The organism is Spirosoma litoris, assembly GCF_054776755.1.
Genome location: NZ_BAAHBI010000010.1, coordinates 287,747 through 333,294 on the forward strand (window position 1 = coordinate 287,747; position 45,548 = coordinate 333,294).

General features: G+C 49.5%; 35 protein-coding genes and 1 pseudogene (1 of these 36 cut by a window edge). 8 read left to right on the forward strand and 28 right to left on the reverse strand.

The window, feature by feature from the left end:
* Window positions 1-260, reverse strand: partial view of an ROK family protein gene (locus ACYVGR_RS07655; RefSeq protein WP_460955182.1) — the beginning only. It extends 673 nt beyond the left edge of the window; the window shows 260 of its 933 coding nt (coding positions 1-260); its start codon is at window positions 258-260; its stop codon lies off the left edge, out of view.
* 119 nt (window positions 261-379) lie between these two features.
* Between ACYVGR_RS07655 and ACYVGR_RS07660 the strand changes: the two genes are divergently transcribed.
* The 4 genes from ACYVGR_RS07660 to ACYVGR_RS07675 all read left to right on the forward strand — a co-directional run bounded on the left by ACYVGR_RS07660 (window position 380) and on the right by ACYVGR_RS07675 (window position 3,413).
* Window positions 380-844, forward strand: coding sequence for a redoxin domain-containing protein (locus ACYVGR_RS07660; RefSeq protein WP_460955184.1), 465 nt, complete (start codon window positions 380-382; stop codon window positions 842-844).
* Window positions 845-949: 105 nt separating this feature from the next.
* Entirely contained in the window at window positions 950-1,717 is a 768-nt protein-coding gene (locus tag ACYVGR_RS07665) for a class I SAM-dependent methyltransferase (protein WP_460955186.1), read from the forward strand.
* A 206-nt stretch (window positions 1,718-1,923) separates the two neighbouring features.
* On the forward strand, window positions 1,924-2,517 hold the full coding sequence (locus tag ACYVGR_RS07670) for a TetR/AcrR family transcriptional regulator (RefSeq protein WP_460955188.1): 594 nt from the start codon (window positions 1,924-1,926) through the stop codon (window positions 2,515-2,517).
* A 26-nt stretch (window positions 2,518-2,543) separates the two neighbouring features.
* Complete coding sequence (locus ACYVGR_RS07675) at window positions 2,544-3,413, forward strand: SDR family oxidoreductase (RefSeq protein ID WP_460955190.1); 870 nt, start codon at window positions 2,544-2,546, stop codon at window positions 3,411-3,413.
* 48 nt (window positions 3,414-3,461) lie between these two features.
* On the opposite strand, the gene ACYVGR_RS07680 is transcribed toward ACYVGR_RS07675, so the two are convergent.
* From ACYVGR_RS07680 to ACYVGR_RS07700, 5 genes are all read right to left on the reverse strand, one after another.
* Window positions 3,462-5,897, reverse strand: coding sequence for an outer membrane beta-barrel protein (locus ACYVGR_RS07680; protein ID WP_460955192.1), 2,436 nt, complete (start codon window positions 5,895-5,897; stop codon window positions 3,462-3,464).
* A 96-nt stretch (window positions 5,898-5,993) separates the two neighbouring features.
* A complete protein-coding gene (locus tag ACYVGR_RS07685) occupies window positions 5,994-7,109 on the reverse strand; it encodes a Fic family protein (protein ID WP_460955194.1) in 1,116 nt (371 codons plus the stop codon).
* Window positions 7,110-7,216: 107 nt separating this feature from the next.
* Window positions 7,217-8,086: a YitT family protein gene (locus ACYVGR_RS07690; protein WP_460955196.1), complete on the reverse strand. Its 870-nt coding sequence runs from the start codon at window positions 8,084-8,086 to the stop codon at window positions 7,217-7,219.
* Between the two features lie 67 nt (window positions 8,087-8,153).
* Window positions 8,154-9,062, reverse strand: coding sequence for a cysteine synthase A (gene cysK / locus ACYVGR_RS07695; protein WP_460955198.1), 909 nt, complete (start codon window positions 9,060-9,062; stop codon window positions 8,154-8,156).
* 86 nt (window positions 9,063-9,148) lie between these two features.
* On the reverse strand, window positions 9,149-9,994 hold the full coding sequence (locus ACYVGR_RS07700) for a serine O-acetyltransferase (protein WP_460955200.1): 846 nt from the start codon (window positions 9,992-9,994) through the stop codon (window positions 9,149-9,151).
* Window positions 9,995-10,226: 232 nt separating this feature from the next.
* Between ACYVGR_RS07700 and ACYVGR_RS07705 the strand changes: the two are divergent.
* Together ACYVGR_RS07705 and ACYVGR_RS07710 are read left to right on the forward strand one after the other, a co-directional pair.
* Window positions 10,227-11,462: pseudogene (locus tag ACYVGR_RS07705) on the forward strand (PQQ-dependent sugar dehydrogenase).
* 231 nt (window positions 11,463-11,693) lie between these two features.
* A complete protein-coding gene (locus ACYVGR_RS07710; RefSeq protein WP_460955202.1) occupies window positions 11,694-12,407 on the forward strand; it encodes a YciE/YciF ferroxidase family protein in 714 nt (237 codons plus the stop codon).
* 97 nt (window positions 12,408-12,504) lie between these two features.
* Here the strand turns inward: ACYVGR_RS07710 and ACYVGR_RS07715 are convergent, their stop codons facing one another.
* Both ACYVGR_RS07715 and ACYVGR_RS07720 read right to left on the reverse strand, forming a co-directional pair.
* Window positions 12,505-16,056 (reverse strand): beta strand repeat-containing protein, encoded by a 3,552-nt coding sequence (locus ACYVGR_RS07715; protein ID WP_460955204.1) that lies wholly within the window; start codon window positions 16,054-16,056, stop codon window positions 12,505-12,507.
* 248 nt (window positions 16,057-16,304) lie between these two features.
* Window positions 16,305-20,402, reverse strand: a complete 4,098-nt coding sequence (locus tag ACYVGR_RS07720; RefSeq protein WP_460955206.1) for a hybrid sensor histidine kinase/response regulator transcription factor — start codon at window positions 20,400-20,402, stop codon at window positions 16,305-16,307.
* Between the two features lie 281 nt (window positions 20,403-20,683).
* On the opposite strand from ACYVGR_RS07720, the gene ACYVGR_RS07725 reads away from it, so the two are divergent.
* Window positions 20,684-21,178 carry a methylated-DNA--[protein]-cysteine S-methyltransferase gene (locus tag ACYVGR_RS07725; RefSeq protein WP_460955208.1) on the forward strand — a complete coding sequence of 165 codons (495 nt, stop codon included), beginning with the start codon at window positions 20,684-20,686 and terminating at the stop codon, window positions 21,176-21,178.
* A 214-nt stretch (window positions 21,179-21,392) separates the two neighbouring features.
* A complete protein-coding gene (locus ACYVGR_RS07730) occupies window positions 21,393-22,421 on the forward strand; it encodes an MBL fold metallo-hydrolase (protein ID WP_460955210.1) in 1,029 nt (342 codons plus the stop codon).
* Window positions 22,422-22,449: 28 nt separating this feature from the next.
* Here ACYVGR_RS07730 and ACYVGR_RS07735 read toward each other — a convergent pair whose 3' ends face one another.
* The 20 genes from ACYVGR_RS07735 to ACYVGR_RS07830 form a co-directional block, all read right to left on the reverse strand.
* Window positions 22,450-22,608 (reverse strand): hypothetical protein, encoded by a 159-nt coding sequence (locus ACYVGR_RS07735; protein ID WP_460955212.1) that lies wholly within the window; start codon window positions 22,606-22,608, stop codon window positions 22,450-22,452.
* 26 nt (window positions 22,609-22,634) lie between these two features.
* Complete coding sequence (locus ACYVGR_RS07740; protein ID WP_460955214.1) at window positions 22,635-23,138, reverse strand: GNAT family N-acetyltransferase; 504 nt, start codon at window positions 23,136-23,138, stop codon at window positions 22,635-22,637.
* A gap of 75 nt (window positions 23,139-23,213) precedes the next feature.
* A complete protein-coding gene (locus tag ACYVGR_RS07745; RefSeq protein ID WP_460955216.1) occupies window positions 23,214-23,996 on the reverse strand; it encodes a glucosamine-6-phosphate deaminase in 783 nt (260 codons plus the stop codon).
* A gap of 27 nt (window positions 23,997-24,023) precedes the next feature.
* Entirely contained in the window at window positions 24,024-25,199 is a 1,176-nt protein-coding gene (gene nagA / locus ACYVGR_RS07750) for an N-acetylglucosamine-6-phosphate deacetylase (protein WP_460955218.1), read from the reverse strand.
* A complete protein-coding gene (locus ACYVGR_RS07755; RefSeq protein ID WP_460955220.1) occupies window positions 25,199-26,515 on the reverse strand; it encodes a sugar MFS transporter in 1,317 nt (438 codons plus the stop codon). Before ACYVGR_RS07755 ends, nagA begins: the two co-directional genes overlap by 1 nt.
* A gap of 85 nt (window positions 26,516-26,600) precedes the next feature.
* The gene (locus ACYVGR_RS07760; protein WP_460955222.1) at window positions 26,601-27,968 is read right to left on the reverse strand and encodes a Gfo/Idh/MocA family protein; all 1,368 of its coding nucleotides are present in this window, start codon (window positions 27,966-27,968) and stop codon (window positions 26,601-26,603) included.
* A 27-nt stretch (window positions 27,969-27,995) separates the two neighbouring features.
* A complete protein-coding gene (locus ACYVGR_RS07765) occupies window positions 27,996-28,367 on the reverse strand; it encodes a high-potential iron-sulfur protein (protein ID WP_460955224.1) in 372 nt (123 codons plus the stop codon).
* A gap of 52 nt (window positions 28,368-28,419) precedes the next feature.
* Window positions 28,420-30,483, reverse strand: coding sequence for a PVC-type heme-binding CxxCH protein (locus ACYVGR_RS07770; RefSeq protein ID WP_460955226.1), 2,064 nt, complete (start codon window positions 30,481-30,483; stop codon window positions 28,420-28,422).
* Window positions 30,484-30,617: 134 nt separating this feature from the next.
* A complete protein-coding gene (locus ACYVGR_RS07775) occupies window positions 30,618-31,907 on the reverse strand; it encodes a hypothetical protein (protein WP_460956078.1) in 1,290 nt (429 codons plus the stop codon).
* Between the two features lie 124 nt (window positions 31,908-32,031).
* Window positions 32,032-33,396, reverse strand: coding sequence for a neutral/alkaline non-lysosomal ceramidase N-terminal domain-containing protein (locus ACYVGR_RS07780; protein ID WP_460955228.1), 1,365 nt, complete (start codon window positions 33,394-33,396; stop codon window positions 32,032-32,034).
* Window positions 33,393-34,808 (reverse strand): DegT/DnrJ/EryC1/StrS family aminotransferase, encoded by a 1,416-nt coding sequence (locus tag ACYVGR_RS07785; protein WP_460955230.1) that lies wholly within the window; start codon window positions 34,806-34,808, stop codon window positions 33,393-33,395. The genes ACYVGR_RS07780 and ACYVGR_RS07785 overlap by 4 nt, the downstream gene beginning before the upstream one ends.
* Window positions 34,809-34,826: 18 nt before the next feature.
* On the reverse strand, window positions 34,827-35,837 hold the full coding sequence (locus tag ACYVGR_RS07790; protein WP_460955232.1) for a Gfo/Idh/MocA family protein: 1,011 nt from the start codon (window positions 35,835-35,837) through the stop codon (window positions 34,827-34,829).
* A gap of 265 nt (window positions 35,838-36,102) precedes the next feature.
* Window positions 36,103-37,524, reverse strand: coding sequence for a Gfo/Idh/MocA family protein (locus ACYVGR_RS07795; RefSeq protein WP_460955234.1), 1,422 nt, complete (start codon window positions 37,522-37,524; stop codon window positions 36,103-36,105).
* 74 nt (window positions 37,525-37,598) lie between these two features.
* Window positions 37,599-38,696, reverse strand: a complete 1,098-nt coding sequence (locus tag ACYVGR_RS07800) for a hypothetical protein (protein ID WP_460955236.1) — start codon at window positions 38,694-38,696, stop codon at window positions 37,599-37,601.
* 5 nt (window positions 38,697-38,701) lie between these two features.
* Window positions 38,702-40,768, reverse strand: coding sequence for a glycoside hydrolase family 20 zincin-like fold domain-containing protein (locus ACYVGR_RS07805; protein ID WP_460955238.1), 2,067 nt, complete (start codon window positions 40,766-40,768; stop codon window positions 38,702-38,704).
* 176 nt (window positions 40,769-40,944) lie between these two features.
* Window positions 40,945-41,688, reverse strand: a complete 744-nt coding sequence (locus tag ACYVGR_RS07810) for an SDR family NAD(P)-dependent oxidoreductase (protein ID WP_460955240.1) — start codon at window positions 41,686-41,688, stop codon at window positions 40,945-40,947.
* Window positions 41,689-41,954: 266 nt separating this feature from the next.
* Window positions 41,955-42,911: a dihydrodipicolinate synthase family protein gene (locus ACYVGR_RS07815; protein WP_460955242.1), complete on the reverse strand. Its 957-nt coding sequence runs from the start codon at window positions 42,909-42,911 to the stop codon at window positions 41,955-41,957.
* Window positions 42,908-43,849 (reverse strand): DMT family transporter, encoded by a 942-nt coding sequence (locus tag ACYVGR_RS07820; RefSeq protein WP_460955244.1) that lies wholly within the window; start codon window positions 43,847-43,849, stop codon window positions 42,908-42,910. The genes ACYVGR_RS07815 and ACYVGR_RS07820 overlap by 4 nt, the downstream gene beginning before the upstream one ends.
* A complete protein-coding gene (locus tag ACYVGR_RS07825; RefSeq protein WP_460955246.1) occupies window positions 43,846-44,979 on the reverse strand; it encodes a mandelate racemase/muconate lactonizing enzyme family protein in 1,134 nt (377 codons plus the stop codon). The genes ACYVGR_RS07820 and ACYVGR_RS07825 overlap by 4 nt, the downstream gene beginning before the upstream one ends.
* Window positions 44,976-45,548 (reverse strand): 3-hydroxyacyl-CoA dehydrogenase family protein (locus tag ACYVGR_RS07830; RefSeq protein WP_460955248.1); only part of this gene is annotated, 573 nt, incomplete at its 5' end. The genes ACYVGR_RS07825 and ACYVGR_RS07830, both read right to left, overlap by 4 nt.

Consider the following 45,548-nt stretch of genomic DNA (forward strand, 5'->3'; position numbering starts at 1 on the left):
GTTGTGTTACAGTTTTTCATGGCCTGGCGGGCCGGATCGAAGGTGCCTGGTGTCGAAAAACCCACTCGCTCAGGTTGCAGACCCGTTTCTGCTTTCAGCATCTCAATGAGTCGAACAACCTGATTTAGAATGTGGTCGTAGCCGTTGTGGGCTTCGGTATCAATTCGCTTGCGAACAAGGACGGCGTCGGGTGAGGGAGCGGATAGGACAACGCCTTCAATTTTGGTGCCTCCCAGGTCAATACCCCAATAAGACTTCATAAACGATTGAACGACCGGATCGCCGGTCCGATTAGAAAATTCGATTTACGATTTAATTCGTTTCTGCACGTAGCTTTACGGTTAAAATCTTATTAAGCGTCTTATCAACCCTCATCCCTATGCTTGCTATTGGCCAGAAAGCCCCCGATTTTACGTTGTTTAACACCGCCCGCAAAGAAGTATCGCTACAGGATTTTCAGGGTAAGAACCTGATTATTCTCTTTTTTCCAATGGCGTTTACCAGTGTTTGCACGGCTGAGCTTTGCGAAATGCGCGATAACATTGCCGTCTACTCAGGCCTGAATGCCGAAGTAGTTGGCATCTCGGTCGATTCGCCGTTTACACTGGCTAAATTTAAAGAAGAGCAGCACTTGCCCTTCGATCTGCTTTCCGATTTCAACAAAGAAGTGTCGCAGGCTTATGACAGCTATTACGATACGTTTGTCATGAATCTGAAAGGCGTAAGTAAGCGGTCGGCCTTCGTTGTTGACAAAAACGGCCTGATTCAATATGCCGAAGTTCTCGAAAGTGCGGGCGATGTCCCTAGTTTTCAGGCAATTCAGGAAACGTTGACGAAACTTTAATTTTGAATGAGCGAATGATTGAATGAGCGAATAATGGAGCCTAGCCTACTATTGCCGCACATTTATTCACTCATTCAGTCATTCGCTCATTCACTCATTTAAAAAATGGCCTGGTACCACAACTTCTTTCATGGGCTACCGCAGGATGCCTGGAAAGCCGCCCAAACCGAGGAGCAAACACAGCTCGACCTCGAACTGCTCGTTGAATCGCTTGATTTTGGTCCCGACGATAAAATTCTGGATGTGTTCTGTGGCTACGGGCGTCATGCTGTACCCCTTGCCCGAATGGGTGCCCGCGTAACAGGTGTCGATATTTCAGTTGAGTATATCGCTGAAATTGAATCTGTCGCCAAAAAAGAAAAACTGCCGCTTGTGGCTGTTGCCGATGATTTTCTGAGCATGTCAGACGCGCAAATCGGTACGGCAGCCTCCTTCGACGCAGCTTATTGCTTAGGTAATAGTTTCAGTTTCTTTCCTCGGCCCGACATGCTGGCTTTCCTGACCCGAATTGCCAGGTCGCTGAAACCGGGTGGCCGATTTCTGGCACATTCGGAAATGGTGGCTGAGTCTATCTTGCCCGATTATCAGGCTCGGAACTGGCTACCTGTTGATGATGAAACAGGAGGGCAGATTTTGTTTTTGATGGAGAATGAATACTTCCCATTGACGAGCCATATTGATTCACATCTGACATATGTAAAAGCGGGTGAAATACAGACCCGTACTGCTAAACATTATGTGTACACCCTTGCCGAACTCGCCCAATTGTTTGCCGAAGCAGGGCTAAGTATTCTTGATTGCTATGGCACGGTAGAAGGTGATCCATACGCACTCGGCGATGAGGCTGTCTGGCTACTTGCGCATCGAATGTAAGCGGATCGGATCTTCTGGTAGACAACGGCGGTTAATTCGTATGAAAATATGAGAGAATAATCTATAGAATAAGGAGATATACTAACCGAAAAAGAGATAATTGACTTATTTTTAGAAAAATCGAATTAACTCTAGATAATGCAATCATTAATCAGTAGTTTTCAGATGATTTAACACCGTTAACTTAAGAAGAATAACCTACTCCTATGGAAACTATTGAACGCAAGCCGCGAAGCCGTGAGCAGACTCGCTCGGGCATCGTTAAAACGGCTAAGTCCATTGCGCGCCGGGAGGGCTGGCAGGCTGTGTCGATTCGTAAAATAGCAGATGCAATCGAATACAGTGCCCCTATAGTCTATGAATATTTCGACAGCAAAGATGTGCTGTTAGACGAAATCCGGAATGAAGGATTTCGGCATCTATATAAGGAGTACGACCGTATTCTGAGCCTCTATCGCGACCCCGAAAAACGCCTGTACGAAATCTCCCTTGTACAGTGGCAGTTTGCTCGTGAAAACCCGGAAATCTATCAGGTGATGTACAACCTGGACGGCGCTTATTGCACAATTCCGGTTTACCAATCGGAAACGATGCAGGCAGTTAGCGCTATCGTTTGCAAAACCATCTTCTCGTTTATTCCTAAGGCTGAGGAAAGTATTAAGCGATTGTATTATCAGTGGTGGTCTATTTCACACGGAATGATTGCCATGGCCATGTTACTGAAAGACGAACAACCACTCGATCAGTCGGAACAGGTTTACCGCGAGACTATGCGTCGATTCGTACGCGATTTACGGTAAGTGACTCGGACGGTCCGCATTATGTCATGCATATTGCCATTATAGGCGCAACGGGCATGCTTGGGCAACCCGTTGCGCACGAATTAAGTAAGGCCGGATTTACAGTTCGCATCCTTGCGCGAGATGTGGTAAAAGCACGCCTGATCTTCCCTGATGTTGACATCGTTACGGGTGATTTACGTGATCCTGCAACCCTAACTGATGCGCTTCGGGGAATAGATATCGTCTACCTGAATTTATCCATTAAGCAAAGCGAGAAGCAGACCGATTTTCACACGGAGAGCGAAGGGCTACGTAACCTGATTGAGGCCGCCAAACGAGCGGGTGTTCGCCGAATTGGCTATCTGTCGTCTATCATCATGCGCTATCAGGGCATGAATGATTTCAACTGGTGGGTATTTGCTATAAAGAATGAAGCCGTCAGATGCATTAAAGACGCAGGACTGGACTTCAGTATTTTTTATCCCTCCTGTTTCATGGATTCGATCAATGGCACCCAGCGTGTTGGGCGTTTTGTCCTGCTAGTTGGGCGTTCGGCTGTTCGACCGTGGTATGTATCGGCACAAGACTACGGCAAACAAGTGGCTCGGGCTTTCCAGATTGCTCAGCCTGGAGAAAATCAGGAATATGTTATTCAGGGACCTGAGGCAATAACGCAACACGAAGCCGCTCACCGATTTGTAGCCGCTTACCAAACCGAAAAATTGACCATCGTCACGACTCCGCCTTTTTTAATGCGTTTGGGGCGTTCATTTTCAGCGCAAGCTAACTACGGCTGGCACATTACGGAAGCCCTGAACAACTACCCCGAAGTTTTCGAAGCAGAGAGAACCTGGAATGACTTGGGCAAACCTGAAACGACGATAGAGCAATTTGCAAAACGGGTCAGGCAGTAGCCGTGATTGGCAATACCTGACCTGTTTGGGCTATCGCTGACAGGTTAGCTACGCTCCACCTGCCCGACGCTTTTCATCCTCTGCCCCGCCCGACCGTCGGCGTGATTGTGGTATGGTATCACTACCGAAGCGATAGGTCAGCGATGCTGTAGCTATTCGAGTATCCTGACGCTGGTAGAATTGCTCTATATAATTCGTATAGGTCGATGTAGCGTGCAGTGGACTGGTATAAAAAGCATCAGTCATATTCAGTTTCAGCGTTCCTTTCTTGCCCCACATCATTTTTTGCAGACCAATATTGACTTGTCCCAAGGGTCGAATATCTAAGAAACCATACAACTGATGCGATTGGTAATTACCCGTCAGATCGGCAGCCCAACCCCGGCCCAGGGTGAACGTATTGGCGGTATTAAGCGTATAAGCTGGCAAGCCCTCGTTCAGGGATGTTCCGGCCAGATCGCCAATAAAACGGTTGTAAAAGGCAACAATATTGTTATCCATTGTCCACCAGTTGGTGGGTTGAACCGGAATCGTCAGCGTCAGGCCGTAATAATCAGAACGAGTTAAATTTTGGAAGGTTGAGACGGCCTGCCGATTACCTTCGGGAGCGGGCTGGATCACACTGATAATTGGCTGATCGGTACGGCTGTAGCTAATGGATGTCATGAACTTCTGCTTAAAGGTGTGCGTCAGTTCGATGTTATAACTCAATTGCGGATAGAGCGACGGATTACCTGTAAAATAGGTTGTTGCGTCGATATACGCCCGGAATGGGTTCAACTGATTGTACGTAGGGCGATCAATTCGGCGACTCAGCGATAGACTTACATCCTGGTTTTTCGATACTGGTTGTTTGACGAAGACGCTGGGGAATACTTGAAAATAGTGCCGTTCGAAACCACTGTTTCCAATTACCTGCAAGCCTGTAGCATTGGTTTGTTCGCCACGCAAACCAAGTTGAATAGACGTCTTGTTAATCGTTTTAGTAAGGTTCAGGTAGGCAGCATTGATGTTTTCAGTATACCGAAAACGATTACTCTTGCCCGTATCGACCACACTAATGCCTTCGCTGATGTTGGTGAACAATACATCGTTGTCGGATTGTACCCAACTTGCCTTTATGCCGCCTTCCAGCCGGGTTTTATTAGGAAATGTGTGCACATAATCCGTTTTGAACGACGTAATATCCAGGCCACCATTCAGTTTGCCATCTAATATGGTTGGTGATTGAACAGGAACTATAAATGAAGTTGCCAGATTTTGGAGTCGGTGGATTCCGTAGTGCGCAAAGTCAAGGTCAGCCGTCAATTCCCGCCGGCCCGTTGAGTCGAAACTGTGTTTCAGATTTAGATTGGCCGCCGTATTTGGAGTTTCCAGCATACGCTGATTGGCCGATTGATAGCTAGACTGCAAACGACCCGTTTCATCGAACGTTTGCGTCACGTTAGGAATGCTGGCTTCGGCATGGTTGATCAACCCATTAACAACGGCCCCCAGTGTAGTGCGCTTCGACAAGGTATAATCCAGGCCAGCGCGATAGGTATTGGAGATCCAGTGCGTTTTTCCTACGTTATCTTGATCGCTGCTGCCGATAAACTGGTTATTCTGGTAAAAATCCCGATGGAGCATCAATTGGCTGAACTGGTTCCGGTTGTTATAGGTATAATTGCCGAAGATATTCAGCTTTTTATGGCGATGATTCAACGAAACCCCACTCGTGAATTTGCCGTATTTACCATAACCATAACTGGCATTCACGCTGCCATTAGTACCCTGACGACCGTCTTTTTTGAGTTTTATGGCAATTATGCCAGCGCTACCAGCCGCATCGTATTTGGCCGGTGGGTTGGTGATTAACTCAATTTTTTCGATTGAATTAGCGGGCAATGCCCGTAACATTTCTCCCAATTCGGCACCCGTCATGGGCACCCGTTTGCCATCAATGAGGACTAAAACGCCCTGTTTGCCCCGAAGAGCCAGGTTGTCATTCTGATCGACTGTAACCCCTGGCGAACGACTAAGAATTTCTAACGAAGTAGCGCCTGCACTGAGCGGAGTTCCGTCAACGTTCACGACGATGCGATCCGTTTCTCGCTCAAACATGGGTTTGCGTGCCTGAACCGTAACTTCCTTCAATTGGGTATTGGCGCTTGATTTTAACTGGATGGGTGCTAATGTCTGATCGGTGGATGTGATCACAAATGGAGCGGTCTGGACACGCTCGAACCCTACCTGTGAGGCCGAAACGAAATAGTTTCCTGCTGGTAGCTGGTCGAAATGGAAGGCACCTTTCGCGTCGCTGAACTCGGTTTTAACAACCACCGAATCGGCAGCCCGGTGAAGCGCAACCGTAGCAAACTCGACCGTTGTGCCGGCTGGGTCGCGCACGGTGCCCGATAGAATCGGGCCGGATTTGGCGTACAAACCCACTCGTGGGGCTAGTAGGAGTAAGAGAACAAAAAAAGAATGTAGAGAGAAGTGCATACTGAATTATGTTTAGGTCAATCTGAGAAATCAGATCAAAGAACCCAAACAATAGCCCCGGCGCGGCATTTCTCCATAAACGGGCAAAAATGAGTATTAATGGATAGAGAGATTCAATTGATAACGGCTACTTCTGCCACCACCAGCCGGAATAAGGATTTGTTTGTCGACTAAATCCTGCAAGTCGCGAGTGGCCGTTGCTTTTGATACTTTGCTGATACCGATGTATTTACGGGCATTCATACCCCCTTCAAAACCACCAGCGCCCTCCTCAAACATTCGCGCAATAACGCGTCGTTGACGTTCATTGAGATTGGCTTTATGAGTATCGAAAAAACGAGTCTTTTGCAGCACAAACTGTAGCGTGCCTATAAAATCATCTTGTGAAGCTACTATCACGCCCGAAAAGTAGTTAAGCCAGCCAGTTATGTCGTTTGAGCGTTGGCTTTTTTGAAGTGCCTCGTAATACGCTTTCTTATTCGATTCTATAGTTCTTGATAAACTTAACAAGACAGGCTGATCGAGGCTCTGCGAGAGTGCTTTTTCTGCAATGATACGCCCGATGCGCCCATTGCCATCTTCAAAGGGGTGTATCGATTCAAAATAAAGATGGGCTATGGAAGCTCTGACCAAAGGGTTTATAATTGTGCGAGGTTGGTTGGGGGCTGTATCATTAAACCAATCAATAAATCGCTTCATTTCGGTCGGCACGTTTGCCGAAGGCGGAGCTTCATAATGTACTTTCTCTTTCCCCATCGCTCCTGATACTACCTGCATGGGTTCCGCGTGTGTCCTCCATCGACCAATTTCGATGTCGCCCGATCCTTTCATCAGTAGCGTGTGCCAATGAAAAAACATTGTTTCCGATAGTGGCTCATGGAATGTATTGCGCACGAGCACTAACAATTCTGCCATACCTTCCGAACGCTTATCGTTTACACGAATTGTGTCGCTGGTAAGCCCTAAATTTCGCTTGATTGATGAAATAACGTCTTGTCGGCTAATAAATTCGCCTTCTATAGCTGATGTCTTGATCGCTTCGTTGACCATAACGTCAACCAGAATCTCCTGCCGAGTTTCGAGCGGTAATAGTTCAAATTGACCTGCACTCTTTCCAACCTTTTGCGAAAACAGAAGAGCCCTTTTTTCTAAAGAAATTGGGTCAAATCGGAAGTATGGCCAATCAGGTTGTTGCCAGTTATAAATTGCCATGAGCCGAATACGGGTTCTAATCGGCTCAAATATAGTGAATTTGTGAGCCGATTAGAACCCGTATTCGGCTCATATCTATTTACTTGATACTGCTTGTAGCTAGCTGCCTAATGCATAGGCAAGCTTTTTACTTTACCCCCTGATACATCATCGACACTGTGCTGAATGATAAAAGCATTGGGGTCAAGCTCTAGGACAAGTGCGCGTAGCCTGCTGATTTCCAGGCGAGTAATTACCGTGTAAAGGACCGTGTCGATATCCTGGTGGCTACCGTGTTTGCCATAGCCTCCCTGGCCTTTTAGAATCGATATTCCCCATCCCTTGGCAATGATCTGCTCCCGAATTGGGTCGGGAGTTTTCGAGATGATCAAGATAGCCGTGTACTCTTCAATACCGTGAATAACGAAGTCGACCGTTTTGGAAGCTGCGAAATACGTGATCATCGAGTAAAGAGCCGGACTGATACCCAGGAAGAAGGCAGCTGCCCCGAAAATAAGTACATTGAGTACTAAAATAACGTCGCTCACTTTTAGAATAGGGCTGCTGCGGCTAATAAGCAGGGCGGCAATTTCAGTGCCATCCAAAACGGCTCCTCCTCGTATAGCCAGCCCAATACCCGCACCAATAAAGAACCCCCCGAAAACAGCTGTTAACAAAAAATCAGGCGTAACGTCAGGGTAGGGGATAATGGCCAGACTGAGCGAGAGACCAGCAATCGCGAGCGTACTTTTGACCGCAAACTGCCGACCAAACTGCCGATAACCTAACCCAATAAATGGCAGGTTAATCAGGAGTAGCCAGATGGGCAGAGGAATGCTGAATAAGGTAGCCAGTAACATGGAAATACCCGTAACCCCACCGTCAATGAAATGGCTTGAGGTTAGGAATCCTTTGATGCCCATACCCGCACTGAGCACACCCGCAACAATGAAAACGGTATCCTTTATTATTCTGAAAGCAGAGGTTTGTCGCGTCATTGAGTCGTGTTGAGAATGAGTGGATAGTCGATAATCATTAGTTGTTACCAGACTAATGACCGACAAATTAATATAAACCTTCTATTGATAGATAGCGCTCACCGGTATCATAGCAGAAGGTCAGGATTCGGCTGCCAGGGGTAATATCGGGGAGTTTTTTAGCGACGGCTGCCAGTGAGGCCCCGGAGGAAACGCCTACAAAAATACCCTCTTCTTTTGCCGATCGCCGAGCCATTTCGTAGGCTTCGTCTTTACTTACCTGAATAGTGCCGTCCAGCAAATCGGTGTGTAGATTTTGAGGAATGAATCCAGCACCAATACCTTGAATCGGGTGCGGGCCTGGCGCACCTCCGCTAATAACGGGCGATAATTCCGGCTCAACGGCGTATACTTTCAGCTTCGGAAATTTGGCTTTAAGTACCTGGGCCACACCTGTAATATGTCCACCAGTACCCACACCTGTAATCAGCACATCGAACCCTTCTGGAAAATCGACCAGAATTTCTTCGGCTGTTGTGCGCACATGGATATCGATATTCGCGGGATTCTCGAACTGTTGGGGCATCCAGGCTCCCGGAGTCAGCGCAACCAGTTCATGAGCCCGCTCGATGGCTCCTTTCATGCCTTTCTCACGAGGTGTCAAGTCGAATTCGGCACCATAAGCGGCCATGATTTTCCGGCGTTCGATACTCATGGATTCGGGCATTACAAGAATGATCTTGTAACCTTTTACCGCAGCCACCATCGCCAGACCGATGCCGGTATTGCCCGATGTGGGCTCAACAATAGTGCTATCTGATGTCAGCAAGCCTTTCGCTTCGGCATCTTCAATCATGGCTAGCGCAATTCGATCTTTAATGCTGGCCCCAGGGTTTGCCCGTTCTAGTTTCGTCCAGACTTCATAGCCTGGAAATAGTCGGTTAATACGTACATGGGGCGTGTGGCCAATAGTGTCAAGAATAGTAGTTGCTTTCATAAGGGTTTATTTACGTAGAGACGCATCCTTGCGTCTACTTACCAGATAGGAAACGAAAAGAGCGGAGACGCAAGGATGCGTCTCTACTAGATCACAAAATTGATTGGCTCCTGCGATTCCAGCGATTTCAAACGAACCTCCGTTTGGTGCTGGTGGAATACGAGCGAATGCGCTTCGACACTGCTGGTGAGCCAGACGTTACCGCCAATAACTGAATCGTGACCGACAACGGTATGACCTCCCAAAATGGTGGCATTGGCGTAAATAACCACATTGTTTTCGATAGTTGGGTGCCGTTTTTTCTGCGCCATCGATTTGGCCACGTGCGTAGCACCGAGGGTTACGCCCTGATAAATTTTTACGTTGTTGCCAATGACCGTTGTTTCACCGATAACCACCCCGGTGCCGTGATCAATAAAAAATGACTTACCAATTTGAGCCCCTGGGTGAATATCGATCCCGGTCTGTCCGTGCGCATATTCAGTCAGCATTCGGGGAAGTAGTGGCACATTAAGTTTCAGAAGTTCATGAGCAATCCGGTAAACCGAGATGGCATAAAATCCAGGATAAACCGCTACTACTTCCTCTATTCCCACCGAAGCCGGGTCATTATCGGCAATAGCGTGGGCATCGAAAAGCAAGTTATCGTAGATAGCGGGCAACTGTTCAAAAAAACGTTCTGTTAGCACAAGCGGGCTTTCGGCCAGATTTTTTTCCAGCGGGCATAACAGGTTGTTGAGTTGTTCATGCAGACTCTGATAGGTCTCCTCTACATGTTGCGAAATGGATTTGCAATCCTGAGTGACCGGAAACAGCAGGCGCATTAACTGGTCAATAAACCGCCCGGCATCTGGTCGTGAGGGGAGTTTATAGCGGTATTTTGAACGCTGAGCTTGTAGGTGATCAAGAAGAGTATTGGTCGCCGTGGTCATAGTATTTTGCTTGTTAATAGATCAAATGGCACTACGAAATTTTTGTTGTCAGGCTTGAGTATAGTAGAATCTGCACCCCATATTGTAGAAACACAACCTTAGGCCCCTGTACGCTTAACGAACAAAAGGCTTGTCTCTATCAAAGAGATTCTATGATTTTGGAACAAAATGCGGGCCGCAAAGTTCGCCGGACGTGTTTGGAGTGTGATTTGTATTAAAAAAATAGTGTCTAATGAATCGAATCATCATGTTCAGTAAAACCGTCACCACGTTTCTTATTTCTTTAATCGCTACGTCAGGGGTTTCCTGGCTCGTTGCGTCGGCCTGTAAGCCCGAAAAAGAAGCGAATGTTGTGACGACTGATTCAACAGGAAATACATCTGGTATAGCGGCTACTAAAGTTGTGAATGCGTACCCCAAATTAACCTTTGCGTCACCAGTCGAATACACCTATGCAAACGATGGCACCAATCGGGTATTTGTGGTAGAGCAGGAAGGACGTATTCGGGTAGTTGAGAACGACGCTAATGCTGCTGCGGCTGGTACGTACCTGGATATACGTTCGAAAGTGGCCGCCGGCGGGGAGATGGGGTTATTGGGGCTGGCTTTTCATCCTGATTTTAAACAGAATGGCTTTTTCTACGTCAACTACACAAAAAATAACCCGCGCGAAACAATTGTGAGTCGGTTTAAGGCATCATCGGCTAGTGCATCCGAGGTTGATCCTGGTTCTGAAGTTATTTTGTTTCGCTTCGATCAGCCTTATACAAATCACAATGGCGGCAAAGTATTGTTTGGTCCAGATGGCTACCTGTACATTGCAACTGGCGATGGAGGCAGTGGGGGAGATCCTCAAAATAATGCACAGAACTGAGCCAGCTGGTTAGGTAAAATTTTGCGCGTTGATGTGAACAGTACCGATAAAGGTCAATATGGCATCCCCAGCGATAATCCCTTTAAAGGCAATACCAATGGCTACCGCGAAGAAATTTTTGCCTACGGCCTCCGTAACCCCTGGCGAATCAGTTTCGATGAGAAAGGCCAACTATGGGCGGGCGATGTAGGCCAGAATGCCATTGAAGAGGTGGATATTATTACGAAAGGGGGCAATTATGGCTGGCGTGTCAAGGAAGGAAATGCCGATTATACTGCACAAGGCAATACGGTCAATGCCGCCGATTTGAAAGCGCCGATCTGGCAATATTCGCACGACAAAGGCGACGTGTCGATTACGGGAGGGTTCGTCTACCGCGGTTCAATCAATCAAACGTTAATCGGTAAATACATTTATGCCGATTATGCCAGCGGCCGTGTCTGGGCATTGACGCCCAACGGCACAACATCGGCCATAAATCAGGAGATCGTTTCATCGGCTGGCGCGATTTCGGCCTTTGGCGAAGATCAGAAAAAAGAACTGTACCTCTGCGATTACGGAGGAGGGAAGATTCTGAAACTAATGCCGAATTGATTGGTGCATATACGTTTAGCTGAGCCTGACTTTTTGAGGTCAGGCTTTTTTATGTAACAGTCAAAGCCAGGCTTACTGTGGATATTGGTAGTTATACTCTACGGATTTTGTAGAAATTAAGAAACACATCCGCTTTCCCAAAATCTGTAACTGCAAGAGAATCAGCAGTTGGCTCGAAATTGGCAAAAGCCTGGTAAACTCAATGTTAGTTAACTCAAAACCACAGTAATCATGGCAACGTTTGGAGAACGCATCGCTAACTTTTTCGGCGGTACAGACACAGAAACACAGGAAGGCCTTCGGGGCTTATTTATTACCGAGCTCAAAGACATTTATTACGCTGAAAAACAGGCTGTCGATGCGCTGGGCGAGCAGGCTGATGCTTCAACGACCGATGAAGTCCGGAATGCTTTTTTACAACATCGGGAAGAAACCCGAAACCACGTGGCCCGCTTAGAGCAGGTATTTAACAGCATTGGGGTTGATGTTGAAGAAGGTTCCTGCGATGCAATTGATGGATTAGTCGATGATGCGCAGCGCGTTGTCTCAAATACCGACTCAGGCTCATTGACGCGTGATGCCGGATTGATTATCGCCGGTCAGAAAATTGAGCACCATGAAATCGCTTCGTATGGTTCGGTGGTAACGTTTGCACAGGTGCTGGGCTACAATCAGGCGGCCCGACTTCTGGAGCAAACCCTAAACGAAGAGAAAAATGCGGATAAAAAGTTAACGACCCTGGCCGAATCGTTTATCAACAGTCGGGCTTCGTCGGAAGAGAATGACTCGCGCCGAAACGACGATGATGCTGATGATTTTAACAAATGGGGCGTTGTCAATCCTGATGGCACCCGTTATGACGATCCAACGGCAACCAACACTCCGGTGGGCTCAACCTATAGTGGTAATGGCGGCATACCATTTGCCGGTACATCGGGTATTTAGAATTTCTAAGGTGAGATAGCTACCTATTTACGGGCTATAGTAGTGAGGGGCAGTGGACTCCATACTACTATAGCCCGTTTCTATATTGAACTAACCTTTATAACCCTGTGATAATCCGGGCGTAGCCGTTGTTCAGCAGGTTTCCGTCATACTCTCTGGTCAGGTCGTCCACCACATTTACCGTAATGCTGGATGTGCTACCTGAACTCGCATTTGTCCGGGTAAGAATGAACCCTAAGCTCGATTCGCCCCCTGCCCCAATAAACGTACCACTGGTCATCATCAGCGTAATCTGACGATTGGCCAGATTCGTAAGCACCGTCCATTGGGCATTATTAACAGACTTTGCACTACCGCCTGATACTTGAATGGTAGTTAATGAGGGAGGAAAAGCCAACGTGTAACCAATGGGGGCGGTAACCGTAATTCGTACATTACCCGAGGAAGTGGGCAAACCGCCTACTTCAAAGACATTGACCACGAAATTGCCGATGGCTGTGGCCCCCGTTAGGCCAAAGTTAGCTTGAGGTAAGTCCAGGTTGATGGTCAGATCGGAACCTATTACGGGCACGCTGGCACTTGCTGTACAACCACTTGGACTCGTCAGTGTTACCGAATACGTGCCACTACTGGTCACCGAGATCGCAGGTGAAGCAGTGCCGGTTGACCAAATAAAAGTACCCGTACCAATGGCGGTCAGGCTGGCAGTAGGGTTAGCCGCTGTCAGGGTCGTAGAGGTAGGGTTAATGCTCAGTGTCGGCTTGGAATCGATAGTCACCGTAGTGGTCGCTGATGCGGATTGATTATTGCTGATCACGACCAGACTAACACTCGGATCACCAGATCCACTCACTACCAGTGTTTGACTAAAGACACTGCTACTACTCGTGCCTGAAGTCTGGTTATTGCCACTGGTGAGCGTGTAAGAATAGTTACCCACTAGATTGCCTACTGTCGCGGTGAAGGTGGTCACATTACCTGCACACACCGTACCCGAAGTGCCAGCGAACCCACTGATAGTGGGCAGAACAGCCGTGGCCGTAACCGAGACGGTGGCTGTCTGGTTACAGGAGCCTCCTTGGCCGACTACTACTGTGAATGTTTTCACACCCGTTGCTGTCAGCGTAGCGGATACCACATTGCTATTGGTATTGCTAAGCAGCACACCAGTTGGCGCTGTCCAGTTGTAGCTACTACCTCCAGATGTGCTCAAACTGACCACATCTCCTACTGTAGCAGTTGATGAATTGGCAGTAGCCGTGGGTACAAAAGCATCGCTGCCTTGCCCCGTGGCACAGAAGGTATTGAAAGCGGCCTGACTACCCCCGCCAGGTAAACCGTCATTGTTGTAGAATGAATTATTGATTACACCACAAAGAGCGGTCAGGCTTGATGGGTAACACCCACTTAGATAATTGTACTGGAGGCCAAGGCTTTCTAGTTTGGTTAAGTTACTCACACTGGCGGGGACAGGTCCGCTTAAACGGTTGTAAACCAGATTCAGTGTTTTCAGGTTCGTTAGCGCTCCCAGACCTACCGGTATTTCACCCTGTAACCCATTAACACCCAGGTTTAAGGTTGTCAGGTTCGCTAAGGCACTTAAACTGGTAGGAATTTCACCACTCAACTGATTATTGACTAATTCCAGGTAGGTTAGGCTAGTCAGCTTCCCCAAACCGGCCGGAATCTCACCTCCCAGGGGATTGTTCGTGAGTCTTAAATAAGTCAAGCTAGTTAGAGCACTAAAACTAGCGGGTATTCCATCAGTCAACTGATTACCCTGTAGATCCAGGTATTGCAGATTGGTCAGATTTGCTAAACTCTCAGGAATAGGGCCACTTAGTTGATTATACGATAATAGTAGTGTTGTTACCCGTCCATTTGTACAGCCTACGCCATACCAGCTACAGGGATCACAACCCGTTAGCCAGTTAGTCTTAGTCGTCCAGCCAGCTCCATTGGTGCTGTTGTAGAAATCCACCAGGGGTTGGTAGTCGGGATGGCCCACCGTCAGCGCTTTGACGGCTACGCTAAAGCCACCCGTTGTACTCACCACCAAACTGAAGCTTTGACTGCCTGAGTCACTGATTACCAGCGTTTGGCTGAAGGCCAGGCTACTGGTGGTGCCGTTGATTGTGGTACTGCCATTGGTGAGCGTATAGCCATAGCTCCCCGTTACATCGCCTACAGTAGCGGTAAACGTAACTACATCATCAGGACAGATCGTGCTTGAGTTTACAGCCAACCCACTGATGGTAGGAGGGAGACCAAGCTTGAAAACCCAGGTGTCATCACCACTGTATCCACCCGATACATCCCCATTATCGGAACCCGTCACCCCTGCAACGACCAACTCGCCATCTGGCGTGCGCAGTAGTGTTTGGGCAGTATCCCAACCCGTGCCGCCTAGCATTTTTTGCCAGAGTAGGTTACCGGCTGCGTCGAGCTTAACAACCCAGCAGTCCATGCTACCGTGATTACCTGAAGCATCTCCATTGGTTGACTGAGAGTAACCTGCCACGGTATAACCCCCATCCAGGCTGGTGGTTATAGCTTGGTTGTAATCATTACCTGTTCCCCCTAATGCTTTTTGCCAGAGCAAGTTGCCCGATGCGTCAAGCTTGATTACCCATGCGTCAAAACCACCGTGATTACCTACTACATCCTCGTCTGTAGATCGCAATTCACCCGTCACCACATAGCCTCCGTCCGGACTACCCGTTATCGCTTGGGCGAAATCATCTTGTGTCCCCCCGAAAGCTTTCTGCCAGAGTAGATTACCCGATGCGTCGAGTTTGACTATCCAGTAGTCATAACTCCCATGCCCTCCCGATACGTCTCCATTCCTGGACATAGCCTGCCCTGCTACCACATAGCCCCCATCCGAACTGGCGGTTATGGCATTGGCTTGGTCAGTACTCGTTCCCCCCAGGGTTTTCTGCCAGAGTAAATTGCCCGATGCGTCGAGCTTGATAATCCAGTAGTCATCTAACCCATGATTGCCTGATACGTCTCCATTCCTGGACATAGCCTGCCCTGCTACCACATAGCCCCCATCCGAACTGGCGGTTATGGCATTAGCCTGGTCATCTTGTGTCCCCCCAAACGTTTTCTGCCAGAGTAGATTACCCGATGCATCGAGCTTGACTATCCAGTAGTCATCACCACCATGATTGCCTGTTACTATCCCGTTCGTAGAGGCCGTGTAACCTGCCACCACATAGCCTCCATCTGGACTGGCTGTTATAGCAGTGGCTCGGTCATCACCTGTTCCCCCAAACGTTTTTTGCCAGAGTAGGTTGCCTGCTGCGTCGAGCTTAACAACCCAGTAGTCATTATTACCGTGCCCTCCCGACACGTCTCCATCTGTCGAGGCTGTATAGCCTGCTACCACATAGCCCCCATCCGGACTAGCTGTTATCGACTGGAATCGCTCATACGCTGTTCCTCCCAATACTTTTTGCCAGAGCAAGGAAGGCCCTTGCGCTACTGCTAATAGAGGCAGACTAATCAACAGAAGGGTGAACCAGCGTCGAAAGTTAGGTTGAGCCGAAAACAATAGGGGGTAACGAGCAGCCTTTGTTCGTTGGTGCGTTGAAAAGAAAACCTGGTAGCCGAACCAGGCTGGAAATAAGTAAAAACGAGTCATGGAAACGTTGAATTTGAATTGTAAAAAATTAGGTAAACAGAAAAGCGGGCTAACAGAGGTGTAGAAAGGGTCTTTGAAGCCAGGTGCCAGCACCTGAATGGATTTCAGAAATGTCTCTCGGGTATCGGTAGTAGACTAAGTAACCTGCCATTAACCGAAAATCGATCTACGAAAGCGAAGCTGTACCGTACTGCAAGTCTAGCTGATGGGGGGCAGAACGAGGTGGACTTTGGTTCCAACGAGGTGGACTACTGTTCCAGAAGGCGGAAATTGGCCGGAGAAACGCCAAATTCTTCCGAAAATACCCGGCTGAAGTACTTAGGATCATCGAAACCCACAGCATAGGCCACTTCCGAAATGTTCAGCTCCGAGGACCACAGCAGTTCTTTGGCTCGGGCCAACCGAAGCGAGCGAATATATTTGGTGAGTGACATGCCAGTGAGTGCCGTAATTTTTCGGTGAAGCGAAGTACGGCTCATGCCCATTTCCTGGCAAAGTACCTCAATCGACAATTGGGACTGATTTAGTTGAGGGGCCAGCGCCAATTTCAACTTACGTAAAAACTGGTCTTCCAGCGAATCATCAGTCTCTGCCAAAGATGAAGAAGCCGAATCGAGGGTCTGTTGGCTGTAATGAAGCTGCAACTGACGGCGGGTATTTAGTAAATTACCCAATACAACCTTCAGCTCTTCCTGCTGAAAGGGCTTGGTCAGGTAGGCATCGGCCCCGCGTCGGAGCCCGCTGATTCGATCACTAACGGCCGCTCGGGCCGTTAGTAAGACAATGGGAATATGACTGGTTCGGGAATCGTTTTTTAAGGTGTCGCAAAGCGCAAACCCATCTTTCTGGGGCATCATCACATCACTCAGAATCAAATCCGGCATCTGTTCCAGGGCTAAATCGATGCCTGTTTGGCCATTATCCGCCCGGCTAATTCGGTAGTCAGCCCCAATACAAGTCGTGATGTATTGGGCAACGTCAGCATTATCTTCCACCAGGAGAAGAATCGGCTTTTCGTCAGGCATCTCGTCTACCAACTCGACCATGTCCGGTGGGACAAAGCTATTACCCGGCTTATCGAGTGGTAAAGACGCTATTGTGGCAGCATGAGTCTGGCGTAACTGAATGATAAATTCGGTGCCCTGGCCGGGTACACTACGAACGGATAGTCCACCCTGCATGAGTTCCACCAGTTCACGTACCAAAGAAAGGCCGATCCCCGTTCCACTAAGGTCAGCAATCTGTGGACTATCTGCCTGGAAAAACCGATCGAATATCAAGGGCAATAGAGCCGGGTCGATGCCTGGCCCGGTATCTCTGATATGGATAAAGAACCAATTCTCAGCTGGTTCTCGGTTTGGCGAAACCACGTTGACATATTCTTCCCGAGTGGGCCGATTTTTTTCGGTGGCCAGTTGCAGGAATACTTGTCCATTCTGGGGGGTGAATTTGAGCGCGTTGGTCAGTAAGTTGGAGAGGACATCCTGAAGTTTATCCGGATCGAAATCAGTTAGGAGAACATCCTGATCGGCCTGAAAATGCAATTGAATATGCCTGAAGGTGGCCATCGTATGGAACGACTCTGCCAAATAGCGGACGAATTGGATCAGATCGGCATGGACTGGTTGCCACTGCATTTCGCCTGCTTCCAGTTTAGAGAGATCCAGAATCTGGTTGATCAGTCGCAGCAGACTACGGCCATTACGCTCAATGAGATCGGTTGACTGACGGATGTTCAGGCTTTGTTCCCCTGTAACCTTCTGATTGATAGTAGCCGCCATACCCAGGATAACAGTTAAGGGCGTGCGGAACTCATGAGAAATATTTGCAAAAAAACGCGACTTGGCTTCATTAAGCTGGTGCAGTGCCTGAGCTTGCTGTTCAATTAGTTGTTTATCTTCTTCTATCTGAGCAGTAGCCTGTTGTATCTGGTTTTGCAGCCGTTTTTGTTCCTGTTGATGATTCCAGATACGCCATTTCAACCAAGCCCATAGCCCAATAACGAGTATCCCGACCGCCAGTGCCAGAAACCAGGTTTGTAAGTAAAAGGGCCGTTGAATATCCACTTGAATGGTCAGTGTATTATCCGACCATTGTCCATTGGAAGCTTGCCCTTTTATCAATAATTGGTAAGTGCCATAGGGAAGATTACCAAGCCGTAGGGAAGACTCTGTTTGCTGGGTCCATTGGGTATCTAATCCTTTAAACTGGTAAGCATAGACGTTTTTTTCGGCATCCGTAAAATTTAGCAAGGCAAAATCAAGTATCGCAGTTTGATCACCGGGCCGAATAACAATTCGGTGGGTTTGGACCAATTCCCCGGTTTTGTCGGCCAGCTGATTGGTCGATGAGTCAAATTGCCGGAAAGCAACCACTTGTATCGACAAAGGGGCTGAATGTGGTTCTGCATCAAAATCCTGCGGATCAAACCAGGTAATGCCATTGAGCCCCCCAAAGTAAATTCGCCCGGCTTTGTCCTGAAAATGAGCAATTCGGTTGAATTCATTATGGGTGATGCCATCCTGCACAAAATAGGTTCGGGTAGTTAAGCGAGTCGGATCGAAACGCATGATCCCGTAGTCGCTGCTGAGCCATAGGTTTCCTTGTCGATCTGGGTAGATGGCATAAATATTATCATTGGCTAAGCCTTCGCTACGTCGAAATTGCCGGTATTGGTTCTTTGTGCGGTCCCAGCGAATCAGGCCTGAGTTTGCTGTGGCTAACCAATAGATTCCGGTTGTATCCTGATAAATATGCTGATAGCTATCGGCAGGTAGATAAGTGCCGTTTTTTCCCCCGCTCCAGTATCGGGCAGTAACCCCTTGACTGGGGTCTATGGTATATAAACCAGTTGTGGCGCAAATCCAAAGCCTACCTTGCCGATCGGGGGCAATATGGAGGATATGCCCCTGAGCGAGCTCTTTAAACTGGTTATAGCGGGTAAAGGGGGAGACCTTCGCCGTTTGGGTACTGACCAGCATAAGTCCGGTCTGGGTACCCACTAACCAATGCGTAAGACCAATCGGATAGAAGGCCCAACAGGTAGACGCGTCGGGTAATCTTATAATGGAAAAACGATTCGCCAGGCGATCAAACTGAACGATCTGATTTCCATTGCCTGCATACAGCTTTCCCTGTCTGTCTTGCGTTAATCCATAGGCAAAGACACTATGGGTATACAATTTTGTGGCCGCTCCTCCCAGTCGGGAAACCGAGTAGAGACCAAATTTTTCCAGATTGACAAAAACTTGATCGTCCAGAACGCTAATGCCTCGGATAGCAGCTACCTGATCGCCTTTATTCGTTGACTGATAAACTAATCGATGAAAATGATTTTGAGTCAGCTTAACCTGATATACGCCAAAGCTGGTACCTAACCAAAACTGACCATTTCGGTCCCGATAAAAACTTCGGTTCTCAATGGTTTCACCATGGGTCTGGTCAGCAATTGTCAATAAGATTCGGTTGGTTGAATCACGTAGGCTGATCCCGTCCCACAATACCCAGGTTCGATCGACTGGATAGCAAATAGGGCCTGTGTAGCGTTTCATCGACTCAAGTAAAGCCGGTGGCCATGTCCGTCTATGCCCAAACTCATCGACACTGTAAAACTGGCGGGAACCCTTATTGGCCGGATTGTAAACGGTATAGAAAAACTCAATCCCCACATTTCGTTGTCCGAAGCACCAGCTTACGATGTCTTGCTCATGCGTAAACTGATGTAAAATTCGGCCATCAGCAGTCAGTTCAACGATTCGGTGCTCATCGGCTACAGCCCAGACAGTATGGTGGGCTGTGACTCGGAAAATAGCCAATGTCTTAAACTGCGGTAAGGCAATAGCGTGTAGACCAGATGCGGGGTGATAGGAGAGCAGCGAAGCGGGTTGATAATTTGTTAGGAAAATGGTTCCGTTTGGATCGCTCCATGGACTTTGAAGGTTGGAAAATGACGTTAAGAAGGGCTGCTTTTTCCTAACGAGTTCCGTAAAAGATATAGCTTGAGTTGTCTGCGGATTAAATACACAGATTTGCGATTGTCCGTTCGGGCCGCCGAGCCATAGCCTTCCTTCTGCATCCTGTGTTATGGCATGGATGTCATCAAACGTCAGTCCGTTCCGTTCTTTGGTATAGGTCGTGAACGTCTTTCCATCGAAGCGGGAAAGTCCAAATTTGGTGCCGAACCACATGAAGCCTTGCTGGTCCTGAAATATGGCGTTTACTTCCCGGTGAGCCAGACCGTTTTCGGGTCCGTAATGGTTCACCCAGGCGACATAAGGCTGAGCCTCAGTGGGAGTATAGGTAACTAGCCAAAGGAGTATGCTTAGTACAAAACTTACTGTTTTCACGCGATTAAATAAAACCGGACAAAAGAGAAAACAGGTTCGCTATTGTTTTGTCCGAAATCTGCTGCTGATTTTCTATTCTACCAATCAACATATGAGCTATAATTGTCAAAAATGACGAATTTACAGGATAATCGAATAAAAATAGCCCTTTGGGGTAGGAATTCGGGGAGTTATTACCCAAAAACGTAACAGGAAATGGATGTCCTGAAGCATCTTACGATAGAACGAAAGCCACACGCTAGTTCAGAGACTATATTTGTATTGGTAATCGCTTCTGAACTATGACAACTGCCGTTTTTGAATCTCCGCTTGGTCTGGTCCGTATTTCCGGCGATGAGGCTGGCGTTTCCGTGATTTCCTGTCTCGACGTTTCGGGAGGTGAACTCATGAACGAAATGAGCATGTTGGCCGGGCCAGTTCAGGAGGCCGTCCGGCAATTGCAGGCGTATTTTGCAGGTGAGCGACAAACGTTCGATTTTTTGATGAATCCGACCGGAACTGCTTTTCAGCAAACGGTCTGGAAAGCGCTGCTTGATGTTCCCTTTGGAACGACGTTATCATATCTGGCATTGTCCCGACGCATGGGGGATGAAAAAGCGATTCGGGCCGTTGCGGCTGCCAATGGTCGAAATCCACTCTGGATAGTAATACCTTGCCACCGCATCATTGGTTCCGACGGATCGCTGACGGGCTATGCCGGTGGTCTTTGGCGCAAAAAATGGCTTCTCGAACACGAAGGTGCTTTCGCCCGGTCAGGTCAACTTTCGTTGTTTTGATTGGTCAAGTATAGTCAAGATTGGTATGAATTTATCTGACCATAGTCTGACCAATCTTGACCATACCTGACAACCCCTAACCAATCAAAACAACTCGTTCGATACACCAGCACGCCCAGAGCGATACGAAATGCTGTTACGGCGGCCTTGTCATTTATCGGCAGATTTCCAAAAGTTTTGAACATTCGGAAATCTGATCTGGTATATTCACAATATGCATACTGCACTGCCTCTGTTACTTGTATCCAGCCTGTTTTTGATTGTGTCGGCCTGCGCCCCGCGATACAAAGGTCCCATTACCGACCATTTCAACGGGAAGAAATTCTTTAATCCCGGAATGCCCGAACGAACCTCGGGTGGGGTGCTCAAATGGCTGCTTCATCGGGATAAAGGTCCCTGGCCTGAGCAACCCGGTGCTTTTATTGGCGCCAAACCGGCTACCCGCATCGAAGGCGATAGCCTTGTGCTCACCTTTGTGAATCATTCTACCTTTCTGATTCAGACCAATGGGCTAAATATTCTGACTGATCCTGTCTGGTCGAAACGGGTTGGGCCAACGTCGTGGTTGGGGATCAAACGGAAGCGGCCACCTGGACTTCGGTTTGAGGAGTTGCCTCCGATTGATGTGGTTTTATTGAGCCATAACCATTATGACCACCTCGATTTGCCGACCATCAAGAAATTGGTCAAGGCGTTTAATCCGCTCTTCGTTACACCACTCGGCGTATCGTATTTGCCCAAATCGGTTGGTGGGCGCACTACCCGTGAACTCGACTGGAACGATACATTACAAGTCAATGAAAAACTCCGGCTTAACTGCACCCAGGCACAACATTTCAGTAATCGGGGCATGGGTGATCGTGATGAAACGCTCTGGTGTGGCTATTTACTGCATACCAGTTTTGGGACAACTTATTTCTGTGGCGACAGTGGCTATGGTCCGCATTTCAAGAGAATTAGCGAGCAGGCAGGTGGCCCCATTAAGTTGGCGCTGTTGCCGATTGGCTCCTACAGACCCGAATGGTTTATGGCGCCTGTCCACGTGTCGCCTGCCGGAGCGGTGCAGGCGTTCATGGATTTGAACGCGATACAGGCCGTTGGTATCCACTTTGGTACGTTTCAGCAAGGCGACGATGGCCTGTTTGAACCTGCCGATGATCTACGGAAATCGTTGCGGGAGAAAAAGATTCCTGAAGAGAAGTTTCTTGTGCCGAAAGAAGGACACCCAATGGTGTTTAGGTAATTTTTTACCACAGAGGCACAGAGGTGTTTTATTTTTTGTCATCTTCCTTTAACAAGCCAAACGGAACCAGTCGGAACCCAGCAATAAAGGCGGCTGCCGTACCCAGCAAGGCAATCGGCACCCAGGGCATACCCAGCCATGTAAGGCCAACTAATTCCTTTAGGGTATACTTCCTGCCTGCGTGCATGGTGAGAATGGTTAGTGTATTGATTATCAGGCTAACGGCTTCTCGTAAGCCAGAAACCGTAATCCGGGCCGGAAGCCGAGCGTGATTTCGCCCGCATATTGATACCCTAATTTCGGAAAGAGCTTTTGCGTTGACTGGTTTTCGGAGTTGGTGTCAATCCGTAAAAACTTGATGCCGCGCTCAAGGGCCAATTGCTCTGCTTGTTCCAGCAAGGCAACGGCAACTCCTTGACCGCGAAACGCCGGGTCAACGGCTAGTCGGTGCGTGACAATGGCTCGCTGATTAAGATCGAAGCCAACTTGTGCATACTCGGGTTCCTGATCTTCGGTCAAGGCGGCAACACCCGCGAGTTGGCCATCAATGTCGGCCACCCAAAGTTGTTCGTTGGTAATATCGTTTCCGAAAACGGTGGCATTGGGGTACTGATCGTCCCATTGAAAATTACCCGCTTCGTGCATGAGGGGTATTACGTTTTTAAGCAGATTCAGTAAAGCCGGAATATCAGAAACAGTAGCAGGGCGAATGGTCATCGATTGATTCGTTAATGGAGCGCAAATAAGGTAGTTGGCCGATTGTTAACCAAATGAAATGCCATTGCAACTACATTAATCCTGTAAAAGTACCCCACTATCCTCATCGATGAATAACGTCGCGTTGCCATGTTGACGTAAAATAGTGGAGGGGTATTTTTCCGAAATAGCATCATTCACCGTATGGTAAATCGCTTCGGCCTTATGCGCTGCCGGGACCATACAAAAAATGATAGGGGCTTTTACCAAGGCTGGAATTGTGAGCGTAAGGGCGTATTCGGGGACTTCGGACAAGGAAGCAAAACAACCATCGTGAACCTGCTGCCAGCGACTCGTTAGGTCTAAGCCTACTTTTTTGACAAGCGTAGGGTCATCAAAGCGAGCCACGTGTGGATCGTTGAAGGCAATATGGCAGTTTTCACCGATCCCCATACAAACAATATTGGTAGGGTATTCCTGAAGTAGTGCAGCATACCGATCACATTCTGCATCGGGGTCATTGTTGCCATTGAGGTAATAAACGGCTTTCAATGGGACTTTGCTAAAAAGCCGATCGCTCAGGAAGTTACCGAACCGTTGGGGGGCATCCTCGGCCAGATTCACGTACTCGTCCATATGAAAAGCATTGATGCGCTCCCAGGCAATGCCGGGTTGTTCGGCCAAAGCCGCCAGAAACTCATTTTGAGAAGGGGCTGCCGCGAAGATGATATTGACAACGGGTTGCTTCTCCTGCAAACTTCGAATGGTATCGGCAGCTTGCTCGGCTGCCTGTTGGCCCAGACTCTGCCGGTTTTCAAAGAGCTTAACGGTAAGCTGGCCAACAGTAAATTCACGAACTAAAGAACGGGTTGTATTCATGGTATCAGGTAGTTATGACGAGTCGATTTAGGCTGAATAGATAATTTTACCCTGTTTTATGGTCAGGTTAACCGTAAAATCCTGATCGAAAAAGACGATATCGGCATCTTTACCTTTGACGAGCGATCCTTTTTGCTGATCGACGCCCATGATGCGGGCAGGAGTTGTGCTGGCCATTCGGACGGCTTCCAACAACGGGACATCGGCTAGCTGAACCATATTGCGAACCAGGCGATTCATTGTGGCCACGCTTCCGGCAAAGGCCGTGCGGTCGGGTAGTTTCGCAACGCCATCTTCGACGATTACTTTCAATCCATTCTTTAGCGAACCTAACGTGCTTTCGCCTTCCGGCATCCCGGCGGCACGCATCGCATCGGTAATAAGCGCAGTCCGATCAGTTCCTTTAATTTTGTAAACCAGTTTGAGTAACGGAGCGGGCAAATGGATGCCATCGCCAATGATTTCAACGTCCAGATCGAGCAAAAAGGCACTTTCGATAACGCCAGCATAGCGAAATGCATTTCGTCGGGTAACACCCGACATGGCTGAGTACAAATGGGTTACCAGCGAGTAGCCATTTTCGTAGGCCAAAAGCACATCGTCATAGAGCGCATCCGTATGGGCAATAGCAGCTATAATTCCTTTCTCGCGAAGTCGCTGCCCGAACCGAATTGCGCCGTCTAACTCAGGGGCCGCACTCCAGCGGGCAATGGATGACGAATGAGCTAAAATCTCCTCGTACTCAAGTGGGTCAGGGTTTCGGATATAGCGAGGGTCTTGCGCACCCCGTTGACTGAGGGCGAAATAGGGGCCTTCCAGGTGCATGCCCAGAAAAGCCGCTCCCTGGGTATTGTTTCGGTTAGCGATTTCGTAGACGTCCAGTGTTTGCAGGAGATCGTCTTTCTCGGCAGTCAGCGTGGTAGGAACCATAGCGGTGGTTCCATATCGGGCGTGGAGTTCGGCAATTTTCAGAAAAGCCTCCTGCGTACCGTCCATGAAATCGAAACCACCACCACCATGTACGTGAATGTCGATAAAACCGGGCGCTATAAATTGCCCTTTTGCATCGAGTTCGACCGCTTCCGGAACATCGACAGGGCCTTCGTGGATGCCGATAATCTGACTGTCCTCGACGACGATTGTTCCACCTCGAATGGTGCGAAAGGGCGTTAAAATGGTGCCGTTAACTATTTTTAGTTTCATCAGAATCCCCACCGTTTTACTTTATGCCCAAACATAGCATAATAGATCAGGTATAGGTAGCAGGGAAAAAGCACCCAGTAAGCAATATGGACAGAATATAGGTCGGCAAAATAGCCGTAGACGAGTGGCATAATCGCATTGCCACACAAACCCATAATCAGAATCGAAGCGCCGAGTTTGGTAAAACGACCCAGACCATCCAATGCGAGTGGCCATAAACCAGCCCAAACCAGCGAGTTAGCCAGACCCAACAATACCACAAACCAGATCGAAATATCGGCCGTATGGCCTAGAAAAGTTACAGTGCCATGCGTGAAAATAATCAGTAACGTAAACGTTGCCCCCAGAATGGTGCAGATGCGTAACGCGTTGACCTGACTAATAAATCGTGGTATAGTGCTGATCCCAATGAGATACCCGCAAATAGTACAGAATAAGGTGTAGGATGGGAAGGTCTTGGCTTTGAGTAGATCGATACCCATCGAATTGGCATAGCCGATAATGGTATCGATGGCGATAACCTGCGTTCCTACGTGCAGGAAGATGGCAACTGCGCCCAGAATCAGGTGAGGGAACTGGAGAATGCTGGTCTTCCCGGCATTTGCGGTGGCGACATCGGGCGTTTCGTGTTCCGTGTCAATTTCGGGGAGGGGAGACCGATACACCAGATACCCCAGTACAAACAGGAAAGTACCCAGCACGGCATAGGGCGGAATCACGCGCCGAACCAGTTCGTCCAGAGCGGCTCCCCGCTGATCGGCGCTCATGGTGCTGAGTTGGGCAAACAAATCGGTGTCGGTTGGGCGCAGAATAACGGCGGCAAAAATCAGTGGCGAGAGGATTCCGGCTGCTTTATTGCAGATACCCATCATGCTGATTCGCTGGGCGGCTCGCTCTTTAGGCCCCAGAATCGTGATATAGGGGTTGGTTGCCGTTTGTAGAATGGCCAGTCCGACACCAATGGTGAACAAGCCCATCAGAAACAGGGCGTAGGTTCGAGTCATTGCCGCTGGAATAAAAATGCCTGCGCCTGCTGCCATTGCCCAGAAACCAAGCATCATCCCTTTTTTGAAGCCAACAGCCTTCAACAGATAAGAGGCCGGAACCGACATGATGAAATAAGCAATATAGAACGCAAAGGCAACCAGATACGCCTGAAAACTGGTCAGTTCGCAGGCAATTTTGAAGTACGGAATCAGAATGGAGTTGACCCACGAAATAAAACCGAAGATAAAAAACATCAGTCCGACCAGAAATATCGAGATGGTCGTTTCCCGCTTACTCAGTCGGTTGACGTCGATAGCTAGTGTGCTCATTTTTGTTGTAGCGCGGGTGGAAATCCGCGATTATGAATAGGAAAATCGCGGGTTTCCACCGCAACGGCGGACCACCCGCGTTACATTACAGCGTTGGCTCCCAGCCTTTCTCATACTCGCGTTTCCAGTATTTCATCGCGTTTTTGTTGTTCAGAATGTGCCCGTTGGCCGGGTCGATGTCCAGGGCATCACCAGAACGAAGAGCGATGTTACCCAGTTGACACAGCAGCGTGCTCTGGTGCCCGCCCACAATACCCGACGCCAGGGGAGCCCCTGTCTTGATGGCTGCCACGAAATTCTGAAGGTGGGTAGCGTCTAGGGCCTGCGATGGGTTCATTTTGTTGCGCGGGTCGATGGGTAGATCATTCTTCACATCCTTGATCAGTTTATTGTCGAGGTCGAAGATTTTATAGGCGTTGCCACCACCATATTGCAATGACCCTGTTTCGCCATAGAACGTGACGCCCACATCGCTCCCTTCAACGGTTCGTCCATTGCAGCTACGGCCTTCCCAGGTCATGGCTGTGTTGTTGGGAAAAGTCAGGTTAATGACCTGCGTATCGGGCGTTTCCCAGTCATCTTTATACCGATAACGACCACCTAGCGAGGTCACTTTGTTGGGGTATTCTACATCCAGTCCCCAGCGCATCAGGTCGAGCATGTGCGTGCCATTGTTCAGGGCTTCGCCCGTACCCCAGTGCCAGAACCAGTGCCAGTTATAGTGAATGACGTTGTCTTTGTAAGCACGTCGGGGAGCGGGTCCCTGCCATAAGTCATAGTTGAGCCAGGCGGGCACTGCCTGCGGTTTGCCAACCCCAATCGTTGCCCGATTGTTGGTGTACCAGCCTTTGGCAAAGTAAGGCCGACCAATGGCTCCGTTTTTGATGTCCTCGATGGCCAGTTTCACATTCGGCCACGAACGGCGCTGGTTACCCATCTGGATAACGTTTTTGTACTTAGCCGACACGGCTACCAGCAACTCGCCCTCATGTGGGTTGTGGCTACAGGGCTTTTCGAGATACACGTGCTTACCAGCTTTCGAGGCCAGAATAGCTGCGGGGGCATGCCAATGGTCGGGTGCAGCAATAACGAGCGCGTCCATGTCCTTGTCTTCCAGAGCTTTTCTGAAATCGGGTTGGTTCTTCGGCTTTGCCTTCTGAATGCCTTCTACCGTGGTTATGCATTTGTCGGCGGCCCTTGAATCGACATCACAGATCGTGACCACTTCGCAATTGGGTTGCAAGGCATAATTGCTCGACAAAGCCAGCCCTCGACTGTTTACCCCCATGACCCCAACCCGCACTTTTTCATTGGCTCCCAGAATTCGCCCGTAACTCTTGGGGCTAATACCCGGCAGTACACCCCCAACAGACAAAGCTGCTGTGCCGATAATCGTCTGTTTAACAAAATCCCGACGGGAGTTTGTCGTCAGGTTATTTTCCGTGTTTTTCATGGTATTGGTTTTAGGGGTAATCAGATGCTACTTACCTTGAGGAGCCCAATAGGTGCAATAACCTGTTGTATAAACCGGGCCTTTGAACAGCATACACGAACCACAACTCTGGCCCTCTTTAGGAGGTAACCATAAATTACAGTTGCCGCACTTCGATTCTGGGCGGGGAGACTGGTTCACATAACCCAGCTTTTTCCGGGTTTTCAGATCTGCTTCACTGACGCCTGAAAAGTCCTCACATGGATCGGTGGCGACCTTTTTCTCCTCTTGCTCTGAAGTCGTTTTTGACTGACACCTACTCAGGAATAGTGCCAATCCTAAAGCTGTTGGACCCGAAAAAACGGATTTGCCTATAAATTGTCGTCGGGAGTAGCGTTGCTGTTTAGTAGTTGAGTTCATTAAGCAGAAATGATTGAAGGGACTATGTGATTGGTTGTACACCGGAGTGGTATTACTTAGCCTGACGGCTCACTGGAGTACCACTCCGGCGTACCTGTGGGAATAGCATACTCTTCAAACGGTCGTCCAGCGGTACTCCCGCCGATTTTGCCCCATTTGTCAGGCTCGTGAATGCGACTTGTTGCCAATGAGGTTGATTATTGAATAAATTCAACAATTGAACGGCTTCCCCTTTGCGATTTCGGGAGCCTACAACGAAAGCCAGGTCAGTTAAGAGCGTGTCTTTTTCTGGACTGATCGAGTTAAAGTAGGCACTACTCACCAGATGACGGGTAAACTCGATGGAAGAGCCAGTTTCTGAACTGAGCACCGCCGTTCTGAACCAGGGGTCTTTGCCATACTTCTCAAGAATACCCGCCAAGGCTGGAGCGACCTGTTGGGCCGGGAATTGTCCCAGGCTAAGGGTGGTCTGAAACGTGACGGGCATCGAGGGGTCGTTGGCTTTTTCGATGAGCTGGGGCAGGCAGTCTGGAAACCGCTCGGCCAGCATGACCCCATACGCCCGAATGTCGGACTGGGTATCCTGCATAGCCTGTTTGACCAGACGGGCATCCAGCGCGTTCAACCCTTCCAGCACAAAAAAAGCGTGCAGACGAGCTCGTGGGTCGGTATGGTTGACGAATAGCTGCTGAATGGCCGGAATGATCGTTTTGTCCTGTTTTTCGAGCAGGAGCCGCTGGGCCTGTAGCCGCCACCATTGATTCGGATGGGCTAGTAAGGCAACGAGTTCGCCACTTGTTTTACGTCTGAGGCTCGGTTGGATGGCGGCTGGTTTACTGGTTTTGGTGGCTATCCGATAGATGCGGCCCAATTTACTGCCGTTCAGAAAGTCCATATTTTCTTTCAGATCATCGGGTATGGCCGTGGGGGTTTCGATGTGCTGCCGATACATATCGATCACATATAAAGCGCCATCGGGGCCAACGGTGAAGTTGACGGGCCGAAACCAGGGATCGGTTGAGGCCAGGAACTCATGATCGGTTTCGCCGTTGCCTCGTTGGGCTATAAAGTGAGGGCTATTGGGTGAACGTTTCAGTACGTCGCGGTGGATAAGATTGCCCGCTACTTCGCCCGTAAAGATCGAGCCGTAATAGTCGTTGGGTAACCCATCACCCCCATAATACGTACCACCCGATGCCCCCGTAAAATGGTCGTCGGCGTATTCGTGACGGTCTAAATTTGCTTCTTTAAACTGCGCATTCCGACGTTTGGTGCGTTCCTGCCGCCAATAGGGAGCAGGGGTTTCCTGATACATAATCGGGTCATGATCAGAGATATTGACCGTCGGCTCAGTGGGGGGCAGGTGCTTGTGTCGATACAGGTAACGGGCTGGAATCGGTGCCTGCTGAACGTGCAGACTGTTTTCGGTGAAGAACCGATTGCCCCAGTCGTCGATAGCCAGCCCAAACTGACCTGAACTGGATTCAACTTCGAACTGGCCCCGATCTAATCGAAACCGGAAATCTCCTCCTTTTACCGAAATAGGGGGTGCTTTGGGGTTCCGGGTAAACCGGATTTCGCCTTCCCGACCCGTGTTGGAGGCATAAATCCAGTTATCGACGCTATAACGAAGGTTGGTGATTTGGGCTTCAGAGTTGTCGGCAAAAAAACCGGTGAACAGGATTTCCTTAACATCCGCCCGGTGGTCGCCTGTGGTGTCTTTGAGGAACATAATGTTGGGAGCGGCTGCTACCAGCAACCCACCCTGCCAGGGTAAAATGCTAGTGGCTTCGGAAAGATGATCCGCAAATACCGTTACCGAATCCATCCGGCCATCGCCATTGGTATCGGTCAGCATTCGGATTGCCCCACCCAACGAACCATCGTCGGGCTTGGCTGGGTAATCCGGCATTTCGACCACGAATACGTTGCCGTCTTCATCAAACACCATCTCCACCGGGTCCAGTACCTGCGGTTCGGCGGCAAAGATCGAAACCCCCAGCCGATCATCACTCAGTTTAAAACTGCTGATCGCTTCCTCAGGCGAGCGCGAGTCTTTGTAATGCGAACAGGAAACACATAGCCCCGTAATCAGTAGCAACCCTAACCATTTCATAGTCATTGTTATTTTTTTGACAGGATTAACAGGATTTACAAGATTATTAGTCTGTGCTATTTCGCCGTGATTTTAAGCTCTATTATCACCTGCATCAGCGCTCACAGTAAGAGAATTAAATCCATAAAATCCTGTTAATCCTGTCGAAAACAAATTTTAACTAGATCCTGAATTTCGTGTCCGTCGTGGTCAAATCGGGCTAGCGTATAGACCGACCCATCGGCGCCGATTGCCAGCGAATTGACATAGGTAGGCCGGGAGCCGTCGGCGTAAAAAATGGGGCCGTGGTCGGTGTAAGTCCGGCTTGGAATATGGAAGGTGATCTGGTGTAAGTTTTCAAGCCCTTTGGCTGCGCCTTTGGCAATCTGCTCTTCGCCCTTTACCCGTTTGCCATCTATATAAATTGGTCCGCCCGTGAGATAATAAATGGTCTCCTGGTCGGGTCCCAACTGGAAGCCCAGATAGCCATAGCTGAACTGGTCGAACATGCCACTTTTACGGGATGGCTCCGAGGTCAATCGCTCTACCAACTCAATTCGGTGCTGGCGAGGATCGAACTTGAACAGATAACCCGAATTGCCGTGAATGCCATAGGCCACTTCTTCGGGGGCGTACCAAAATATTTTCCGCCAGTTATAGCCCATGCTACCGGGATGCGTTGGGTCGTAACGTCCAAAATAATCGAGCCGCAAATCGACATCGGCAAGTTGGTTTAGCTGTTCGGTATCCGGTTGATAACTAAAAATGTTGCCTTCCGATGTCGAGAAATAGACCGCGCCGTCGAGTGGGTCCACAAACATGGAACGACACAATACCCGGTAGTCATCGCCCGGAGTCCCGGCTTCTCCCTTTGCCGAAACGAGGTCAATCGTCTTGAGCGTATTGGTCTGGCAATTGTACTGAATGAAATAACCCAGTGGCCAGGTGATGCCATATAAATACCCGCGTTCCCTGTCGATGGTCATGGTGAGAATGCCTTCGCCTTCGGGCGCAATGGCCAGATTTTCGAACGTACCCGTAGCCAGGTCGTAAGAAACGAAATGGCCACCGGGATAAAGGGCTTTGCCGTTGGGTGCGTTTTGCGGTAACCGCTCCATCCCGTCGATCATTTCGTAGACGCCGATGTGGGTAGCGAAATAGAGCTTGCCGTTGCTCTCATAGAACCGAACATGGCTTTTGCCCTGGGGAATGGCATTGGCTGACGCTTCACCACAGATGTCGGTTAGGTCTGCCAGCCATTCGGTAGTGTCTGTTACCGGGTCATACACATAAAGTTGCCCGCCCTGTTCATACGATTCGGAGCAGAGTACATAGTAGATTTTTCCGTTGCTGGCAGCGGTAATGGCATTATAGGTATCGTGCGCGAGCGGGAAACCCGAGTAGTAAGGGGTAGCAGTTAACACGTCAATAGTTGGAAGAGTCATGCCGTTGGTATTATGAGCCGTTTTTTTGTCATGCTGACGCAGGAAGCATCTTAAGATTTCCATATTCTCAGGTAGGCAATCCTTAAGATGCTTCCTGCGTCAGCATGACAAAAAAGTCTGCGTTCTATTGGGATTTAAGTGGAATACCCACCTGATCGGCGAGTCGGTTTATTTCCTGGTAAATCAGGGCCGGAACTTCGGGAGCCCAGATGCTCGGGAGGCCATACACCATCTGCGATGAAGCGCCTTCATAGCCCCCTTCCTGCAAAATGGTCGTTGAGGGAATGTAGCCCATTACGTCGTTGGAGTAGCCCATAACGAAAATGTCGGGTCCGAAGCGTTTTTTGCAGTCGATCGCATATTGGATAACCAGTTCGCCCCCAAAGCTCAGGATGGGTTGACTGCCCAATTGCCATACCTGTAACGGATACGGATAATGACGGATAAAGGCTTTGCCCTGCTTCTTTTCGGCCAGCATGCGCGTTGCCCATCGTTTAAGATAGCCTTCGTTTTCCTGAATCGTCTTTGTTAGTTCCGCTTCAGATGGCGATGCCGAAAGAGGTAGCATAATTTCGGAGTAAGCCGTTCGTAACTGTGGTGTCAGGTCCCGCATGGGTTCACTGAGAACGCGTTCTACGGCTGCGGCCAGTTCCTGCCCGTACTGACGGGCCAGCGGTATGGTACGGCGGGGGAGTGGGTTCTGATCGCCAGCAGCCCCCTGAAAAAACAGGGCCGTTACGCCGGGGTGCGCTTTCTCCAGCTCCAGTTGGGCAAAACCCGCGTAATCGCCCGACCACTGGTAGAGGTCGAGTACGGTAGGGTGACAGGCGTATCCGAATACCACCGTTTTGAGTTTTCCGCTGGTATCAAGAATCTTGATTACCGGAACGGCATAGTCGTTGGGCCCTTTCAGTTCCGTTTGTTCCAGCAGCGCACCTTCTTTGTTGTTTCGCCGGTTCACCTGAAACCGCGTGACTCCGTTTTGAGCGAATAAAGAAACGGGTTCCAGTTTTTGGAAAGCTTGACCCGCCAGCGTCACGATCTGCGTTTCCAGCCAGCGCGAATACCGATCAATTTTGCCCTGCTCTACAGCGTCGAGGGGGTAAATGTCCTGAAGGGCATTGTCGAGAACAGGCCCCGAATGGGTATGCGAACTATTGAGAATGATCTGCGTTTTGGTTAGGTGGAACTGACTGTTCAGCCGTTCGCGAATCCGGTCTGACATGGCTTTGGGGAAGCCCAGCATATCGGTCGTCACCAGAATGGCCCTTTTTCCGGTTTCATCCTCCAGCGCCAGGGCTTTGGCCCATAAATCGTGCAGTTTACCATCGGCCGCATGCGTACGGGAGGCATAACCCGCCTGCCATAGTGGTTCTTTAGGTGTGATGACTACGCTGGCCGTACCCGCTTTCCAGCCATCGGCCGAAACGTAGCCGGGAATCAAAAGTCCCAGCCATACTAACCATACAAACCTCAATCGGTTCCTCATTTCTGACTCAGCAGTTTATCGGCGTGGGTGTGAATTTTTTCGATGGCGTTGGCAATGCTATCCATATCGGCTTGCGTCCCCAGCAGCATATTTTGCGTGAACCAGACGGCCTCTTCGTTGCAAAGCCGGTCGTTTTGCGGACAATGGTTCTGCTCAACATAGCTCTTGAAGTTCAGCATCGATTTGGGGTACATCTTCTGGAAGTTTTTCGATTTGAATGCGTCATCCAGATAGGGCATATTATTTAGCGTAGCGTACCCTTTTGAGCAGGGAATGCCCTCCGCCGTGAGGGCTTTCAGAAACACCTCCCGCGACAAGCCTTTGAAGGCTTCTTTCTGATAACGAAATGGGAAAAGATGGAAAGCGGCCCGCGTTACAGTATCGTAAAGTTTGTACGGAACAATACCCGGAATGCTTTTGATTTTGGCTTTCAGATAAGCTGCATTGGTGTTTCGGGTGGTCGTTTCGGCATCGAGTCGTTTTAGTTGAGCCAGACCAATAGCTGCCTGATACTCGGTCAGCCGGAGTTTCGTGCCCTGAATAATGGTTCCTGCCCCAATGACCCCCGAAAGCATGCCATAGGGATTGCCGTAGTTGTGGTACGAGAAACAACGATCCATAAACGCATCGTCGTTGCTGACAATGGCACCTCCTTCGCCAATGGCCAGGTTCTTGGAGTTCTGGAAACTGAAACACCCTGCATGCCCAAATGTCCCCACTTTTTGATGATTGATTTCAGCCAGGTGCGCCTGACAGGCATCCTCAATGACTACCAGATTGTGCTTTTTGGCGATGGCCAGAATCTGGGGCATATTGGCCGGTAAGCCCAGAATATGTACCGGAATAATCGCCCTGGTTCGCGGGGTAATCTTTGCCTCAATCTTTGCCGGGTCGATCTGAAAGGTTTCCGGGTCGACATCGACAAATATGGGCATAGCTCCCGTTGCCAGTATGGGGGCTACCGTTCCGATAAACGTATAGGGTGGGATCAGAACTTCATCGCCCCCTCGGATATTCAGTTGATCCAGGGAAGCCATGATGGCGTTGGTGCCATTGACAACGGCCAGCGACCGCTTGACCCCCAATGTAGCAGCCCATTTGGCTTCAAATTCACTCACGACATTGGCTCTTGACCAGATGCCACTACGAATTACCTCCAGCAACTGTTTTTCGTCCTGCTCCGGTTTCCACAGAGGCCAGGTTGGCCATTCGGCCGTTCGAACGGGTTTTCCGCCCAATAAAGCAGGTGGTTCTGCCAGCGAAAACGGAGCCGATTGGGGAGGAACATGCGTTGGCGGGCTGGAAGGCAGCGCCGATGCATTGGAAAGTAACGAAGCCGGTAGCATGGCTCCCAGACCCGTCAATGAGTTTCGCTTTAAAAACTCTCTTCGTGAGACGTTAAACTGCGACATACGATTCGGTGGATGCGGTTATTTTTTCGCTTTAGCCATGACACTTTCGAGGGTAACGGCAGTCCCTCCACGACGTTTGCTTTCGTCGGCTGCTTCCATAAAGGCAAAAATCTCGATGGTTTCTTCGGGTGTAACGGGTACTTCGCCCGTCTCGTAATAGTGGATAATGTCTTGCAGGAGAGGTTCATAGCCGCCATAAGGCCCCAACACCAGATTGCCTGTTTGGGTGAACACCGTACCGCCGTAGTCGTGCTTGCCCGTCCGGGTACCTCGAACGGTTCCTACGCGCCCATCGGCCCAGGTGCCTACTAGGATGTCGGTGCCATCGGTATGTACGCGGACCACCTGTTTGCAGCCCGTACCCATCACCGTGTACAACGTTTCTACCCCATGAATGCCATACCAGAAAAAATCGGGATGGGTCTTTTCAAGCACCGCCGGACTAAAGGTATCGGCCCCCACGACCTTGCTCTTGTCTACCTTTTCGATGCCTTTGATATGCCGGAGCGAAGAGGCCGAAAAAATCGGAATGTTGTATTTCTTAGATGCGTCAAAAATGGCAATGGCATCCGCCAATGAAGCTGCAACAGGTTTGTCGATAAACACCCGTTTCCCGGCTTTCAGTACCTGAAGGGCTTGTTCCAGATGCAAACGCCCGTCGTTGGTTTCCAGCATAACCACATCCACTTTTTTGAGCAGATCGCTGATCGAATTGACGATTTCGACGCCCTGTTTTTTTACTTCTTCTGTATAGGCCGGAACGCGCGACGTGCTGCTTTCGATGTCTTTGCTACCCTGCGGATAAGCCGCTACGACTTTGTAGCCCAGAAAACTGCTATTGGTGTCGGGGCTGTTGAGGGCTTTGACGAAGGCAGTACTGTGCGATGTGTCTAACCCGATTATTCCCACTCGTTTACCCGTTGCCACGGTTGTTTTGGCCTGAAGTAGCGTAGGGGCCAACAGTAAAGCTGCACAGCCTTGCGCTGTTTGTGCTAAAAATGTTCTTCGACTGGATGTTGATGGGTTCATGACGTTAGGAAAGATTTTTTTGACAGGATTAACAAGATTTACAGGATTTTTTTGGATTACAATCTTGTAAATCTCGAGGCTGTTTAAACTTTTCTTTCAATGGCTTTTTTGTCATCCCGACGCAGGAGGGATCTTCGGGGACAGATTAGCCAATAGACTCACCCGAAGATCCCTCCTGCGTCGGGATGACAAAAAAGCACTAATTATGGCTGGATTAGAAAAAGCTTAAACAGGTTCCTTGTAAATCCTGTCGAAGAATAAACCATTATACTTTTGCCTGTGTGTTTCCGCCTTTAGTCATCGAAATGTCGACGGGTTTGTTTTTCTGCCAGGACCCGCCCGTAAAGTCGGGTACATCAATCGAGTTGGAACGGTGCGCTACCGACCAGGCACTCAAAGGCCCCACCGAACTCCATAAAGCAGCATCGTACACGTCCTGGTCGAGGGGGAGGCCATTCCGCAGGCAGTCGATGGTGCGCCAGTCCATTAGGAAATCCATACCGCCGTGACCGCCCACATTTTTGGCGATTTCGCCCATTTTCTTCACAATAGGGGGCATGTATTTTTCTTCCAACGCTTTGATCTCTTTTTCTGTCATCCACTCATGGCCTGTAGAGTATCGGGCGGGTTCGGGGTATTTCAGCGCAACGCCTTTAGTGCCGCTAACCAGTTGAATGCGGGAGTACGGTCGTGGCGAGGAGACATCATACTGTACCAGAATTGTCTTCCCTTTTTTGGTCCGGATGGTGGTCGTGCTCATGTTGCCGTTGAACGACTTACCCGCGTAAGGCTTGTAGAAAGCGTCTTTAGCGGCCAGTTCTCTAGCCATATTGCCCAGCACAAAATCATTGCTCGACATGGAAATCAGATAATCCATCTGGTCGCCCCGGTTGATGTTCAGCACCTGGCAGATTGGCCCGAGGCCGTGGGTAGGATAGAGGTTGCCGACCCGTTTGTACATCTCCTCCAGTTCCCACATCTGATAGAAGTGCTCCTTCGAGAAAACCAACTCCTGTAGGTTATGGATATAGGCTCCTTCGCAATGAACAATTTCGCCGAAAAAGCCTTGCTGGGCCATATTCAGGGTGAGCAACTCCGTGAAATCGTAACAGCAGTTTTCGACCATCATGCAGTGCTTTTTGGTACGCTCTGACGTTTCGACCAGTTGCCAGCACTCTTCGAGGGTTTTAGCGGCAGGAACTTCTACACACACATGCTTGCCGTGATTCATGGAAAACACGGCTATTGGTGTATGTAACGCCCAGGGCGTCAGGATGTAAATAAGATCAAGATCTGTGCGCTCACAGAGTTTTTTCCAGGCGTCGGCATTCCCGAAATAAAGGTCAGGTTTGTGGCCGTGCGCTTCCAGCTTCTTTTTTGCCAGATTAACTCGCTCTTCCCGAAGGTCGCACAGAGCTTTTATCTCAACACCCTCGATTTGATTCAGTCGTTCAACGGCTCCCATGCCCCGATTGCCAATTCCCACAAAGCCAACGCGCACAACATCCAGTTTGGGAGCGGCATAACCACTCATATTAAAAACCTGAGGAGGAGTTCGGCTGGCCTGTTTGCCAATAGTTTCCAGTTCGTCGGGTGTTGTGGCGTAAGCGGCAAATGGACTGGTGGCAACCATACCCAACCCACTGAGTCCGGCTGTTTTTAAGAAGTTTCTTCGATTCGTTTCCATGTGCGTTTATATGTGTTTTGGTAGCGCGGACGTCTCGTCCGCATAGCTAAAGGCTAGTTGGAATTATTTTTTTGCTATGCGGACGAGACGTCCGCGCTACCAAGACAATCACCCAAAAAGGCAGGTTTATAGCCTTTTACAGTAGCCCATTTTACCGCTGTCAGAATACGATTGAAGAAGTCGGGTTGGTAGGCTTCGTAGAAGGGGTAGAAGTATTGTTCGTGGACGAGTAAATCAACAAAAGGCGGTAGGCCAGATGGCTTGTCTGCATAGCTATCCAGGTATGGAACAATGTCGGGAAGCTCTGTTTTATCGAGCACAATACTGCTCCGAATGAACGTGATGTCTTCCTGATTATCGTGCCAGACAAACCGTTTTTTGATGTGCCGACGCTGCTCTACATCGAGATAGTAGGAAACCGGTGGCAACTCATCGTCGACGTTGAAATAGCCCAATTGGCCAATGTAGCCCGCGTCGCGTAAGGCTCGTGAACCTTCAACCGTTGCTTCGCCCCAGTGAAGGGTTGTAACAGGTCCCATAACAGCCTCACCTGCAAATCGTTGAATCTGCTCTTTCACGATGGCGCAATCGTGGGCTACCTGCTCATAACCGGCTTGCTGGTAAGGCTTGTCTGGAAATTCGCCCCAGGCATGGAAACTGAGCCGGAGCCAGTCGGCGTTGGCCTGCCATTCCGCTTTGAAACGGTCGGGAAACTGCGACAGGTTGAATCCGTCGGTCTGATAAAAAAGGTTGAGGTGAATTTTGGTGCCGTAAGCCAAGTGTATTTTCTTCAAAAAGCCCAGATAGGGATTGTCGAACAGGGATTGGTAGTTGTCTCGCTGTTGATAAATATCCCGCAGAAACCAGATGTTATCGTCAATGGATAACCGATAATGGCCCGCAAAATTCGGAAGCCAGTACACCCGAATAGCTTTGTTTTCATCAGTTGTGACGTCATGAACGGTAATCGTATTGTCGAATTGACTCAAACGAACCTTCCCCGAAAAAACGCCCTGGTTATAGTTCGCCCCGATCCCATTGATGGTTAAATAATGCGATGCTGGAGCCGATACCTGTACGTCGATTTCCAGGCCATCCGAGGTTGTTATACCATCGCGGGCGTGGAGCATATCACCATCTATCGGACTTAAAAACTGGAGGCTATTGTTCATGTGGGTTAAAAGTCTGGAGTAAACATCAACTCGAAGGATTTCAGGGGCTCGGTCTTTTTCTGAATCTTATAATCCAGCAATTTCAGATGCAATTTTCGCCAGAGGCCAAAATCGACGTCGAATCGCCCAAGCATGGTGTTTAGTCGATACGGCATGTTTTCGGCGTTCCAGGCTTGTGCATAGGCCTGTTTCAGTTCGCCGGTTTCGTCCATCGCATCAACCAACAGACTATGACAAGGGTAGGTCAGATCATAGAATACGTAATCATCCTTCGGTTGGGCCATCATCCCGTCGTTCCAGCGATCGGTAATGGCTTTGGCCCATAAAAACCGACTGGCCGAATAGTTGATCAACCGGGCCGATAACAGCAGCGACTGAATGAAACTGGTGTCGGAAGGGCTTGCCTGCTGAAGCGCGCTGATTAGTCTTGCCTGCGCTTCTTCCGTCTGGATACGGACTTGCTCAAAATCAGTTTTGTGTTCGGTGGTGTTGGCCAGATAATAGGCCGAAAAAGGATTCGACCAGCTTTCGACGAGGGTACCACGGGGCAGGCTTTGGGTGTTTTTGCCGAGACATTTTTCAAGAAACTGGCCCGCTCTGGCAATGTGGTCGAAAGCGGCCTGCATATCCTTAGCTACAGCAGGGTAGGTTACGGCGGCATACTGCCCGGCGAATGTCGTTTTTTCGAGCACAGAACCCTGCCATGCCGAAATGCAACCATAAGCCATAAACAGCCAGGATGCCCGAACAAGAGGCTCGACAGAATCCGTCCAGACCGACGTAATAAAACCTAGAGTATTATGTTTGAGGCCCGCTTTCAGACAGAGATTTATGTTCTCGTAGGTATAATCGGCAGCGGGGTAAATATGCCCCCAACCCGATACCGCAGGCTGGATAAAGAACGGTTTCTTTGCTTTGAGGACAGGATTTAAGTAATTGTAAATAGCCGTTGTGTCGGGCGAATATTCCCAGATGACCGGGATCACATCGGTCGGGAATTTGGTCAGAATCGTCGGGTAAAACGCGTTCATGTCGGTCCAGGCCAGCAACGTTTTGCCGTATTGCTTCAATTCGTTGCTCACAAAACTGAGCTGTTGAACATACAGCGCTTCGGGGTCTAGTTTTTTGGTAGGGTCATTGGCCAGTCGTTTCGTTTCCCAGGTTTCATCGAAACCGACGTGGATAAATGGACTCTTGAAGAGGGTGGTGTATTGCTTAATCCAGTCCTTCAGCAATGCCTGAACGGCAGGATTACGCGGGTCCATTTCATGACCATAGTGCCCAATGGCTAGCGATGCGTATTTTTCGTTGCGGATCAGCTCGTGCAGGTGCCCGTAGAAATTCACGAACGGAATCACATCCATGTGTCGTTCGCGGGCGTAGGCAATGATCGCTCTGATTTGGGGCTTCGAATAACTAGCCTTATAATTCAGCGTCGAATAGCCATCGAGTTGGATACTAACCTCGTTGTAGAAATAATACTGGTTGGTTTTCCAGCGCGCTAAAAAGTCAATCTGCTTTTTGATTTCGTCTACGGTCAATAACCCCCCGTGCGCAAAATCCATCATCACCCCCCGGTAAGCCAGTTTAGGCTGGTCGCTTATCGTAACGAACGGGAGGGACGCCTTTGGGCCCTGTCCCTGAATCAATTGCCGAATCGTTTGTACGGCGTAATAGAGGCCCGTTGATGTTTGGGCGGTAATGTTGATACCCGTTTGACTAATGGTCAATGTGTAGTGTTCACGGGTATTTCCATTGACTGCCTCGTTGGGGCCGGGTAGTTGCTGACCAGGTGTTTTGACTGAATAACGAATGGTAGCTGTATTGGCTGATGAACTGGGCGGAATGGTCTTCCCCGTGCGTTCGCTCAGGATTTTCTTGAGTTCGTTGAGCGCAAATAGAACATCGGCAGGAACCTTTGGCGCTACATGAATCGGCAGATTGCGTATCGGCAACGCACCCTGTCCGTATTGAATAGACTGGGGTTCGGGTAGAAGAACAGGACGCTGTTGCGCCAGTGCTGTTAAACTCCAGCAATAAACAAGAATGCAAGTTATCCAGTAGCGTTTCATAGTATGCTGGCGCGTGCATTTGCACGTGTCTATAATTTCGTCAGTATCCACTGACGCATTCGCAATTCTACACATGCGTCAGCGAATGCTGACGAGATTATGAGCACGAGCAAATACTCGCGCCAGATAGTGGATAGTATGAGTGCAGGTAAGCACCCGCCCCATACTACACCAACCTAATAAGTTGCTCGTCCCCCCGACAAATCGAAGGTGAAACCGGTGGTGAAACTGTTTTTGGGCGATACGATATAAGCGGCCAGATTCGCGGCCTCATCGAGCGTACCACATCGTTTCATTGGAATTTTATCGGTCATGTACTTGACCTGCACTTCGGGCATTGCATCAACCAGCGGGGTTTGGATAACCGCCGGAGCCAGCGCATTGACGGTAATCCCACGTTCGGCATACTCCTTGCCCTGTACTTTTGCCATGCAGATTACGGCCGCTTTTGAGGCCGAGTAAGCCAGCATGCCTGCGTTTCCTTCTTTGCCGGCAATCGATGCGATGTGCAGAATACGCCCATAATTACGAGCCAGCATGAACGGCAATGTAGCTTTGGATGTGTAAAAGCTGCTCATGAAGTTTACCTCAAACACCTTGTGTAGATTTTCGCTGCTCACCTCATGGCTCTGTATGTTTGTGATACCCGTAATACCCACGCAGTTAATGAGGGCGTCAATTTTGCCAAAGCGTTCGTGCACCTGCGAAACGGCTTCGTTTACCCGAGCTTCATTGGTAATGTCGATGCCAATGAGCAAGGCATCTGGACCGTATTTTTCAAACGCCTGCTGTAAAGCCGCTTCATTAAAATCGAGTAAGCCAACCTGCGCCCCTTCGGTCAGTAATTTGTGTGCGATGGACAATCCAATTCCCGATGCGGCTCCGGTAATCAGTACGACCTGTCCGTTAAATTCTCCCATGATACTGTGTTTTAAGTAAATGAATAATAGGTGGGCTGTTTAAACTTTTGATTTAGTAGTGTTTTTGTCATCCCGACCGGTCCGCCGGTGCGGCAGGAGGGATCTTCGGTAACTGCCTAAAGAACCATAATACCGAAGATCCCTCCTGCCGCACCGGCGGACCGGTCGGGATGACAAAAAAGTAGCGATTAGTACTTGATTTTAGAAAGTTTAAACAGCTTCAAGGTATTAACTACCAGTTTTATTTACCTTTTATTATTCATTAGTTAAGCAACAAGGCTATTGGCAACGGGACGGATGGCGTACTTTTCGTCGTTAACGATGTCGAGAATACGCTGATTTAACTCCCGGATGTAGCTGATGGATGACGGATCGGGGATGTAGGCCGCTTTTCGGGCGATGCTGTTGCTCAGTACCCCTCTGGCAATCAGCAGCTCTTTCTCGGCATAATGGAACAACTCCATGTTTTGCAGCGAGAAAAAAATCTGCGGCATTACCCGTTCAAACAGCTCGAACGCTTTGGCATCTTCGCCGGTAGAACGCAGGGTGAAAATCTTTTGCAGAATGTCGGCAACGGCCAGACCCGGCATAACTCCCCGAATGCCGATGGGTACCAGTTCGAGCATGTACAGACCACCCCAGCCTTCGAACAGGCCGATTTTATCGTTCGTGGCCTGAATGATGCTTTCGAACTTGGGCGCGCAAAGTGGTTCTTCCAGTTTCAAGTATTTGAAATTTGGATTTTCGTCCATCAATTCTTTGATGAACGCCACGCTGATCGATGAGCCACCGGGGTTAAAGTCCTGAATCAGAACGGGTGTGTTCGGGATCGACTGTAAAAATTCGGATAGATAGACTTTCAGCGAGGTTTCGGGTAAGCTGAAAATTCGGGGAACCGCCAGGGAGATAACGTCGGCACCGGCCTGCACGTTAGCCTGCGCCAGTCGGATGGCTACTTTCAGAGAAGGATGGTTCGACTGCGCGACGATTTTCACCCGACCCGCTGCCCGCTCCACGGCCACCCGCACAACCTGCAATTTCTCGTCGTCGGTCAGTTTGTAAAATTCGCTGGCGTAGGCGGGCAGGCAAACAGCCTTGATCCCACCGTCGATGGCAAAGTCAATTAAACTCCGGAGCGCGTCTTCGTCGATCTCCTCATGTTCGGTGAATGGTGTTGGAATAATGGGTACTACGCCAAACAGTTCGTTGTCTGTGTTTGTCATAACTTTGCCGGTTCTTGATTGATATTAGCTACTTTTTTTTGTTGTACTTTACTATCGACAATGGATAGGATAAGGGTTGAGGCCAGGACGAGCACACCGCCAATAATGGTCTGTTGACTAAGGCTTTCGCCAAGCCAGAGGGCGGCAATGGGCAGTCCCATGAACGTGATGAGGTAATTCGATAAAGCGACCTGCGTAGCATCCAGATTCTTCAAGGCCTTGAAAAACAGGAGCATCGACAGGAAATTGTGAAAGAGTGTCAGCGAGATCATGCCAATCCAGGTGTTCGTGGTGAAGCTGGGCACCCTGGCAAACATCTCCGGCTCGTAATACAGCACCAGGGGCGTTAACAGAATTGACATCACTAGATAGGTATAGAAAACCATCTCCATTTCGGTGTATTGACCCGACACCTTTTTGCAGCCCACATTGTAGTAGGCATTGCCCAGAATGGCCAGGAAAATGAGGCCATTGCCGAGGGCGTAGCGCGAGCTTAAATCCATCCGTTTAATGTCGTCGGTCGAGCAGAGAATCACGCCGATGATGGCAATGGCGAAGCTGATCCATCGGGCGGTGTTCATTTTCTCCTTCAGAATCAGAAAGGCGAAAACAGCCGTAATAACGGGCAAGGTCATAACCAGAATGGCCGCATTACTGGCTAAGGAATACTGCGTCCCCCAGGTCATCAGCACCTGCGAGGGAAAGGCACCCAGGGCGGCTAACTGCACGAAAATCAGGATATCTTTTAGCTTCTTGCCACCTTTTCGAAAATCCCGGATGACAAACGGAGCCAGGAAAATCGTGGCCAGCAACATAGGTGCCCAGACGGTAAAATACGGCCCGACCTGATCCTGCGTTAGTTTGATGCTGGTGAAATGAAAGGCCCAGATCAGGTTGCAGAAAAACAGAATCGCCCACGACTGAATCGACTTGTTCATAAGCTCGCTTGTAAAAACTGATTCGTTTTGTAGGTGTCCAGCACGGCATAGTCCAACTCAATGCCTAATCCTGGCCCTGTCGGTACTATAGCCGCGCCGTCCTCAAAGCGGATGGGTTCGGTAATCAGGTCGTCGGTGCGGACTAGCTCGCCAAATAGATCGGACGGAATGGTGCAGTTGATGCTGGCTGCGGCAATGTGCAGCCCCATCGTTTCTGAGATGCCTAGATCCACCTCTGAACCTCGCCAACAGGATTTGCCTTCCAGATGCGCGATTTCGGCCAGCAGCACCGAATTGTAGGCCGACCCATTGAAGTTGTATCCATCCACCGCATCGGCCCGAACAAAGGCAATCATATCGCGGACGTCCTGCGTGTAGGGCAGGGAAATGTGCCGGTACATGGGCATACCCAGCGTTTCGCGGAGATACTTGAAGCCCGCGACATCGGCGTGTAAAATCGGGTCTTCGAGGCCCAACATGATGGTTTTGTCAACGCCTTCCATCAACCGGAGGGTTGTCTCCACATCGGTCCAGCGCTGGTTTGGATCGAGCAGAATTTTGATGCCGTCCCCGCATTTCTCCCGAATGGCTTCCGTCCAGAGTCGAACAGGGTCTTCGTCGGAACATTTGAATTTGAATGCCTTGTGCCCCTTTTGCATGGCTTCATACGCTTTCTGAGCGGCATCTTCCGGCGTCCGGCGACCCGTCCAGCCGAAACAATCGATTCGGTCGCGGTACGAACCACCCAGGAGTTGGGATACTGGCACATTCAGCAGCTTGCCCACAACGTCCAGCACCGCCGACTCAAACGCTTCATAAATGCGCTGATCGACAATTGGTAAGCGACGCCAGTTGAGCTTCAGCACATCCTGGCCAACCAGGTCCTGCATGGCCTGATGGAGCAACTCACCAGACGCACTACGGTAGGTCTCGCCAATACCTGTAAGGCCATTGGACAGCGTCAGTTCAATAATCCATTTGGGTTGGTTGGCAAACTCGGTCCAGCGTTCGCCCGTCAGGAATTTTTTGGCAAAGGCCGAATCTTTGTCGATCACTTCATCGGAGTTCAGACTGCCCGGTTTGGCCGGAACAATCACTTCAGTGGCCTTTATGGTTTGAATACGTGTCATTTCGTGTCGTCGGTAGAGGTGGGCGTGTAGGTTTGCGCGAGTTTCCGAATGTCGTAGCTGAAGTCGATGAATTTCTCTTCCCACTCTTTGGCCGATTCGGGGGTATAGGGGTAAAAGCCCTGCGCATTCTGCACGCCTTTGGCACCCGACGCGACCAGTTCTTCCATCAGTTTTGGCGTTTCGGTGCTGTTGCTGAGGTCGGGGAAGAGGTCTTTCATGACGGTCAGATAAGCGGGAATACCCGTCAGGTCCATGAATCGAAACGGCCCCGCGAAGGTGATCCAGTAACCCAGATCATTCCGAAGGGAGCGGTCCACATCTTCAATTGTCGCGTAGCCATTCTCAACCAGGTTAAAGGCCTCCCGAAGCATGGCGTACATGATCCGGTTGGTAATGAAGCCCCGAATATCTTTCTTCAGCAACGAGGGCTCCTTACCCCAGCTTTCGGCAAGTTTAACGATTTCGTAGGCATAGGACAGGTCGGATTCTTTCCCGCAAATGACCTCCATAAATCGGGTAATATGCGCTGGTTCGGCCCAGTGAAGCCCCAGCAGCCGCTCTGGGTGCTT

Bases quoted from the DNA above. Each gene is read 5' to 3' on its own strand.
- ACYVGR_RS07765 (WP_460955224.1), bottom strand. From the start codon at position 28,367: ATGAACTCAACTACTAAACAGCAACGCTACTCCCGACGACAATTTATA.
- ACYVGR_RS07775 (WP_460956078.1), bottom strand. From the start codon at position 31,907: ATGACTCTTCCAACTATTGACGTGTTAACTGCTACCCCTTACTACTCG.
- ACYVGR_RS07730 (WP_460955210.1), top strand. From the start codon at position 21,393: ATGCATACTGCACTGCCTCTGTTACTTGTATCCAGCCTGTTTTTGATT.
- ACYVGR_RS07770 (WP_460955226.1), bottom strand. From the start codon at position 30,483: ATGAAATGGTTAGGGTTGCTACTGATTACGGGGCTATGTGTTTCCTGT.
- ACYVGR_RS07825 (WP_460955246.1), bottom strand. From the start codon at position 44,979: ATGACACGTATTCAAACCATAAAGGCCACTGAAGTGATTGTTCCGGCC.
- ACYVGR_RS07675 (WP_460955190.1), top strand. From the start codon at position 2,544: ATGCATATTGCCATTATAGGCGCAACGGGCATGCTTGGGCAACCCGTT.
- ACYVGR_RS07690 (WP_460955196.1), bottom strand. From the start codon at position 8,086: ATGACGCGACAAACCTCTGCTTTCAGAATAATAAAGGATACCGTTTTC.
- ACYVGR_RS07755 (WP_460955220.1), bottom strand. From the start codon at position 26,515: ATGAGCACACTAGCTATCGACGTCAACCGACTGAGTAAGCGGGAAACG.
- ACYVGR_RS07795 (WP_460955234.1), bottom strand. From the start codon at position 37,524: ATGGAAACGAATCGAAGAAACTTCTTAAAAACAGCCGGACTCAGTGGG.
- ACYVGR_RS07800 (WP_460955236.1), bottom strand. From the start codon at position 38,696: ATGAACAATAGCCTCCAGTTTTTAAGTCCGATAGATGGTGATATGCTC.
- ACYVGR_RS07735 (WP_460955212.1), bottom strand. From the start codon at position 22,608: ATGCACGCAGGCAGGAAGTATACCCTAAAGGAATTAGTTGGCCTTACA.
- ACYVGR_RS07780 (WP_460955228.1), bottom strand. From the start codon at position 33,396: ATGAGGAACCGATTGAGGTTTGTATGGTTAGTATGGCTGGGACTTTTG.
- cysK (WP_460955198.1), bottom strand. From the start codon at position 9,062: ATGAAAGCAACTACTATTCTTGACACTATTGGCCACACGCCCCATGTA.
- ACYVGR_RS07670 (WP_460955188.1), top strand. From the start codon at position 1,924: ATGGAAACTATTGAACGCAAGCCGCGAAGCCGTGAGCAGACTCGCTCG.
- ACYVGR_RS07760 (WP_460955222.1), bottom strand. From the start codon at position 27,968: ATGAAAAACACGGAAAATAACCTGACGACAAACTCCCGTCGGGATTTT.
- ACYVGR_RS07700 (WP_460955200.1), bottom strand. From the start codon at position 9,994: ATGACCACGGCGACCAATACTCTTCTTGATCACCTACAAGCTCAGCGT.
- nagA (WP_460955218.1), bottom strand. From the start codon at position 25,199: ATGAAACTAAAAATAGTTAACGGCACCATTTTAACGCCCTTTCGCACC.
- ACYVGR_RS07665 (WP_460955186.1), top strand. From the start codon at position 950: ATGGCCTGGTACCACAACTTCTTTCATGGGCTACCGCAGGATGCCTGG.
- ACYVGR_RS07725 (WP_460955208.1), top strand. From the start codon at position 20,684: ATGACAACTGCCGTTTTTGAATCTCCGCTTGGTCTGGTCCGTATTTCC.
- ACYVGR_RS07790 (WP_460955232.1), bottom strand. From the start codon at position 35,837: ATGAACCCATCAACATCCAGTCGAAGAACATTTTTAGCACAAACAGCG.
- ACYVGR_RS07810 (WP_460955240.1), bottom strand. From the start codon at position 41,688: ATGGGAGAATTTAACGGACAGGTCGTACTGATTACCGGAGCCGCATCG.
- ACYVGR_RS07715 (WP_460955204.1), bottom strand. From the start codon at position 16,056: ATGACTCGTTTTTACTTATTTCCAGCCTGGTTCGGCTACCAGGTTTTC.
- ACYVGR_RS07815 (WP_460955242.1), bottom strand. From the start codon at position 42,911: ATGACAAACACAGACAACGAACTGTTTGGCGTAGTACCCATTATTCCA.
- ACYVGR_RS07680 (WP_460955192.1), bottom strand. From the start codon at position 5,897: ATGCACTTCTCTCTACATTCTTTTTTTGTTCTCTTACTCCTACTAGCC.
- ACYVGR_RS07745 (WP_460955216.1), bottom strand. From the start codon at position 23,996: ATGAATACAACCCGTTCTTTAGTTCGTGAATTTACTGTTGGCCAGCTT.
- ACYVGR_RS07820 (WP_460955244.1), bottom strand. From the start codon at position 43,849: ATGAACAAGTCGATTCAGTCGTGGGCGATTCTGTTTTTCTGCAACCTG.
- ACYVGR_RS07740 (WP_460955214.1), bottom strand. From the start codon at position 23,138: ATGACCATTCGCCCTGCTACTGTTTCTGATATTCCGGCTTTACTGAAT.
- ACYVGR_RS07660 (WP_460955184.1), top strand. From the start codon at position 380: ATGCTTGCTATTGGCCAGAAAGCCCCCGATTTTACGTTGTTTAACACC.
- ACYVGR_RS07805 (WP_460955238.1), bottom strand. From the start codon at position 40,768: ATGAAACGCTACTGGATAACTTGCATTCTTGTTTATTGCTGGAGTTTA.
- ACYVGR_RS07685 (WP_460955194.1), bottom strand. From the start codon at position 7,109: ATGGCAATTTATAACTGGCAACAACCTGATTGGCCATACTTCCGATTT.
- ACYVGR_RS07710 (WP_460955202.1), top strand. From the start codon at position 11,694: ATGGCAACGTTTGGAGAACGCATCGCTAACTTTTTCGGCGGTACAGAC.
- ACYVGR_RS07785 (WP_460955230.1), bottom strand. From the start codon at position 34,808: ATGTCGCAGTTTAACGTCTCACGAAGAGAGTTTTTAAAGCGAAACTCA.